Source organism: Mesorhizobium sp. Cs1299R1N1 (genome assembly GCF_037179655.1).
In the GTDB taxonomy this organism is placed as follows: domain Bacteria; phylum Pseudomonadota; class Alphaproteobacteria; order Rhizobiales; family Rhizobiaceae; genus Mesorhizobium; species Mesorhizobium salmacidum.
In genome coordinates this window covers 230,687-286,621 of the sequence record NZ_JAPYKR010000001.1, presented here as the reverse complement: position 1 = coordinate 286,621, position 55,935 = coordinate 230,687, and the positions used below count along the sequence as shown (strand labels likewise).

At 63.7% G+C, this 55,935-nt stretch carries 56 protein-coding genes and 1 pseudogene (2 of these 57 only partly in view); 18 read left to right on the top strand and 39 right to left on the bottom strand.

Going from position 1 to position 55,935, the window contains the following annotated elements; all coding sequences use genetic code 11:
* The 13 genes from O7A70_RS01370 to O7A70_RS01310 all read right to left on the bottom strand — a co-directional run.
* On the bottom strand, positions 1-18 hold the beginning of the coding sequence (locus O7A70_RS01370; protein WP_027146255.1) for an NfeD family protein. Its footprint begins 447 nt before the window's first position; the window shows 18 of its 465 coding nt (coding positions 1-18); it begins with the start codon at positions 16-18; its stop codon lies beyond the left edge, outside the window.
* A gap of 14 nt (positions 19-32) precedes the next feature.
* A complete protein-coding gene (locus O7A70_RS01365) occupies positions 33-983 on the bottom strand; it encodes an SPFH domain-containing protein (RefSeq protein ID WP_027146254.1) in 951 nt (316 codons plus the stop codon).
* A 121-nt stretch (positions 984-1,104) separates the two neighbouring features.
* Positions 1,105-2,316 carry an NAD(P)/FAD-dependent oxidoreductase gene (locus O7A70_RS01360; protein ID WP_337138717.1) on the bottom strand — a complete coding sequence of 404 codons (1,212 nt, stop codon included), beginning with the start codon at positions 2,314-2,316 and terminating at the stop codon, positions 1,105-1,107.
* A gap of 52 nt (positions 2,317-2,368) precedes the next feature.
* Positions 2,369-3,430 (bottom strand): ferrochelatase, encoded by a 1,062-nt coding sequence (gene hemH / locus O7A70_RS01355; protein WP_337138716.1) that lies wholly within the window; start codon positions 3,428-3,430, stop codon positions 2,369-2,371.
* A 146-nt stretch (positions 3,431-3,576) separates the two neighbouring features.
* Entirely contained in the window at positions 3,577-5,652 is a 2,076-nt protein-coding gene (locus O7A70_RS01350; protein ID WP_337138715.1) for a 5'-nucleotidase C-terminal domain-containing protein, read from the bottom strand.
* A 211-nt stretch (positions 5,653-5,863) separates the two neighbouring features.
* Positions 5,864-6,241: a hypothetical protein gene (locus O7A70_RS01345; protein WP_337138714.1), complete on the bottom strand. Its 378-nt coding sequence runs from the start codon at positions 6,239-6,241 to the stop codon at positions 5,864-5,866.
* A gap of 186 nt (positions 6,242-6,427) precedes the next feature.
* A complete protein-coding gene (locus O7A70_RS01340; RefSeq protein ID WP_337138713.1) occupies positions 6,428-7,873 on the bottom strand; it encodes a homospermidine synthase in 1,446 nt (481 codons plus the stop codon).
* Positions 7,874-8,025: 152 nt separating this feature from the next.
* Positions 8,026-8,958, bottom strand: a complete 933-nt coding sequence (locus tag O7A70_RS01335) for a heme-dependent oxidative N-demethylase family protein (protein ID WP_337138712.1) — start codon at positions 8,956-8,958, stop codon at positions 8,026-8,028.
* Positions 8,955-9,242, bottom strand: coding sequence for a YciI family protein (locus O7A70_RS01330; RefSeq protein WP_337138711.1), 288 nt, complete (start codon positions 9,240-9,242; stop codon positions 8,955-8,957). Before O7A70_RS01330 ends, O7A70_RS01335 begins: the two co-directional genes overlap by 4 nt.
* Before the next feature lie 19 nt (positions 9,243-9,261).
* Positions 9,262-9,924: an aminotransferase class IV family protein gene (locus O7A70_RS01325; RefSeq protein ID WP_337138710.1), complete on the bottom strand. Its 663-nt coding sequence runs from the start codon at positions 9,922-9,924 to the stop codon at positions 9,262-9,264.
* Positions 9,873-11,027 (bottom strand): aminodeoxychorismate synthase component I, encoded by a 1,155-nt coding sequence (locus tag O7A70_RS01320; protein ID WP_442921151.1) that lies wholly within the window; start codon positions 11,025-11,027, stop codon positions 9,873-9,875. Before O7A70_RS01320 ends, O7A70_RS01325 begins: the two co-directional genes overlap by 52 nt.
* A 162-nt stretch (positions 11,028-11,189) precedes the next feature.
* Complete coding sequence (locus O7A70_RS01315; RefSeq protein ID WP_337138708.1) at positions 11,190-11,969, bottom strand: proton-conducting membrane transporter; 780 nt, start codon at positions 11,967-11,969, stop codon at positions 11,190-11,192.
* A gap of 358 nt (positions 11,970-12,327) precedes the next feature.
* Complete coding sequence (locus O7A70_RS01310) at positions 12,328-14,169, bottom strand: M3 family oligoendopeptidase (protein ID WP_337138707.1); 1,842 nt, start codon at positions 14,167-14,169, stop codon at positions 12,328-12,330.
* Between the two features lie 176 nt (positions 14,170-14,345).
* On the opposite strand from O7A70_RS01310, the gene O7A70_RS01305 reads away from it, so the two are divergent.
* Positions 14,346-15,881, top strand: coding sequence for a sigma-54-dependent transcriptional regulator (locus O7A70_RS01305; protein WP_337138706.1), 1,536 nt, complete (start codon positions 14,346-14,348; stop codon positions 15,879-15,881).
* Positions 15,882-16,260: 379 nt separating this feature from the next.
* Positions 16,261-18,105 carry a DUF882 domain-containing protein gene (locus O7A70_RS01300; RefSeq protein ID WP_442921146.1) on the top strand — a complete coding sequence of 615 codons (1,845 nt, stop codon included), beginning with the start codon at positions 16,261-16,263 and terminating at the stop codon, positions 18,103-18,105.
* 289 nt (positions 18,106-18,394) lie between these two features.
* Here O7A70_RS01300 and O7A70_RS01295 read toward each other — a convergent pair whose 3' ends face one another.
* On the bottom strand, positions 18,395-19,033 hold the full coding sequence (locus O7A70_RS01295; protein ID WP_337138704.1) for a 2-dehydro-3-deoxy-phosphogluconate aldolase: 639 nt from the start codon (positions 19,031-19,033) through the stop codon (positions 18,395-18,397).
* 154 nt (positions 19,034-19,187) lie between these two features.
* Here O7A70_RS01295 and O7A70_RS01290 point away from each other — a divergent pair.
* From O7A70_RS01290 to O7A70_RS01270, 5 genes and pseudogenes are all read left to right on the top strand, one after another.
* A pseudogene (locus O7A70_RS01290) lies at positions 19,188-19,441 on the top strand (IS1 family transposase); the annotation flags it as partial.
* A gap of 359 nt (positions 19,442-19,800) precedes the next feature.
* Positions 19,801-20,733, top strand: coding sequence for an oxygen-dependent tRNA uridine(34) hydroxylase TrhO (gene trhO / locus O7A70_RS01285; protein ID WP_337138702.1), 933 nt, complete (start codon positions 19,801-19,803; stop codon positions 20,731-20,733).
* Positions 20,734-20,850: 117 nt separating this feature from the next.
* Positions 20,851-21,588, top strand: a complete 738-nt coding sequence (locus O7A70_RS01280) for a tellurite resistance TerB family protein (RefSeq protein ID WP_337138701.1) — start codon at positions 20,851-20,853, stop codon at positions 21,586-21,588.
* A 123-nt stretch (positions 21,589-21,711) separates the two neighbouring features.
* Positions 21,712-21,894, top strand: coding sequence for a hypothetical protein (locus tag O7A70_RS01275; RefSeq protein ID WP_337138700.1), 183 nt, complete (start codon positions 21,712-21,714; stop codon positions 21,892-21,894).
* Complete coding sequence (locus O7A70_RS01270) at positions 21,891-22,646, top strand: SDR family oxidoreductase (protein WP_337138699.1); 756 nt, start codon at positions 21,891-21,893, stop codon at positions 22,644-22,646. Before O7A70_RS01275 ends, O7A70_RS01270 begins: the two co-directional genes overlap by 4 nt.
* A 100-nt stretch (positions 22,647-22,746) precedes the next feature.
* Here the strand turns inward: O7A70_RS01270 and O7A70_RS01265 are convergent, their stop codons facing one another.
* Together O7A70_RS01265 and O7A70_RS01260 are read right to left on the bottom strand one after the other, a co-directional pair.
* The gene (locus tag O7A70_RS01265) at positions 22,747-23,121 is read right to left on the bottom strand and encodes a YciI family protein (protein WP_337138698.1); all 375 of its coding nucleotides are present in this window, start codon (positions 23,119-23,121) and stop codon (positions 22,747-22,749) included.
* A 142-nt stretch (positions 23,122-23,263) separates the two neighbouring features.
* Positions 23,264-24,448: a pyridoxal phosphate-dependent aminotransferase gene (locus O7A70_RS01260; protein ID WP_337138697.1), complete on the bottom strand. Its 1,185-nt coding sequence runs from the start codon at positions 24,446-24,448 to the stop codon at positions 23,264-23,266.
* Positions 24,449-24,530: 82 nt separating this feature from the next.
* Here O7A70_RS01260 and O7A70_RS01255 point away from each other — a divergent pair, with 82 nt between their 5' ends.
* From O7A70_RS01255 to denD, 4 genes are all read left to right on the top strand, one after another.
* Entirely contained in the window at positions 24,531-25,217 is a 687-nt protein-coding gene (locus tag O7A70_RS01255; RefSeq protein ID WP_337138696.1) for a GNAT family N-acetyltransferase, read from the top strand.
* Positions 25,218-25,231: 14 nt separating this feature from the next.
* Entirely contained in the window at positions 25,232-26,215 is a 984-nt protein-coding gene (locus tag O7A70_RS01250) for a cation diffusion facilitator family transporter (protein ID WP_337138695.1), read from the top strand.
* Positions 26,216-26,304: 89 nt separating this feature from the next.
* Entirely contained in the window at positions 26,305-26,517 is a 213-nt protein-coding gene (locus tag O7A70_RS01245; protein ID WP_337138694.1) for a hypothetical protein, read from the top strand.
* A 12-nt stretch (positions 26,518-26,529) separates the two neighbouring features.
* On the top strand, positions 26,530-27,507 hold the full coding sequence (gene denD, locus O7A70_RS01240; RefSeq protein WP_337138693.1) for a D-erythronate dehydrogenase: 978 nt from the start codon (positions 26,530-26,532) through the stop codon (positions 27,505-27,507).
* A gap of 40 nt (positions 27,508-27,547) precedes the next feature.
* Here denD and O7A70_RS01235 read toward each other — a convergent pair whose 3' ends face one another.
* The 4 genes from O7A70_RS01235 to O7A70_RS01220 form a co-directional block, all read right to left on the bottom strand.
* Complete coding sequence (locus O7A70_RS01235; protein ID WP_442921150.1) at positions 27,548-28,720, bottom strand: nickel/cobalt transporter; 1,173 nt, start codon at positions 28,718-28,720, stop codon at positions 27,548-27,550.
* A gap of 59 nt (positions 28,721-28,779) precedes the next feature.
* The gene (locus tag O7A70_RS01230; RefSeq protein ID WP_337138692.1) at positions 28,780-29,448 is read right to left on the bottom strand and encodes a DUF1007 family protein; all 669 of its coding nucleotides are present in this window, start codon (positions 29,446-29,448) and stop codon (positions 28,780-28,782) included.
* A 191-nt stretch (positions 29,449-29,639) separates the two neighbouring features.
* Positions 29,640-30,539, bottom strand: coding sequence for a LysR family transcriptional regulator (locus O7A70_RS01225; protein WP_337138691.1), 900 nt, complete (start codon positions 30,537-30,539; stop codon positions 29,640-29,642).
* A gap of 3 nt (positions 30,540-30,542) precedes the next feature.
* Positions 30,543-31,739, bottom strand: coding sequence for an amidase (locus tag O7A70_RS01220; protein ID WP_337138690.1), 1,197 nt, complete (start codon positions 31,737-31,739; stop codon positions 30,543-30,545).
* Between the two features lie 542 nt (positions 31,740-32,281).
* Here O7A70_RS01220 and odc2 point away from each other — a divergent pair.
* Both odc2 and O7A70_RS01210 read left to right on the top strand, forming a co-directional pair.
* The gene (gene odc2 / locus O7A70_RS01215; RefSeq protein ID WP_337138689.1) at positions 32,282-33,415 is read left to right on the top strand and encodes an ornithine/lysine decarboxylase; all 1,134 of its coding nucleotides are present in this window, start codon (positions 32,282-32,284) and stop codon (positions 33,413-33,415) included.
* A gap of 285 nt (positions 33,416-33,700) precedes the next feature.
* The gene (locus tag O7A70_RS01210) at positions 33,701-34,222 is read left to right on the top strand and encodes a GNAT family N-acetyltransferase (protein ID WP_337139022.1); all 522 of its coding nucleotides are present in this window, start codon (positions 33,701-33,703) and stop codon (positions 34,220-34,222) included.
* Between the two features lie 90 nt (positions 34,223-34,312).
* On the opposite strand, the gene O7A70_RS01205 is transcribed toward O7A70_RS01210, so the two are convergent.
* The 5 genes from O7A70_RS01205 to O7A70_RS01185 form a co-directional block, all read right to left on the bottom strand.
* The gene (locus O7A70_RS01205) at positions 34,313-34,597 is read right to left on the bottom strand and encodes an SCP2 sterol-binding domain-containing protein (RefSeq protein WP_027144782.1); all 285 of its coding nucleotides are present in this window, start codon (positions 34,595-34,597) and stop codon (positions 34,313-34,315) included.
* Positions 34,598-34,792: 195 nt separating this feature from the next.
* Positions 34,793-35,314: a hypothetical protein gene (locus O7A70_RS01200; RefSeq protein WP_337138688.1), complete on the bottom strand. Its 522-nt coding sequence runs from the start codon at positions 35,312-35,314 to the stop codon at positions 34,793-34,795.
* Positions 35,315-35,343: 29 nt separating this feature from the next.
* Entirely contained in the window at positions 35,344-35,769 is a 426-nt protein-coding gene (locus O7A70_RS01195) for a hypothetical protein (RefSeq protein ID WP_027144780.1), read from the bottom strand.
* A gap of 13 nt (positions 35,770-35,782) precedes the next feature.
* Positions 35,783-36,355 (bottom strand): rod-binding protein, encoded by a 573-nt coding sequence (locus tag O7A70_RS01190; RefSeq protein WP_027144779.1) that lies wholly within the window; start codon positions 36,353-36,355, stop codon positions 35,783-35,785.
* Between the two features lie 122 nt (positions 36,356-36,477).
* Positions 36,478-38,460 (bottom strand): BTAD domain-containing putative transcriptional regulator, encoded by a 1,983-nt coding sequence (locus O7A70_RS01185; protein WP_337138687.1) that lies wholly within the window; start codon positions 38,458-38,460, stop codon positions 36,478-36,480.
* A gap of 153 nt (positions 38,461-38,613) precedes the next feature.
* Between O7A70_RS01185 and O7A70_RS01180 the strand changes: the two genes are divergently transcribed.
* From O7A70_RS01180 to O7A70_RS01170, 3 genes are all read left to right on the top strand, one after another.
* Positions 38,614-39,600, top strand: coding sequence for a DMT family transporter (locus O7A70_RS01180; RefSeq protein WP_337138686.1), 987 nt, complete (start codon positions 38,614-38,616; stop codon positions 39,598-39,600).
* A gap of 99 nt (positions 39,601-39,699) precedes the next feature.
* Complete coding sequence (locus O7A70_RS01175) at positions 39,700-40,329, top strand: hypothetical protein (RefSeq protein ID WP_337138685.1); 630 nt, start codon at positions 39,700-39,702, stop codon at positions 40,327-40,329.
* A gap of 111 nt (positions 40,330-40,440) precedes the next feature.
* The gene (locus tag O7A70_RS01170; protein ID WP_337139021.1) at positions 40,441-41,310 is read left to right on the top strand and encodes a DUF1194 domain-containing protein; all 870 of its coding nucleotides are present in this window, start codon (positions 40,441-40,443) and stop codon (positions 41,308-41,310) included.
* Positions 41,311-41,340: 30 nt separating this feature from the next.
* Here O7A70_RS01170 and O7A70_RS01165 read toward each other — a convergent pair whose 3' ends face one another.
* The 3 genes from O7A70_RS01165 to flhA are packed head-to-tail and all read right to left on the bottom strand — an operon-like array spanning position 41,341 to position 44,562.
* Complete coding sequence (locus O7A70_RS01165; RefSeq protein WP_337138684.1) at positions 41,341-41,724, bottom strand: hypothetical protein; 384 nt, start codon at positions 41,722-41,724, stop codon at positions 41,341-41,343.
* A 1-nt stretch (position 41,725) separates the two neighbouring features.
* Positions 41,726-42,478 carry a flagellar biosynthetic protein FliR gene (gene fliR, locus O7A70_RS01160; RefSeq protein ID WP_337138683.1) on the bottom strand — a complete coding sequence of 251 codons (753 nt, stop codon included), beginning with the start codon at positions 42,476-42,478 and terminating at the stop codon, positions 41,726-41,728.
* Positions 42,475-44,562 carry a flagellar biosynthesis protein FlhA gene (flhA, locus tag O7A70_RS01155; protein WP_337138682.1) on the bottom strand — a complete coding sequence of 696 codons (2,088 nt, stop codon included), beginning with the start codon at positions 44,560-44,562 and terminating at the stop codon, positions 42,475-42,477. Before flhA ends, fliR begins: the two co-directional genes overlap by 4 nt.
* Positions 44,563-44,677: 115 nt before the next feature.
* On the opposite strand from flhA, the gene O7A70_RS01150 reads away from it, so the two are divergent.
* Both O7A70_RS01150 and O7A70_RS01145 read left to right on the top strand, forming a co-directional pair.
* On the top strand, positions 44,678-44,977 hold the full coding sequence (locus O7A70_RS01150; RefSeq protein WP_337138681.1) for a putative quinol monooxygenase: 300 nt from the start codon (positions 44,678-44,680) through the stop codon (positions 44,975-44,977).
* 442 nt (positions 44,978-45,419) lie between these two features.
* Positions 45,420-47,201: a chloride channel protein gene (locus O7A70_RS01145; RefSeq protein WP_337138680.1), complete on the top strand. Its 1,782-nt coding sequence runs from the start codon at positions 45,420-45,422 to the stop codon at positions 47,199-47,201.
* Between the two features lie 23 nt (positions 47,202-47,224).
* Here O7A70_RS01145 and O7A70_RS01140 read toward each other — a convergent pair whose 3' ends face one another.
* From O7A70_RS01140 to fliK, 11 genes are all read right to left on the bottom strand, one after another.
* Positions 47,225-48,868 carry an MFS transporter gene (locus O7A70_RS01140; protein ID WP_337138679.1) on the bottom strand — a complete coding sequence of 548 codons (1,644 nt, stop codon included), beginning with the start codon at positions 48,866-48,868 and terminating at the stop codon, positions 47,225-47,227.
* Between the two features lie 184 nt (positions 48,869-49,052).
* Entirely contained in the window at positions 49,053-49,319 is a 267-nt protein-coding gene (fliQ, locus tag O7A70_RS01135; RefSeq protein WP_013893193.1) for a flagellar biosynthesis protein FliQ, read from the bottom strand.
* Between the two features lie 13 nt (positions 49,320-49,332).
* Positions 49,333-49,740, bottom strand: coding sequence for a flagellar hook assembly protein FlgD (gene flgD, locus O7A70_RS01130; RefSeq protein WP_337138678.1), 408 nt, complete (start codon positions 49,738-49,740; stop codon positions 49,333-49,335).
* The gene (gene flbT / locus O7A70_RS01125; protein ID WP_337138677.1) at positions 49,740-50,183 is read right to left on the bottom strand and encodes a flagellar biosynthesis repressor FlbT; all 444 of its coding nucleotides are present in this window, start codon (positions 50,181-50,183) and stop codon (positions 49,740-49,742) included. The genes flgD and flbT overlap by 1 nt, the downstream gene beginning before the upstream one ends.
* On the bottom strand, positions 50,180-50,527 hold the full coding sequence (flaF, locus tag O7A70_RS01120; RefSeq protein ID WP_337138676.1) for a flagellar biosynthesis regulator FlaF: 348 nt from the start codon (positions 50,525-50,527) through the stop codon (positions 50,180-50,182). Before flaF ends, flbT begins: the two co-directional genes overlap by 4 nt.
* Positions 50,528-50,559: 32 nt before the next feature.
* The gene (locus tag O7A70_RS01115; RefSeq protein ID WP_337138675.1) at positions 50,560-51,603 is read right to left on the bottom strand and encodes a flagellar hook-associated family protein; all 1,044 of its coding nucleotides are present in this window, start codon (positions 51,601-51,603) and stop codon (positions 50,560-50,562) included.
* A gap of 3 nt (positions 51,604-51,606) precedes the next feature.
* Positions 51,607-53,061, bottom strand: a complete 1,455-nt coding sequence (gene flgK, locus O7A70_RS01110) for a flagellar hook-associated protein FlgK (protein ID WP_337138674.1) — start codon at positions 53,059-53,061, stop codon at positions 51,607-51,609.
* A gap of 27 nt (positions 53,062-53,088) precedes the next feature.
* Positions 53,089-54,345, bottom strand: coding sequence for a flagellar hook protein FlgE (locus O7A70_RS01105; protein WP_337138673.1), 1,257 nt, complete (start codon positions 54,343-54,345; stop codon positions 53,089-53,091).
* A 79-nt stretch (positions 54,346-54,424) separates the two neighbouring features.
* Positions 54,425-55,093 (bottom strand): response regulator transcription factor, encoded by a 669-nt coding sequence (locus O7A70_RS01100; RefSeq protein WP_015315897.1) that lies wholly within the window; start codon positions 55,091-55,093, stop codon positions 54,425-54,427.
* A gap of 223 nt (positions 55,094-55,316) precedes the next feature.
* Positions 55,317-55,901, bottom strand: coding sequence for a transglycosylase SLT domain-containing protein (locus O7A70_RS01095; RefSeq protein ID WP_337139020.1), 585 nt, complete (start codon positions 55,899-55,901; stop codon positions 55,317-55,319).
* Positions 55,834-55,935 carry the end of a flagellar hook-length control protein FliK gene (gene fliK, locus O7A70_RS01090; protein WP_337138672.1) on the bottom strand. Its footprint extends 1,041 nt past the window's final position, so the window shows 102 of its 1,143 coding nt (coding positions 1,042-1,143); the start codon falls outside the window, past its right edge; it ends in the stop codon at positions 55,834-55,836. The genes O7A70_RS01095 and fliK overlap by 68 nt, the downstream gene beginning before the upstream one ends.

Genomic DNA, 55,935 nt, shown 5'->3' with positions numbered 1-55,935 from the left:
AACGATGCGGTCGATCATGAGAGTGGCCTATCTCAATTCTCGCTCGGGCGGACCACCGGCGGACGTGCTGCCTGCCTTTGCGCACCGGTCGTGCCTTCGCTGCGGAAGACTTCCTTGGCGATTTCGCCAATGCCGCCAAGTGAGCCGATCAGAGACGACGCCTCGAAGGGCATCAGCACGATCTTGCTGTTGGTGGCGGTGCCGATCTTGCCCAGCGCCTCGGTGTATTTCTGGGCGACGAAGTAGTTCAGCGCCTGCACGTCACCCTTGGAAATCGCTTCCGACACGACCTGGGTAGCGCGGGCTTCGGCTTCGGCGGAGCGTTCGCGCGCCTCGGCATCGCGGAAGGCGGCTTCCTTGCGGCCCTCGGCTTCGAGGATCTGCGACTGCTTGAGGCCCTCGGCGGCCAGGATCTGCGCGCGCTTGTTGCGCTCGGCGGTCATCTGGCGGCCCATCGATTCGATGAGGTTGGCCGGCGGGTTGATGTCCTTGATCTCGACGCGGGTGATCTTGATGCCCCACGGGTGCGCCGCCTCGTCGACGACGCGCAGCAGGCGCTCATTGATGGCGTCGCGGTTGGACAACAGCTCATCGAGGTCCATCGAACCCATGACGGTACGGATGTTGGTCATCGTCAGGTTGAGGATGGCGTTCTGCAGGCCGGCAACCTGATAGGCGGCCTGTGCCGCATTGAGGATCTGGTAGAAAGCGATGCCGTCGACACCGACGATGGCGTTGTCGCGCGTGATGATCTCCTGGCTCGGAACGTCGAGCACCTGCTCCATCATGTTCATCTTGGCGCCGATGCGGTCGACGAACGGCGTGATGAGGTTGAGACCGGGGCTCAGTGTCTTGGTATAACGACCAAAGCGTTCGACGGTATAGTTGTATCCCTGCGGAATTGTCTTGATGCCTTTGAACAGCACCAGAACGACAAGCGCGACAAGAACAACGACCGCAATATCGAAACCACTGAAATCCATTTGCCTCTCCCTCAAAAGCAGGTCGCGCGAGCCATTCCCGCGCAACCAACTTCACCAAAGACTTAAGTGTGTTTCAAGAACGTTACAATCAGGTGATGAGGGATTGTTTGCGGGGCCGCACTCAGCGGTTGAAGGCAAACAGGCTTGCATCCGTGTCTTCAAGCCCGTCGATCGACGCCGAGACGATCTCCGCAGCGATCCGCGAGAAGGTGATGCCATTGCCGCCGTAACCCAACACGGCGTGGATGCGCGGGTGCCTGGGAATGGCGCCGATATAGGGTAGGCCTGACGTCGTGATGCCGAAGGAGCCGGCCCAGGCAAATTCGGGCCTGACGTCGAGATGCGGAAACATCAGGCCGAGTTTTGCGGCGATGCGTGTGCTCTTGTCGCCGATCAGTTCATCGCGCCGCGTCTCGTCGATGAAATCCTCGTCCTCGCCGCCGCAGATGACCCTGCCGTCGACCGTTGCCCTGACGTAGAGATAGGGATCGGAAGCTTCCCAGATAAACGCCGCACCCGGCCAGAGTTTTCGCGTTTGCGGGCGGGTTGCGATCGCCCATGTCGATATGACCCGATGAGCAGCCGCCGGCACCATGTCGACCAGTTCGTAACCCGTGGCCAGGACAACATGCCGTGCCGTGATGGCGGGGCCATCCCTGGTTGCCACGATCACCTCGTCGGCACTGTCCTTGATCGCCGCCGCTTCGACCGGCGTATAGAGACGTGCCTTGCGCTCCTGAGCCTTGAGCAGCAACCCGGCCGTCAGCTTGCGCGGGTCAAGCGCGATGTTGCCATGGCTTAGGATGGCGCCAGCGCGATCGATGCCGAATGTTTCGGCCAATGGCGCCGGTGTGAGATAGGTCGCGCCGATGCCGGCCATCTGCCGCGCCTCGGTTTCGTCCCGGAGTTCCGAGGGGCCGAGCGCGGTACCGGCCAAATAGAGCGATTGGGTGCGGCTCATGCCGCATTTGATGCCGAGTTCGGCGATGCGGGCGGCGAGATTGGAAATAGCCAGCCGCGAACGTCGCCAGGCCTGCCGTGCCTGGGCCTTGCCAATCATCCTCGACAGAGCCGAAAGCGGCTGGTCGATTTCGAACTGCACCAGCGCCGTGGTTGCTGCCGTCGATCCTTTCAGCGGCCCCCGCCGGTCGATGCAGATCACGGAGTGACCGTCCGCTGTCAGCGCCTCGGCCATCATGGCGCCGCTGATGCCCATGCCGACGATCAGCACATCGGTCTTGACGTCCCGGGTCAGACTGCCCGTCGGCACCGCGGGCGCCCGATAGGCGGACCAGACGGGCCGGCCAGTGCTGAGGTCGAGTTTGCGGAGCATTGAATTCTCCGGAGGCGCTGCTCAACGCTTCGGAGCTTGTGTTGTTCCGGCGTCAGACCCAGCCCGACAGTTCGCGCCGCACCATCGCTTCGATCACCGCCATGCCCTCGGGGCTGTCGTTGAGACAAGGAATGTGGGCGAAGCTTTCGCCACCGGCATGATGGAAGGTCTCGGCTGCTTCGCGGCCGATCTCGTCCAGTGTCTCGATGCAGTCGACGGAAAAGCCTGGATTGAGGATGGCGATCGATCTGATGCCGTCCTTGGCCAGTTTCTCGACCGTCTTGTCGGTGTAAGGCTGCAGCCATTCCTGCGCGCCGAAGCGCGACTGGAAGGTGGTGATCAGCTTGTTTTCGTCCCAGCCGAGTTTCTCGCGCAGCAGCCGCGTCGTCTCCAGGCAATGCGCCTGGTAGGGATCGCCCTTGTCGGAATAGGGTTTCGGGATGCCGTGATAGGAGGTGATGACCACCTCCGGTTCGAAATCGAGCGTCGCCAGATGCCGTTCGATCGAACTGGCGAGCGCTTCGATGTAGACCGGCTCGGCATAGTAGGGCGGCACGCTGCGGACGGCAGGTGCCGTGCGCATCTTCATCAACGCCCGGAACAGCTGGTCGTTGGCGGTTGCCGTGGTGGTCGCCGAATATTGCGGATAGAGCGGAAAGCTCAGGATGCGGTCGCAGCCTTGCGCCACCAGCCTTTCGGCGACGCTTGATGTCGAAGGGTTGCCGTAACGCATCGCCCAGTCGACGATGACATTGGGCAAGTCGCGCAATGCCCCGGTCAGCTTTTCGGATTGCGCGCGCGTGTAGGTGCGCAAAGGCGACTCGTTCTTCTCCCGGTTCCAGATCCTGGCGTAGTTGGCACCCGACTTCTTCGGCCGCGTGGTCAGCACCAGCCCATAGAGGATCGGATACCAGATCGCCTTGTTGAGCTCGATAACGCGCGGGTCGGACAGAAATTCGCGGAGATAGCGCCACATAGGCTTGAATTCGGTACCGTCGGGCGTGCCGAGATTGACCAGCATGACGCCGACCTTGCCGGCCTTGGCCGGCGCGTGCCCCGCCGTCGCGCCGACCGGCTTGACCGTCTTGGGGTCGACAACATTGGTAGGCGTCATAAGGGTTCTCCGGAGACGGCGTGAAACTAGCGATGGCGCGCCGCTTTTCAATGCTGCGTCTGGCCGCACCATACCGCCTTTCCGTCTGGAAAAAGAACACCCGCCAGGTTTCCCCGGCGGGTGTTCTCGCTGGAAGCGAAATGAGGTTACTTCGCGGGGATGGTCAGTGTCGCGCCCGGCACAAGCCGATGCGGCCTTTGACCCTTGTTCGCCTCATAGATGAGTTTCCACCTGGTCGCATCGCCATAGGCTTTCTTTGCCAGATCCCAGTAGGTATCGCCGGCCACGATGACATGGCTGCCGGTGGCTGGCGCGGCTTCAGCGGGCTTTGTCGGTTCTGCTGCTGGCGCCGTCGGGGCGGGAGCGGCAGGCGCGGGGGCGGTCTCGGCAGGCTTTGCCGGTTCGGCGGGTGCCGGCGGCGAGGGTGCCTTTTCCGTCGATATGGCGGGCGGCGTGTTGGCGATATCGCCAGAGTTGGCAGGCAGTTCAGGCATTGCCGGTGCGGCCGGTTTGGCGGCTTCGGCCGGTGCCGGCGCTGCCGGTGCGGTCTCCGCTGGCTTTGCTGGTTCGGCGGGCTTGGCCGGCTCGGCGGCGGGAGCTGCCGCTGTCGTCGCGGCGATCTCGGTGATACGGCCGTCGAGCTTTGGCGTATAAGGCCGGTGCGCGCCGAGATAGTCGGCGACGACCTGTTCGAGGCCAGGGCCGTAATCATAGGCATTCCTGGCCTTTTCGGCGAAGACCTTGTAGCCGTCGCCGCCCTGGCGGACATAGTTGTTGGTGGCGACCAGATAATCCTTGTCGGGATTGATCGGCGTCCAGGCGCCGTTTTCCATCACCTCCACCGACTTCACGCGGCCGGCATTCGGCGCGACCGATTTGTCGAAGGAATATTTGAGCCCCGCGACCTGCGGGAAGCGGCCGGCGCCGTCCTCGATCTGGCTGAGACCGCCTTCGAGCCCGGCGACCAGATCCTTGCCGGAAATCTGGAAGGTCGCCAGCGTGTTCTGGAACGGCAGCACGGTCAGCACCTCGCCCATGGTGACGGTGCCCTTGTCGATCGAGGCGCGCAGGCCGCCACCGTTGGAGATGACGATCTCGACGCCCTGTCCCTTGACGCGGTCGAGTATGGCGTCGGAGACGAGATTGCCCATCTCGCATTCCTTGGCGCGGCAACTCTCACGGCTGCCGTCGATCACGTCGGTGGTCTCGGCCACTTCCTTGTTCTTCAGTGCCTCGATCGGCGCGCCGAGTTCCTTGATGCGGGCGAGCACCGCGGGATCGGGCGTGATCGACTTGTCGAGATGGATCGGGTCGCCGCTCGCCGATTTGACGACGCCATTGTCGTCGAACACCACCTTGAACTCGCCGAGATATTTCGAATAGGACGCCGCCTGCACCACCGGAACCTTGTAGCCGCCAGGGTTGTCGACCATCGTCGGGTAGGGGCCAGCCGCCTTCGGATCGGTGTTCGACAGGAGCGTGTGGCTGTGGCCGCCGACCACGACGTCGATGCCGGGGATCTTGGCAATGATGTCGCGTTCCCTGTTGTAGCCTATATGGGTGACAGCGATGATCTTGTTGACGCCTTCTCCCTTGAGTTTCTCGACCTCGGCCGTGATCGACTTGACGTCGTCCTCGATTGTGATGTTGGGGCCGGGGGAGGCGAGTTCGGGCGTGTCGTTGGTGACGGCGCCGATGATGCCGATCTTCTGGCCGCCGACCTCGATCACGATCGACGGCTTGACGCGGTCGCCGAGCTTGGACTGCGCGTTTGCCTTGACGTTGGCGCCGAGCACCGGGAATTTGATCATGTCGAGGAAGGGGGCAAGGGCGGCTTCGCCGTCGTCGAACTCATGGTTGCCGAGCGCCATGGCGTCGAACTTCATGTCGTTGAGGAACTCGCCTTCGACCTTGCCTTTGTACGTCGTGTAGAACAGCGAGCCTTGGAAATTGTCGCCGGCGCTGAGCAGCAACACGTTCTGGCCTTCCAGCTTCTTGCGTTCCTGGGCGATGGCGGTGATCAGCCGGCCGGCGCCGCCGATGCACTCGCCCTTGGTCTCCTCCTCGGCAGAGCAGGTCGACTCATATTTGTTGTTGCCTTCGATGCGGCTGTGCCAGTCATTGATGTGCAGGATGTTCAGTGTGTAGTCGGCAAAGGATGCCCCGGCCGACAGGCCAAGCGTCGACGCGGAAAGGGCGGCAATGGCGGCAAGCTTCTTCATCTTGGTCTCCCGGTAGGCTGATCGGACGCGTCTAACGCCCTTGCTTGACTGGGATATTACAGCCAGCGTTTCGATCATGTTCCCATCGCGTTCCGGCTGACGCAAGCGGAAATGCGGCGGTATTTCCAGGCGCGAAATGAGGGGGATTGCCGGCACAAAAAAACGGCGACCAAGCGGCCGCCGTCCTTTGTGACTGGAATGATCGCCGGGGTCAGGTGCGCCGCGTCAGCACGAAATTCTGGCCGGCGGAGCTGGTGCAGTTGAGCTGGCTGGTCGACACCATCAGGCAATTGAAGCTCACCGGGGTTTGGCGGATCAGCGAGGTGCCGTTGATCTGCACCGACGTGGCGCCGGTCATCGTGTAGCTGCCGTCGGCAAGCTTCTGTCCCGTGTCGGTGGCGACGGTCGTGAAGCTGCCGCCGGTGAAGGTCGACAGGCCGGTACCCTTGGCATCGATCCAGGAACCTTCGACGCCTTTCGGCGCGGCAGCCATCGGCGGCTGGTCGGGACCGCTGGTGGCACAGGCAGCAAGCATCGAGGAAAGGGCACCCGCCATGCCCATCGAAAGAACTTTGCGCGCAATCGTCATATGAAATCCTCTCCAAACGCGTCGGTCCAAAAATCGGGTCGATTTCTGGAAGCACGACGCGAACGTCCAAAGTGCTGGGGTATGCTTCAAGCGTCCAGCGGACGCACATCGCCACCCCAGGCCGCATCCCTTCAATCGCCCGATTTCCGGGCGATTGCAAGGCAATGGCACATGGTCCGGGTGATGCTATCGCACGAGGATGTTGCGGAATTGCCACGGGTTGCTGCGGTCGAGGTCTTCCGGGAAAAGGCCCGGGCGTCTGTCGAGCGGCGTCCAGTCGGTATAGTAGCCCTTGACCGGTCCGAGATAGGGCGACTGCACGTCCAGGCAGCGCTTGTAGTCCATCTCGTCGGCCTCGACGATGCCGGCGGCCGGATTTTCCAGCGCCCAGACCATGCCGGCCAGAACCGCCGAGGTGACCTGCATGCCGGTGGCGTTCTGATAGGGGGCCAGCTTGCGCGCCTCGGCAAGCGACAGCTGGGAACCGTACCAGTAGGCATTCTTGTCGTGGCCGTAGAGCAGGACGCCGAGTTCGTCGACACCGTCGACCAGTTCGTTCTCGTCGAGCACGTGGTGCACTGGCTGCGGCTTGCCGGCGGCACCGAACATCTCGTCCAGCGACAGCATGGCATCGTTGCAGGGATGATAGGCGTAGTGGCATGTCGGGCGGTATTGAACCTTGCCCTTCTTGGAGTGCACGGTGAAGAAATCGGCGATCGAGATCGCCTCGTTGTGCGTCACCAGCAGGCCATATTGCGGTCCCGGCGTCGGGCACCAGGAGCGCACGCGGGTGTTGGCGCCAGGCTGCTCCAGATAGATCGCGGCCTTGGAGCCGTGCTTGTGCTTCTTGCCGTTCTTGGGCATCCAGGTCTCATGCGTGCCCCAGCCGAGCTCGGCCGGCTGCAATCCCTCGGAGATGAAGCCCTCGACCGACCAAGTGTTCCAGAACACATCCATCGGCTTGGGCTTCTTGGTGCGCTGTGTGTCGCGCTCGGCGATGTGGATGCCCTTGACCCCGGCCTTCTTCATCAGTTTCGCCCAGCCCTCGCGGTCTTCCTGCGCCGGCTCGGAGAACTCCATGCCAAGATCGGTGGCCAGATTGACCAGCGCCTGCTTGACGAACCAGGACACCATGCCGGGATTGGCACCGCAGGTGGAGACGGCGGTGGCGCCGCCGGGCTTGTCGTGCTTCTCCTTGAGCAGCGCCTCGCGCAACGCATAGTTGGTGCGGCTGGCATTGTCGGCCTTGGCGTCGAAATAGAAGCCAAGCCAGGGCTCGACGACAGTGTCGATGTAAAGCACGCCGAGCTTGCGGCAGAGTCGCATCAGGTCCACCGAGCCGGTGTCGACCGACAGGTTGACGCAAAAGCCCTGGCCACCGCCATTGGTCAGCAGCGGCGTCAAAAGCTTCTTGTAATTCTTCTCGGTCACCGCTTCCTGGACGAAGGTGATGCCGCGCTCGTCGAGCAGCTTGCGATCGGTATCGCGCGGATCGATGACCGTCATGCGCGACTTGTCGAACTTGAAATGGCGTTCGATGAGCGGCAGCGTTCCGTGTCCGATCGAACCAAAGCCGATCATCACCACGGGGCCGGTGATCTCACCGTAAACGGGCCAGTTTTCATTCGCCATTTTATCGAGCACTCCTTCAACTGCGTGCAAAAGCCCGGCAACGACGTGCAAAGACCGAGCAACCACTTGCAAAAACCGGGCATTTTCGCTCAACGGCCATGCGCTACATCACAGATCATTGTCATAAACCAGCGAAAACCGCCAACCCGCGACTACGCGTCTTTCGCCATGTGGTTAAGGACAGCAGTCAGCCGATCGCGATCCGACGTCAGGCCCTTGTAGTCAAGCTGCGTCTGGTCCAGCGCATTAAGCTGGTCGGCGAAGGAGACCGCCAGCGTGGCCCGTTCGGGGTGCCGCGCCAGCACGGCGAGCGGGTCGAGATGGATGCGGATGGTGAACAGAACATCGCGCGAAGCCGGCAGTTTGCGCAGCGTCTGACGCTCGACGCGGATGAAGGCGTGCGCCTTGACGTCACCGTCGGGGAAACGCGTCGGCCGGTTGGTGGCGCGGTCGATGCGCTCGATATTGGAGAGCGGATGGTAGAGCGCGTCGCCTGACTGGATCGACCAATTGTAACGCTCGACGGCCTGGCCCTGGAGGCCATCGAACATCCGGTTGATGAGATCGGCCGGCCTTGTGTCCGGGCCGAAGCCCGGCACCGGCTCATGGATCCGCTGCAGCGGCTTGCCGAATTTTTCGGTGAGCGCCCAGGACGAGGGGAAACACAGCGAACCCGCGGCCAGACGCCAGCCGTCTTCGCCCCGCCGCATGAGGATCAGGTCTTCCTGGACCAGCAGCGAGGCTGCGACCAACGGAGCGCCGGCGAGGCTGGAAGGGATGGCGGGATGGCTCGTCGCGCCCACGACCGCAACGCCCGCATCGCTGCGCCGGTGGGTGTCGGGAAATCTTTCCGGCAGGTAGGCGCCGAGCAAGTCGAGCACCTCATGCTGGGCAGCGCGCGTGCCGTCCTCCTCGACGAAGACGCGCGCGGGGATTTCGTCATAGAGCCGGCGCTTTTCGGCGAGATAGGGCAGCAGGTGACCGTCGACCTCGATCCAGTTCGCGGGGTCGAGCGGCTTCAGCCCGATGGTGAAGAGTTTCGACGAGCCATCATAGGGCGTGTGGGTGGGTTGCCGGAAACTCATGCCTCTTTGAACGAGCCCAAACCGGCGGCGGTCATCCGCGCTGTGAATTCGGTGATGTCGTAGTCGGCGGCGCCCGCCTGGGCGAAAGGATCGGCTGCCAACCTGGCATCGAGCACTTCGCGGGAGCAGCGTGCGATGATGACGCCGCCGGTTCTTGGCCGCTTGGGCCCGGACGCAACGAAGATGCCTTCGGCATAGCAGGCTTCCAGCCATTCGATATGGCCTGGCGCCAAGCGATCGATCTCGCTGAGCGGCACTTTGTAGTTCAGCGACACGACGAACATTGCATTCTCCGGGCTTGGGTCACGCCAGCCTGGCGGGGATCAGCCCGCGCAGCGAATTGCCGACGAACAGCGCCTTGGCGGATTTCAGGTCATCCAAGCTGTAGATCGCTTCAGTGGCGCGGCCTTCATCCAGAAGCACCGCGCGCAATACGCCAGGCAGCAGGCCGCAATCGAGCCGGGGCGTCGCCAGGATGCCGTCGCCGAAATCGGCGAAGACATTGGTGATCGTGCCTTCGCAGATTTCGCCGCGCTCATTGGCCAGCAACACCTCATCGGCCTGGGTGATGAGATATTCGGAGCGGGCACGGGTGTAGAGCTGCCGCCGGCTGGTTTTGTGGCGCAGCAGCATGTTGCTCGAATCGAGCCTCGTCCGTGCCAGCCGCAGCGCCCACACCTTGTCGGCGGCAAGCGGTTCATAGGACTGCGCCGAGGCGTTGGCCTCGCCATCGCGCGACAGAGCGAGCCGCGTGCGCATGGCGATGGGTGATCGATCGACCGCGCCGCTCAGGGCTTCGCCGACCTTTTGCGGATCATGGCTGAAGCCCAGTTCCGCCGCCGATCCATAAAGGCGTGCAAGATGGCGATCGAGGCGCAGGAAACCCGAGGCGGGTTCCCAGCGCATGGTCTCGATCAGCTCGAAATCGGCGGCGTCCCCGTCGCGAAGCGGGCTTTGAGCAGACATTCCTGGTACTCCTCTTCCGCGACCGAATCGAAGACGATGCCGCCGCCGACATTGTAGACGGCCTCGCCGCTGGCAAAGAGCGAGATGGTACGGATCGCCACGGAAAAGCGCATCGTGCCACCGGGTGCGATCCAGCCGATGGCGCCGCAATAGACGTCGCGCGGCGTGCCTTCCAGATCGTGCAGGATCTCCATGGCGCGGATCTTCGGCGCGCCGGTGATCGAGCCGCAGGGAAACAGCGCCGCGAAGATCTGGCGTATCGAGAGGCCGGGCAGCAGCTGGGCCCTGACGTCGCTCACCATCTGGTGCACGGTCGGGTAGGTCTCGATGCGAAACAGTTCCGGCACCTCCAGCGTGCCGACCTCGCTGATCAGCGATATGTCGTTGCGCAGGAGATCGACGATCATCCGGTTCTCGGCCTGGTTCTTCTCGTCGTTGCGCAGGAAATTCTTCTGCCGCTCGTCCTCGTCCCTAGTCGCGCCGCGCGGTGCGGTACCCTTCATCGGGTGCGTCTCGATCCTCCCCGCCGCATCGATCTCGAAGAACAGCTCGGGCGAGCGCGACAGAACGATGGGATCGCCGAGCGCGACCAGCGCGCCATATTTCACCGGCTGGCGTTCGGTCAGCGCGTCGAAGGCGGCGAGCGGATCGCCGGACCATTGTGCGTGCACCGGAAAGGTGAGGTTGCCCTGGTAGCAATCGCCTTGCCTGATGTGCCGGTGCAGCCGCGAGAACCGCTTCTCGTAGTCCTCGAACGACCACGTCGCCCTTGCATCGAAGATCGGGCCGTTGGTCGGCGTGCTTGGCGACGGCACCGCCTCTTCATCGGGAGCATCGAAGACCCCGAGGCAGACCAGCGGGGCCCGGCGCCGGCCCGGCAGCAGGGGAACGAGTTTCGGCTCGAGCAGGTAACCGGCCTCGTAGGAGAAATAACCGGCCAGCCATTTGCCGGCGTCGTGCGCGGCCTGCGCCGCTTGCAGTGCGGCCGGGAAATCCTTGGCCTCATGCGCGACGATAACATCGGCCGGCCGCTCGAAAACGAGCTGGCGCGCGCTTTCGTCGTTGCGGAAAATTGCGGCGGGCAGGGACATGGGGACCGGGATCGATGTAGCCGACGATCGCTCTATATGGGGGGCCGGGCGCACGCAATCGAGGGAACGGCACCGTGTCCCTCAAAGCCGACCTTTGCCGCATCGAACCTTGCCATCAAAAAAGAAAGCGGCGGCGCCTTGGCGCCGCCGCCCCATGGTCCCTGTACCCATCGTTCAGGTGTTGCTGGCGGTTCCGGCCGTTGGAAACTGCTTGGCGAATTCGGCCTCGTTGCCGGCGGCGAGCAGCTTGGCCTGCTCGATCCAGCGTTCGCGCGCGATGCGGCCGTCGAAGTTCATGACGTCCTCGATCCGCTTGATGTCGGCTGATGTCCAGGCGGCGATCTGGGCGAAGCTGGTAACGCCTTGCGCCTTGAGCAGCTTTTCGTTGACCGGGCCGATGCCGATCAGCCGGCGCAGATTGTCGGGCTTGCCCGACGCCGGCTTGGCTGCTGCTGTTGCGGCCTTCTTTGCGGCGGGCGCTGCCTTGGGCGCGGCCGAGGTCTTCGCCGGAGTTTTGGTCGCTGGAGCCTTGGTCGGCGAAGCCTTGGCCGCCGGTGCCGAAGCGGTTGCGGATTTGGCCGCCGCGGGCTTCGGCGCCGTCTTTGCCGGGCCGGCTTTCGCCGCGGCTGGCTTGGCTGTCGCCGGAGCGGATTTGCCAACGCCAGGCGTCGACATCAGGGCTGCCGGTGGCTGACTTGACGCCTTTGCTCCGCCGGCGCCCGACGAGGCCTGCGCCTCGCGCAGCTGAAGCTCGAGATCGGAGCGGGTCTTGCCGCATGCTTTGAGTTCGCCGGTCAGGCGGTCGCTGTCGGCGCGCAGCTTGTCGCGCTCGCTGCGGGTGCGATCGACGTCGCCGCGCAAACTGTCGAGTTCACCGCGCAGACGCCCCCAGATGAACCAGCCGACCAACACGCCTACCAGGAACGCCAGGACCACATAGAAAAAAGTGCCCATTGTCTCTCTCCAGTCAGATCCGTCTGCCGTGGGTCAAGACCTTCGGCGCAGGACTACTCGATGATGGTTCCGCGGTTCGCGGAACAGCCGGCTTCGGTTCGAGCTGTCGGCGATCGGCTTTGCCTGCCCATGGCCAACGGCCGTCGTCGCGTTCGCCTGAGCGCACGGCCGGCCGGGACTTTCCCTCGCCGATCCGCATGCGCTCCGGCTGAGCTTAAAGGGAAAGCTACCATAGAGCTTGCGGAAAGCTATGGGAAAATGTTCGCGGAGAGTTCTTCAAGAACAAATATTTAGGGCAAGAATAGCGCGGCCCAAACATGCATTCCGGCTAATCTGTTCTTGCCGGGCAAGTGGCGACTCAATCGTCCAGCGTTTCCAGTTCGTCGATCAGGCCGCCGATCACGGCGAGCCCGATCTGCCAGAAGGCGGGGTCGGTGGCGTCGAGACCGAAAGGCGCCAGAAGCTGAGAATGGTGCTTGGTGCCGCCGGCACGCAGCATCTCGAAATATTTGTCCTGAAAGCCGCGCTCGGCATTCTGGTAGACCGCATAGAGCGAGTTCACCAGACAGTCGCCGAACGCATAGGCATAGACGTAGAAGGGTGAGTGGATGAAATGAGGGATGTAGGTCCAGAACACCTCGTAACCCTCGCGCAACTTGATCGCCGGTCCCAGGCTCTCGGCTTGCACCTCCAGCCAGAACTGGCCGAGCCTGTCGGATGTCAATTCACCGTTGCGACGCTCGGCATGCACCTTGCGCTCGAATTCATAGAAGGCGATCTGGCGTACCACCGTGTTGATCATGTCCTCGACCTTCTGGGCGAGCATGGCCTTGCGCTCGCGCCGGTCGGTGGTCCGCTCGAGCAGCGAGCGGAAGGTCAGCATCTCACCGAAGACGGACGCCGTCTCCGCCAGCGTCAGCGGCGTCGAGGCCATCAGCGCGCCCTGGCCGGCGGCCAGCACCTGATGCACGCCGTGCCCGAGTTCATGCGCCAGCGTCATCACGTCGCGCGGCTTGCCCATGTAGTTGAGCAGCACATAGGGGTGAGCCGATGGCACGGTCGGGTGGGCAAAGGCGCCGGGAGACTTGCCCGGACGCACCGGCGCGTCGATCCAGTTGCGGTCGAAGAAGGTGCGCGCGATCTCGGCCATCTCGGGTGAGAAGCGGTGATAGGCCGACAGCACGGTGTTCCTGGCCTCGTCCCAGCCGATCACCGCCTGCGGCGTCTCCGGCAAGGGCGCGTTGCGGTCCCAGTGGTTCATCACCTCCATGCCGAGCCAGCGCGCCTTCATGGCGTAGTAGCGGTGCGACAGGCGCGGATAGGCCTCGCGCACTGCGGTGGCGAGCGCATCGACCACGCCGCGCTCGACGCGGTTGGCGAGGTGGCGTGAATCGGCGATGTCCTCGAAGCCGCGCCAGCGGTCAGAAATTTCCTTGTCCTTGGCCAGCGTGTTGGTGATCAGCGTGAAGGTGCGCAAATTCTTGCGGAAGGTGGTGGCCAGTGCCTCCGAGGCGCGCCGGCGAACCTCGCCATCGGCGTCCTGCAGCCGGTTGAGGGCCGGTTCCAACGTCAATTCCTCGCCGTCGACCTCGAAGCGAAGATCGGTCATCGTCTCGTCGAACAGGCGGTTCCAGGCGCCGCGCCCGGTGATCGATTTTTCGTGGAAAAGCTGCTCGACGCGGTCCTCGAGCTGATAAGGCTTGTCCATGCGCAGATCGAGCACCCACGGGCGGTAATGCCCGAAGGCGGGGTCGCTGGCCAGCGCGCCTTCGATCGCCGCATCGTCGATCAGGTTCAGCTCGAGCGCGAAGAACAGAAGATGCGCGCTGGCGTCGGTCATCTTCTCCTGGATGTCGCCATAGAGCTTGGCGCGCTGCGGATCGGCGGTGTTGCCGGCATAGACGAGGCCGGCATAGGAGACGATGCGGCCGATCAGTTCCTCGAGTGCCTCGTAGGCGGCAAGCGCCTCGCCCAGCCTGCCGGCGCTGCCGAGCCCGGCCTCGGCGGCTAGCGTGCCTTTCCAACGGGCCTCGAATGCGATGGCGTCGGCGGCCGCTTTGGCAATGTCGCGCTTCAGTTCCGGCGCCTCCATGCCGGCATAAAGATCGGCGAGGTTCCATTCCGGCAGATCGCCAAGCCCGGCCGCCGCACCCTGACCGGACGCTGGCGCCGCAATCCGCCGATCAAACATCATGCGCATCGACATACCTTCTTTGAATCAAGTGGCCTGAGTTGAATCAAGTGCCAGACTCAACGGGAATGGAGAAGCCGGTCAAATCCTAAGGAATTCGTTCACCGGGTTTTTTGAAACCTTATTTAGAACCCTGTGCCAAGATGATCCATGGGGAATTCGGGCTCGGGCAAACCAAGACAGTCATGACAGGTTCCATACTCATAGTCGATGACGATCCCGTGCAGCGCCGGCTGCTCGAGGCGGCGGTGACGCGGTTCGGCCATACCGCAATCATCGCCGATGGCGGTGCTGCCGGCCTCGAAGTCCTCGACGGGCCTGGCGCCCTCGATGTCTCGGTCGTGATCCTCGACCTTGTCATGCCCGGTCTCGACGGCATCGGCGTGCTGAAGGCGATGCGCGAGCGCGACATCAGCGTGCCCGTCATCGTGCAGACCGCGCAGGGCGGCATCGAAACCGTGGTTTCGGCGATGCGCCACGGCGCTTTCGATTTCGTCGTCAAGCCGGCTTCGCCCGACAGGCTGCAGGCCTCGATCTCCAATGCGCTCAAGGTCGAGGCGGTCGAGGGCGAGGTCAAGCGCACATCGCGCAAACGCGGCGGGCTGCTGACCTTCAGGGACATGATCACCCACAGTCCGGCCATGGACAGGGTGATACGCCTCGGCCAGAAAGCGGCGGCCTCCAACATCCCGATCCTGATTGAGGGCGAATCCGGGGTCGGCAAGGAGCTGGTGGCGCGTGCCATCCAGGGCAGCGGCGACCGCCGCTCGAAACCGTTCGTCACCGTCAATTGCGGCGCCATCCCCGACAATCTGGTGGAATCCATCCTGTTCGGCCACGAGAAAGGCTCGTTCACCGGCGCCACCGACAAGCACACCGGTAAATTCGTCGAGGCGCATTCCGGCACGCTGTTCCTCGACGAGATCGGCGACCTGCCGCTCGACGTCCAGGTCAAGCTGCTGCGCGCCGTCCAGGAGGGCGAGGTCGATCCGGTCGGCGGCCGCTCGACCGTCAAGGTCGACATCCGGCTGATTTCGGCGACGCACCGCAACCTCCTGCAGCAGGTCAAGGACGGCAAGTTCCGCGAGGATCTGTTCTACCGGCTCAACGTCTACCCGATCTTCGTGCCGCCGCTGCGCGACCGCCGCGACGACATTCCCCATCTGGTCACGCATTTCATGGAAAAGGTGGCGCCCGCGGACCCGCGCCATCGGCTGAAAGGCATTTCGGCGGCGGCACTCGCGGTGCTGCAGGCCTATGACTGGCCTGGCAACATCCGGCAGCTCGAAAACGCCGTCTTCCGCGCATCGGTGCTGTGCGAAGGCGATGTGTTGACCGCCGATGATTTCCCGCAGATCCGCGCGCAGGTGGAAGGCACTGTCAATCTTGAGGTGGACGACACGTTCGAAACCAGCGGGGCTGCGCCGCCGCTGGCGCCGCGCGACGAGGACGTCGTGCCCGACGAAACCGCTCCTGCAACTGTGCAGCCGGCCGGGGCGCAGCCCCGCTTCGGCACGCTGCGGGCGCTCGACGAGCGCGGCAATGTGCGTGCGCTGGCCGATGTCGAACTCGAAATGATCAAGCTCGCCATCGATCACTACAATGGCCAGATGAGTGAGGTCGCCCGCCGGCTCGGCATCGGCCGCTCGACGCTTTACCGCAAGCTCAAGGAATACGGCATCGACCCGGAAACCGGCCGCGTCGACAGGCTTGCATCCTGAACCGCAAGGCCGGGACCAGCTTCCCTCGTCATTATGTGGGCTGACAGGGTGCCTCCCCGGACTATCGCGGGTCGGAGGCGGCACTCGATGTGGGTATTGTTCACGCATTGAGGCCAGTGGTAACAGATCGTGTTCGGCCAAAGCCGGAATCCTGATCTAAACCAGCGGTTTACCAAGAAACCGCGCGGACAATTTTTGACGGGATATCGCCACGGTGTTACCGCATTTCGGCTTCAATAAGCGATGATTAACCATTAGGATCGATATTCGGATGTGAAAACGACACGTCCGTTTGGGCAAATCCGGGGACAAACGGCAGCCTGCAAGGCCTTTTGATTTGAACAGAATCGAACGACTCACAAACGGGCGGCACTATCATTTGAGCGTCTGGCCGAGATGGTTGGCGGCGGTGATTGTCGCATTTGGTTTTATTGCCGCGGCCGCCACGGGCGCCCAAGCCGAAGTTCGTTCGCTGAAGCTCTACCACCTCCACACGCACGAGAAGGCGGAGATCGTCTACAAGCGCAATGGCCGCTACGTTCCCGAGGGCCTGAGGAAGATCAACATCATCCTGCGCGACTGGCGCCGCAACGAGCCGACCAAGATGGACCCGCGTCTGCTGGATCTGGTCTGGGAGGCTTATCGCGAAAGCGGCGCCACCGATTATATCCAGGTCGTCTGCGGCTACCGCTCGCCCTCGACCAATTCAATGCTGCGCAGCCGCAGCCGCGGTGTCGCCGAGAAGAGCCAGCATATGCTTGGCAAGGCGATGGATTTCTATATTCCCGGCGTGCCGCTGAAGAAGCTGCGCAACATCGGCCTCAAGATGCAGGGCGGTGGCGTCGGCTATTACCCGACCTCCGGTTCGCCGTTCGTCCACATGGACGTCGGCAATGTGCGCCACTGGCCCGGCATCAGCCGCCAGGAATTGGTCAGCCTGTTCCCCAATGGCAAGACGCTGCATGTGCCGAGCGACGGCCGGCCGCTGCCCGGCTATGAACAGGCGCTGGCCTCCTACCAATCGCGCAAGGGTTCCGGCACACCGAATATCGAGATGGCCAGCGCCGGCGGCAGCGGCAAGAAATCCGGCGGGTTCCTCTCTGCCTTGTTCGGCGGCGGTGGCGACGACGAGGCCGACGACAGCGCCGACGTGGAGACCGCTTCGGCCGCACCTGCGCCCAAGGCTAGAAATCTGAAGCCGGCCGCCGCCGCCAAGAGCAGCAACGTGCCTGGCATCGCCATCGTGGCCCCCGAGAATGCCCAACGCGCCGACATTCCGCAGGTTGCCGACGAGCAGGCTCCGGAACCGGAGAAGGACACGCCGGAGACAATTATCGCGGCGCTGCCGGCCAAGGAAATACCGCTGCCCGATTTCGCGCCGCGGCCGAAGGCCGATGTCGGCGCGCAGCCGCCTGAAAATGTTCCCTTCGCCACGGCGGATGCGACGGCCACCACCGAGCAGGCAGTGGCGACCGCGCAGGCACCGGCGAACATGCCTTTCGGCAAGTCCGATCCGGCAGCCATCGCGGAAGCCGCGGCCGCCGATCCGGCGCAGGTTGCCCTCAACAACATCCCACTGCCGACATGGCGCCCCGAGCGCTCGCTGCCGGCGGACCTCGCACCGCCGCCCAGCAAGGATGTGCTGATGGCGCTGGCCGAAACGGCTGACCAGGGGAAGACCGCGACGGATGCGTTCTCCGTGTTGCCGACAGCGCGTCCCGAGCCGACCAAGCCGGACGCCGTCAAGGCTGTGCTCGACGAGGCCAACGCCCAGGTCGGCACCGCCGACGAATATCAGGTGGCGTCGTTGGCCGAAGAACCGCGTTCGGCCTTCAACGATCCGTCTGGTGTCGATGCGGCCTCGCCGCGCCAGGCTGTTGCCGCCCGTCCTGCCGGTTCCGATCCGGTCGCCGTGATCGGCGCCGGTGTGAAGACGACCCGCAAGGAAGCCAGGGCCACCGTCCGCGACCAGAAACCCGGCCCCAGGGCCGTGGTGGTTGCCGCTGCTCCGCAAGCCGCCCGCTGGGCGCTGACCAGCGGCGAAAACGTTGCCACCGTTTCGAGCGCGACGACCGCGCCGGGTTACGCCTACAACATCGTGCATACGCCGCCGAGCGAGGTCTATACGACTGGCTTCCAGGCGGGTAACCAGATGGCCGACGCCAACCGTTTCACCGGCAATGCCGTCAAGTTCCTGTCGGTCGCCCGTTTCCAGACGAAGTAGCGAACAGCCCGGAATATTGCTGAAGCCGCGCCGGGCGACCCGCGCGGCTTTTTGCTGTCCAGAGGTGCGACGCAGGTGGTGCCTGATGCCGCAGGATCAGGCGCGGCTTGTCGTCAAGACCGACAATCATATGCACATGATGAAGAAGCGCTGCCGCACCACGGTGGTGACGCGCTGCCGGCATCACCCCAAGCAGACGGTCAAGGGTCTGCAACGGATCGCACCCCCAGCCGGTCAAAGAGGCCCGGTCGACGCCAGCCGGCCGGGGTTTTCGTGCCGTCCGGAAAGGTTATTTCGCGAGTTTGCTGGCGGCGCGTGCGAGCGCTTCGATCTCGTCCCACTTGCCGGCCTTGACCATGTCGTCGGGCGCCACCCACGAGCCGCCGACGCAGATGACATTGGACAGGCTGAGATAGTCGGCCGCGTTCTTGCCGGTGATGCCGCCGGTCGGGCAGAATTTGACGTCGGCCAGCGGCGAGGCGAAGGCCTTGAGCGAAGCGATGCCGCCGGACTGCTCGGCGGGGAAGAATTTCAGGAAGCGCAGGCCGGCTTCGCGCGCGGTCATGATCTCGCCGGGCGTGATGGCGCCGGGCAGCAGTGGAACCTCGCTGCCGGCGGCGGCAGCCAGAAGCTCGCGGGTGATGCCGGGGCTGACGATAAATCGCGAACCGGCACCGGCGGCCTCGTCAAACTGCTTGCTGTCCAGAATGGTGCCGGCGCCGACGATGGCCTCCTCGACCTCGCCGGCCACGCGACGGATCGCTTCGAGCGCATCCGCGGTCCTGAGCGTGATCTCGATCGCGGGCAAACCGCCGCGCGCCAGAGCACGGGCCAGCGGCACCGCATCGGCTACATTGGCGATCTTCAACACCGGAATGACCGGCTGGCCATTCAGGAGCGACAGGAGTTTCTCGGTCTTGCTGGGCATCTGTCTCTCCTTGTCGAGGGCCGCATCGAGGGGCATTTCAACCGATTAGCAGACGGGTATTGCCCTGTCCACGAAACCGGTCGCGGCGCGATGTCACGTGTTGCCGCCGAGCTTAAAGGTTCTTTCCCGACAAGGCCATGACAGGCAGCCCACGCGTATGCAGATGCGCTGCTTCACGCGTTTGACCAATGCGTTCTCAAAGAAGTTCGAGAACCACGTCATATGGCCGCGATCTACACGGTATGGTACAACTTTGTCAAAATGCACAAGACGCTAAAAATGACGCCGGCAATGGCCGCTGGCATGTCCAAGACGCTCTGGTCTATAGATAATCTTTGCGAGAAGATGGACGAGGTTGCGCCGAAACCCGGACCGCGCGGACATTACAAAAAGCGCCCAAACAGATGAACGTTCTTTTTCCAATCGTATCTCTAATCGGCCCGATTTACTTTGCTCTCAGAGCATTGCCCCTTGAATTTGTCGTGGCATGGGCCGCTGTGTGAACCGTACTTCGTTTTCTCGCCGTTTGGAACCAGGCCCTTGCTATCCTCAACGAGAGCGATGGCGAGCCGCCCTCATGGTTCGACCGATATCCTTCAGTTATTCTCGTCGGAGCCTTTGTCGTTACGCTAACGATGTTCGAAGCAACGCATGTGGTGGTCTATTTCACGATCTGCAGGTTGATCCAAAATTCACACTGAGACATTTACCCAGCCCGACCCGTTTCGCCTTGAATCGGCGTCTACGAGCGTCTAGTTGCTCTGGCGATGACAACTCTACCTGCGCCATCCCAGCCAGTCCGCGTCGCCGCGCTCTACCGCTTTGCCCGGCTTGACGCTTTCGAGGCATTGCGCGCGCCGCTTGCGGCCTTCTGCTGCGGGCGCGGGATCAAGGGCACGCTGCTCCTGGCGCATGAGGGCATCAACGGCACCGTCGCGGGCAGCGAGGAAGCGATCGCCGCGCTGATCGAATACATCGAAGCGATCCACGGCCCGTCGGGTCTCGAGGTCAAATACAGCAGTGCCGCGGCCATGCCGTTCCATCGCATGAAGGTGCGGCTGAAACGCGAGATCGTCACCATGGGTGTCGAGACCATCGACCCGGCGAAAAGCGCGGGCACCTATGTGGAGCCGGGCGACTGGAATGCGCTGATCTCGCAGCCCGACACGATCGTCATCGATACGCGCAATGCCTATGAGGTCTCGATCGGCACCTTCAAGGGCGCCGTCGATCCGGCGACGGCGAGCTTTCGCGAATTCCCGGCCTGGGTGGAAGCGCACCGGGCGGATCTCGAAGGGCGCAAGGTGGCGATGTTCTGCACAGGCGGCATACGCTGCGAAAAGGCGACCGCCTATGTGAAGTCGCTCGGCTTCGAGGACGTGTTCCACCTCAGGGGCGGTATTCTCAAATATCTCGAGGATGTTCCAGCGGAGCAGAGCCTGTGGCAGGGCGAGTGCTTCGTCTTCGACGAACGGGTTTCGGTGTCGCACGGCCTCGCGGAGGGCGAAGCGGAACTCTGCCGCGCATGCCGCCATCCGCTGACGGAGAGCGAGCTGGTGTCGCCGAAATATGCCGCCGGGGTTTCCTGCCCGCATTGCTACGACGCCCGCTCGGAAGAGGACCGCAAGCGCTACGCAGAGCGCCAGCGCCAGGTCGAGCTCGCGCAAGCCCGGGGCAGGGGACCGCATATCGGATCCTGATCGAGGCGCCGCGGCCGGGCAAACCGGGTCGCCTGTCATTGCAATATCAAGCTTCGGGACCTACGTCTTCGGCGTTCGAAACCTGCCCGTTCGGCCGGGCAAATCCTGGAGGCATTGATGTTCGATCCCAAGAAGCTTCTCGACGATCTGCTCGGCTCGCAAGTTCCCGGCACCAGCGGCACGGTCCGCGACAAGGCCGGGCAAGCGGTGCAGATGGCCAAGGACAATCCGCTGGCCGCCGGTGCGCTGGCTGCCGTGCTGCTTGGGACCGGCGCCGGCCGGCAGGTGACGGGTGCCGCGGTGAAGCTCGGCGGGTTGGCCGCCATCGGTGGTCTCGCCTACAAGGCCTATCAGAACTACAAGGCCGGCAACGCACCGGAACAGGCGCCCGCCGCCGGCGAGCCGGAATTGTTGCCGCCACCCAAGGACACCGCCTTCCACCCGTCGCAGGCGCCGCAAGGCGAGGATGAGTTCACGCTGACCCTGGTCCGGGCCATGATCTCGGCGGCCAAGGCCGACGGCCATGTCGACGACGAGGAACGCCAGAAGATCGCCGGCAAGCTCAACCTCGCCGGGATCGGCACCGATGCGGAAAAATTCCTGATGGCGGAGCTGGAGAGCCCGCTCGACCTCGACACGCTGGTGGCCGGCGCCAGGACCGACGCGCAGAAGCTCGAGCTCTATACGGCGTCGCGCCTCACCATCGACCCCAACACGCGCGCCGAGCGCGGTTATCTCGACCTGCTTGCCGGGCGGCTTGGCCTGCCGGATGCGCTGATCGACCATGTCGAGGCGACGGTTTCGGCGGCGAAAGTGCCCGCCGCCAAGGGTACGTCACCCAATCCGCAGAGGTAACCCGGATTGGCACGGAGGGCCCGGAGGCGGTTTACCTTTCGTTAACTCAGGAAGCGCATCATTCTACACAGTCGGATCGGCTTTTCCTCCTCCCAAGCCCGGTTCAGATCAGGGCGGTCGCCAATGACCGCCCTTTTTGTCGGCGCTCGCCGGCTTCCCTCCAAAGAAACGGGTTTCACTTTTCGAGGGCATGTCCCGGTGGCCGCGCTTGCCATCGCCGCCATCATTTGCGATGCCTTCTCCACCCGAACCAAACTTGTAGATGAGGCGAGCACGCACAGCGCTGCCGGAGGACAACTGCCATGACCGAGCAAAAAACCGCCATCGTCACCGGCGCCGGCACAGGGATCGGCAAGAGCGTCGCCACGGCCTTGCTCAAGGCGGGCTGGAACACGGTGTTCTGCGGGCGCCGCAAGCCGGTGCTGGATGCCGCGATCGCCGAGATCGGCCCGACCGAGGCCAGGGCTTTGGCGGTTTCCTGCGACATCAGCAAGGCCGGCGAGGTCGACGATCTGTTCGAGACGGTGGCGGAGGCTTTCGGCCGCGTCGACCTGCTCTTCAACAATGCCGGCATGGGCTACAAGTCCACGCCCATCGACGAGATCCCGGTCGAGGTGTGGAACGATATCGTCGGCGTCAATCTCACGGGATCTTTCCTGTGCGCGCGCGCCGCCTTCGGCGCCATGCGCAAGCAGAAGCCGATGGGCGGCCGCATCATCAACAACGGTTCGGTGTCGGCTTATGCGCCGCGTCCGGGCTCCGTGCCTTATACAGCGACCAAGCACGCCATTACGGGGTTGACCAAGACGCTGGCGCTGGATGGCCGCCCCTTTGACATCGCCTGCGGCCAGATTGACATCGGCAATGCGCTGACCGACATGGCGCAGCCGATGACCGTGGGCGTGCCGCAGGCCAATGGCTCGATCGCCGCCGAAGCGGTGATGGATGTCCAGCGCGTCGCCGATGCGGTCGTGCACATGGCCAGCCTGCCGCTCGACGCCAACGTGCTGTTCATGACGGTGATGGCGACCAAGATGCCATTCGTTGGGCGTGGGTGAGCAGCCGGTTCGCGTAAGCGAATTCATCGTGCCTGTGGTACGATGAAAGGCCGGCGAACGCTGGCACGCAGCGCAGCAGCGGGGATCCAACCGGGGTATCCTATTTTCCCTGCAATGGCACGCCGGGAAGATAGAGTGCGATTGGGCGTATCTCGTAGACGGCGGTCGGGTTGACGCGGCGCAGGGCGCGCGCGATGGCGATCGCATCGTCCGAGGTGGCGCAGTCGACGACGTAGAGGCCGAGCAACTGCTCCTTGGTCTCGGCGAACGGCCCGTCGATGACGGTCCCCTCACCAGGCCCGCGCAATGTGAAGGCCTGCTGTGTCGCGCCAAGCCGCGCGGACGGGCCGAGGCTGCCGTCGGCGTAGAGCCCGTCGTGGATCTTGAGCAACTCGGTCATGAGTGCCGCATCTTGCTGCGGCGTCAGCGCCTTGATCGCATCTTCCACGTGATAGGCAAGGATTGCATAAAACATCTGAGGTCACCCGATCTCGATCCGGTCCGGGCAAGTCGTAGCCTTTTTCCGCAAGCCCGCCCAGACTTGGCCATGCGACTCCCGACGCATCATGACGTCGTCATTGCAGCCGGCGTGCCACGGCTACAGGACGAAATGAAGCTCACTTCGCCAGGAACGTTCCGATCCGCTCCAGCGCGCGCAGGATGTTCTCTTCGGAATTGGCGTAGGAGAGCCTGATATAGCCTTCGCCGAGAATGCCGAAATCGGGGCCGCCGATCAGCGCTACACCGGCCTCGTCGAGCAGCGCCGAGGCGAGCTTCTTGGCCTTCCAACCGGTCTTCGAGACATTTGGGAAGGCATAGAAGGCGCCCTTGGGCGTGATGCAGGAGACGTTTGGCAGGGCGTTCAGGCCTTCGACCACGATCTTCCGGCGGTTGTCGAAAGCGCGCATCATCTTGTCGACATCGTCCTGCGGGCCGTCGATCGCGGCGATGCCGGCGAACTGGCTCGGCGCGTTGACGCAGGACCAGCAATTGACCGCCAGCTTGCGCACCTTGTCATAGAGATGGGCGCCCTTGTCGCCGTTCGGCCAGATCGACCAGCCCATGCGCCAACCGGTCATCGCCCAGGTCTTCGACCAGCCGTTGAGCACGATCAGCCGGTCGCGGATCTCGGGAAAGCCGAGCAGCGAGCAAGGCGTCTCGCCGTCATAGGTCATGACATCGTAGATCTCGTCGGAGAGGATGGCGACATCTGGGTGCTTCTCCAGCCCCTTGACCAGTTTTTCAATCTCGGCCCGGGGCGTGACGCCACCGGTCGGGTTGGCCGGCGAGTTGAGGATCAGGAGCCTGGTCTTCGAGGTGATCAGCGCCAGCGTCTCTTGCGCCGAGAAGGCGAAGCCATTCTCCTCGCGCATCGGCACGGGAATGGGGGTCGCACCGGTGAATTCGATCATCGAGCGGTAGATGGGAAAGCCGGGGTCGGGATAGAGGATCTCGGCGCCCGGTTCGCCGAACATCAGGATGGCGGCGAACATGGTCGGCTTGCCGCCGGGCATGATCATCACCGCCTCCGGCGAGACCTCGACGCCGGTGGTGGTCAGCGTGCGGCGCATCACCGCCTCGCGCGTCGCCAAAAGGCCGTTGGCCGGCGTGTAGCCATGGTGGCCGTCACGCAACGCCTTGATCGCCGCCTCAACGATGTGCTGCGGCGTCTTGAAGTCTGGCTGGCCGATGCCGAGGTTGACGATGTCGCGGCCCTGCTGGGCAAGTGCCGTTGCTCGCGCCAGCACCGCGAACGCATTTTCCTCGCCGAGACGGTCGAAGGCCGAAATCGTGTGGAGCATTTTTCCCGTCCCTGTGGTTCTTACTGTGCGGCAGCGTTTTTGTGAGCGTCCGCTCGCAAAAGTCAACGGATTGGAGCTTTCGGTGTCGGAAAATCTCAAAGACTGGCAACCGCGTCCGCGCCCGGAGCACAAGGTGCTGGAGGGCCGCTATGTCAGGCTCGAGCCGCTGAGTGCCGCGAAGCACGGCGACGGTCTCTATGAAGCCTCGGCCGTCGCCGATGTCGACGGCCGCTTCGCCTGGCTACCCGATTATCCGCCGGAAACCCGCGCCGCCTTCCAGCCCTGGCTGGACAAGGTGGAGGCCAGCGAGGATCCACTGTTCTTCGCGGTCATCGACAAGGCGAGCGGCAAGATCGCGGGACGCCAGACGCTGATGCGCATCGATCCGGCCTATGGCGTCATTGAGATCGGCAACATCTACTGGGGACCGCTCATCTCGCGCAAGCCGGCGGCGACGGAAGCGCAGTTCCTGTTCATGAAATACATCTTCGACGAACTCGGCTATCGCCGTTACGAATGGAAGTGCAACAACCGCAACGAGCCATCGAAGCGCGCGGCGGAACGGTTCGGCTTCAAATTCGAGGGCATTTTCCGCCAGCATCTCATCGTCAAGGGTGAAAACCGCGACACCGCGTGGTATTCGATCATCGACAAAGAATGGCCGGCTCTGCGCAAGGCTTATGAAGCCTGGCTCGATCCTGCCAACTTCGACGCCGATGGCCAGCAGAAGCGCCGCCTGGAGGATTTTCGCGCGGAATTCGGCGCCTAACGGGAGTTTGCCATTTGGCCCATACCCACGACCACGGCGGGCACGATCACGGCGGGCATGACCACGGCGCCGGCCACGTGCATGGCTCGAGCGACAAGAAGCGCGTGCTGATCGCGGCTTGCCTTACCGCCGGCTTCATGGTCGCCGAGACGCTCGGCGGCCTGTTTACGGGGTCGCTGGCGCTGCTGGCCGATGCCGGCCACATGCTCGCCGACGCCATTGCGCTCGGCCTGGCCTGGTATGCCTTCCATCTGGCAGGCCGGCCGGCGACCGGCCAGCTCACCTACGGCTTCGGCCGGGTCAAGACGCTGGTGGCCTACACCAACGGCATCGCCATCTTCGTCATCGCGCTGTGGATCGTCTACGAGGCATGGAATCGCCTGCTGACACCTGCACCCGTGCTGGGCGGTCCGATGCTGGTGGTCGCGATCCTCGGCCTGCTGGTCAATATAGGCTCTTTCCTGGTTCTGCATGGCGGCGATCGAGACAACCTCAACATGCGCGGCGCCATCCTGCATGTGCTTGGCGATCTGCTCGGCTCGGCCGCCGCGATCGTGGCGGCACTGGTCATCCTGGCGACCGGCTGGACGCCGATCGACCCGATCCTGTCCGTGCTGGTCTCGCTGCTGATCCTGTCCACCGCCTGGTCGCTCATGCGTGCCGCCGCCCACGTCCTGCTCGAAGGCGTGCCGCCAAGCCTCGACCGCGACCTGATCGCCGGGGATATCCAGACAACCGTCCAGGGCGTGCGCGAAGTGCACCATATGCATATCTGGTCGATCGACGGCACGAGCAGCATGGCGACCCTGCACGCTTGCCTTGACGAGGGGGTCGACGCGCATCAGGCGGTCAGCGCCATCAAGAAGCGGCTTGCCAGCGAGCACGGCATCAGCCATGCCACCGTGGAACCGGAATTCGGCCACTGCGCCGACGACGGCGACGCCCACGACCATAAGCACGGGCACGATGCGGCTCCGCATCACGGCCACTATCACTAGGCCCGATCGATGATCATTGACCGGACCTGCCTCAGGAGTTCTCCAGCTTTGAAACTCAACCCGATGAACGATCGCCGCTCCGGTCCGGCATGATGGACCGCGACACGCGCAATGCGGCCATCGCGGCGGTCTGGATCATGCTTCTGTTCGGCATTGCCGTTTTCTACCTGCCGACCGTGATGTTGGCACTCGGCAACTATTCGACCGTGCTGGCGGGTATCTTCGGCACCGCCTTCGTGCTGGCGTTCTTCTTGGTGTTCTGGCTGCGCGCGCGCAGCCAGCGCAAAAATCGGGACAAGTAAGGGATATCGGACATGCGCATTCTGATCACTGGCGCGGCGGGCATGGTCGGCCGCAAGCTCATCGCCCGGCTGGCCAAGGACGGCACGCTGCGCGGCAAGAAGATCACCGCGCTCGATCTGCATGACATCGTGCCGCCGCAGGCGCCAGCCATGGACGGCGTCAGCGTCGCAGCGCACACGGGTGACCTTGCCGAAGCAGGCGCCGCGGAAAGCCTGGTTGCGTCGCGGCCCGATGTCGTCTTCCACCTCGCCGGCATCGTGTCGGGTGAGGCGGAAGCGAATTTCGAACTCGGCTACCGCGTCAACCTTGACGGCACGCGCGCGCTGTTCGACGCCATCCGCCTGGCGGGGTTCGCGCCGCGCGTCGTCTTCACCTCGTCGATCGCGGTGTTCGGCGCGCCGTTCCCGGATGTCATTCCGGACGAATTCCACCCGACGCCGCTGACCTCCTACGGCACGCAGAAGCAGATGAGCGAAGCGCTGCTCGCCGATTATTCAAGGCGCGGCTTCTTCGATGGCATCGGCGTCCGGCTGCCGACGATCTGCGTGCGGCCGGGCAAGCCGAACAAGGCTGCCTCCGGCTTCTTCTCCGGCATTATCCGCGAACCGCTGAGCGGGCAGGAGGCGATCCTCCCGGTGCCGCGCTCAGTGCTGCACACCCATGCCAGCCCGCGTTCGGCTGTGAATTTCCTGATCCACGCGGCTGGCATCGACGGTGCCGCCGTCGGGCCGCGCCGCAACCTGACGATGCCGGGCGTCGCCGTCACCGTCGGCGAGCAGATCGAGGCACTGGAACGCATCGCCGGATCGAAGACGGCAAGCCTGATCCGCGAGGTGCCCGACGAGACGATCTGGGCGATCGTCAAGGGCTGGCCGACCCGGTTCGAGGCGCGGCGGGCGCGGGAACTCGGCTTTAGTGCCGAGAAGAGTTTTGACGAGATCATCCGCGCCCATATCGAGGATGAGCTGGGCGGCAAGATCGCCGGTTAGGCGTTGCGGCGCCTATCCCATTCCAATGGGATGGATGGGTCTAGACGCTGCCCGTCAGGCTCGCTGACAGCAACAGCAGTCCAAACAGGAATACGAAGGCCGCGCCGCCGATCTCGACGATCGAATGGATCCGGTTGCCCATGCGGCCGCCGCCAGCGAAATACACCGCCCAGTTCTTGGCGGTCACGGCCAGCGTCGCCAGCGCCGAAACGGTGATCGCGGTTCCAATCGACATCGCCAGCACCGACAGCAGGCCGCCGAGCCAGAGCCCGTTGAGAAGCGCGAAGCTCAGCACGATCAGCGCGCCGGAGCAGGGGCGGATGCCGACCGCCGCCACCGCTGACCACGCCGTGCGCCAATCGAAGCGGTCGCCCGACAGCAGCGCCGGGTCGGGTGCATGCGAGTGGCCGCAGGTTTCGCAGACCTCCCCGCTGGCGTGGTCGTGATGCGCATGATCGTGCGCGCCATGGTCGTGCCCGCCATGGTCGTGATGGTGCTCGTGCGCGCCGTGGTCGTGATGATCGTGCGAATGACCATGCGCATGGTCGTGATCGTCATGCGCGTGAAGTGCATGGGAATGAGCGTGCGCAGCATGGTCGTGGGCGCCATGCGAATGGCCGCCGGCATGAGAATGGCCCGCGTGGGAATGACCTGCGTGAGCCGCGGACAGGCTGTAGGCCGGCCCCTTGCCAAACAGGCGCAGGACGGCTGGACCGAGCTTGCGCCACAAAAGCCAGGCGCCAAAGAGGGTGACCAGGGCAAAGCTCATGATCTCCATGAACCAGGCCGCATCGGTCATCGAGATGGTGGTGCCGCGCAGGACGAAATAGGCAAGCAGCATCACCACGATCGCCGTCAGGCCCTGCAACAGCGCCGAGACGAAGGACAACAGGATGCCGCGCTTCAGCGCCACTTCGTTTGCCACCATGTAGGAGGAGATCACCGCCTTGCCGTGGCCGGGGCCGGCGGCGTGGAAAATGCCATAGGCGAAGGACAGGCCGATGAGCACCCAGAGCTTGCTGTTGTCCTGGCGCATCGCCTTCATGGCTGTCGCCAGCGCGCGATAGAATTCCTGCTGCCTGAGATTGATCCACATCAGGATATGGGCGAACGGACCGGTGGTCGGCGCCATGCCGTCATTGACGCCGATGCCGAGCGAACTCTGGGCGTGCGCGGCATTGGCGAAATGCATCACGGCAAAGGTGAGGGCCATCAGGCCGAATGCCAAACGCAAGGACGGTTTCGAACAGTTCCCGATCAGGTTCACCGGATCTATCCTTCTGGCTGGCAGGTCAGTTCGAGCTTGGTGGCAAAGATCTTGCTCATATCGGTGCCTGTCGGATCGTTGAAGAAAGCATCCGTCAGGGTCTTCTGATTTTCCTTGATCGCCTCGTCAGGGTCCGGCCGGATGACCTTGCTCGTGCAATTCGACGGCAAGCCTTCAACCGTGATGTTGGAATCCTCGGTGAAGTCGATCGCCGTGTAGAAGGTCGGATCGTAGACACCGATGTTGATCGTGCCGGTTAGCTTGATCGGCACCTTGGGTTCGGACTCGAACAGGATGATCAACTGGTCGTTGTCGAAATTGGCCATCAGATGCGGCGGCGGCACCATCGTCACGTCCTTGCCGTTCTGGGTGACGAGCTGGAAATAATTGAACTCGGCCAGCGAGGCATGGACGGTATCGGCGACTTCCTTCAGCTCCTTGTCGTCAAGCTTCAGGTCGGAGTTCTTGTCGAACTCCATCATCACCGTACTCGAAAACAGGTCGTCGAAGCGCCACAGATGACGCAACGCTTTCACACTTTGGTGATCCGGGGACAGGATCACGTCGAGGCGTGCCTCGGCGAAGACGTGCGGATGCACCTGGGCGGGTCCTGTCGCGGCAAAGATCGCCGCCAAGGCCGAAGCCAGCATGATTGCGTGCCGTTTCAAATGCATTCGCGGTCGCGATTCCCTTGGCTTTCGGAGAGAGTTGTCGAAGGTTACCAGAAAGGGGGCGAAATTGGGACCGCCAGTGCGCGTCGCCCAAAAGTGCGAAGCGGTTTTGGGACGACACGCACACAACACAAGGCGTGTCGTCCAAAAGTGCGAAGCGGTTCTGGGACAGCGGCACACACACTGAAGCCGGGTCAGGCGTTCTCGCGCGTCCTGAACCACTGCACCAGGAAGTCGACGAACACGCGCACCTTCGCCGGCAGATAGCGGCGGTGTGGATAGACGGCGAAGATGCCGCCGCCCGACAGGATGCGGTCGTCGAGCACCGCCATCAATTGGCCGCTCTTGAGGTCGGGCGCGGCGATGAAATCCGGCAGGATGCAGAATCCAAGCCCCGACAAGGCCGCGGCGCGCGCCGCCATCGGGCTGTTGACCTCGATCGGGCCCGACACGGCGATGCTCACCGGATCGCCATTGTCGCCCTTGAACGGCCAATTGTTCAGGCCGCGGCCATTGGTGTCGACGATGCAGGGCATGTGGCCGAGATCCTGGGGTCGTGTCGGCATGCCATGCCTGGCGATCAGTTCGGGAGAGCCGCAAAGCTTGATCGAAAACGGCGCCAGCCGTCTGGCGATCAGCGACGAATTCTCCAGCCGCGAGATGCGCACCGCGAGGTCGAAGCCTTCCTCGACCAGATCGACGAAGCGGTCGTCGAGCTGGATGTCGAGCACGATGTCGGGATATTGCTTGGCGAAGTCGATCAGCGACTGGCCGATCGGCGCGTCGGCGAAGGTGCGCGGCGCCGACAGCTTGATCCGGCCGCGTACATCGCCGGAGGACTCGCGCACGGCGTCGGCCAGGCTGTCGACCTCGCGCACGATCTCCGAGGCGCGACGGTAGTAGGTGTGGCCGGCTTCGGTCATCGAGAACTGGCGCGTGGTGCGGTTGAGCAGCAGCGCACCGAGTTCGTCCTCCAGTTCGCGCACATATTTCGACAGCAGCGCCTTGGAGCGGCCGATCTTGCGCGCCGCCGCCGAAAAGCCCTCGGCCTCGACGACATCGATGAAGGCGCGCATGCGGGTCAGTGTATCCATTGTTCAGGCTCTTTGTGCTGCGTCGAGAAGTTTTCGGCCGAGCCGTATCAGGGCTATGTCGCTGCCGGAAGGGCCAAGCAGCGACAGGCCGAAAGGGGCGCCGGCGACCGAGCCGATCGGCAAGGTGATTTGGGGAAAGCCGGAGAGCCCGGCCAGGCACAGAAGATGCAAGGCGCGCTCGCGGTATGCCTGGAACTGCTCGGGTGTGCTGTCGACGTATGGCGCCGGGCCTGGCACCGTCGGCAGGACAAGGAAGCCGTCCTCGCCGAGCAGGGCGCGCAGTTCGTCGCGAAAGCTCAGCCGGCGCACTTTTTCGGCCTGAGCCGTCCGGTCGTCGACGGCACGGCCGAAGCCGAACCGTTCCTCGACCCCGGAGCCAAGATTGCGCTCGCCGCTGGTGATCCATTCGCCATGTACCGCCCAGGCCTCCCTGGCCTGCAGCCGGCGAAAGCACCAGTAGAGTTCATCCGGGGGAGAACTGAAGCGCGTCGTCGGCGTCGCCGGCGTGCCGAAAACCACGCTCGCCAGCGCCTTCATTCCCGCATATTCGGCGAGTGCCGGCCGGGCGACCATTTCGTCCAGCCAGCCGAGCGTCAGCGGGCGGTCGAGCGCATGCTGGTGCGGGTCGCGGCCGAGCAGCAGCTTGCCGACTGTCTCGTAGGTTTCGATGTCGTCGGCGAACCAGCCGAACGTGTCGAAACTCGGCGCCAACGGCATGGTGCCCTCGAGGGAAATGCGGCCATGCGTGGTGCGGAGCCCGATCAGCCCGCAGAAACTCGCCGGCGCGCGGATCGAACCACCGGTGTCGGATCCCGTGGCGATGTCGGCCAACCTACCCGCAACCGCCGCTGCCGACCCGGACGACGAGCCTCCGGTGACGCGGTCGGGAGCCGCCGGATTCGCCGGAAACGGAAAATGCGCGTTCTGGCCGAACAAAGCGAAGGCGAGCTCGTCGGTCTGGGTCTTGCCGACGAAACGCGCGCCCGCGTCGAGAATCATCTGCACGGCGGGTGCCGTGCGCGAAGCGGCGTGGCCTTCGGCGGATTTCCGCAAATTGCCGCAACCGGTGCGATAGCCGACAACATCGTAAATGTCCTTGACCGCCAGCCGCAGGCCGGCCAGGGGCCCAAGCTCGGCATGCGCCACCGGCATCTGGCGAAGATCGAGAAAGGCGTTGAAGGGGCCGTGCGTGCCTGTCATCGTTCGATATCCGGATACGGTTGCGCCAACATTGTTCGATGCCAGAAATTTTACAACCTGGGATACGATTTTTATTGATTGTGAAATGCTTCGCCCCTATATCGCGCTTGCCCAAAGTCGCACGTGCCTGTGGGTGTCCGCCGGTCCTCGAATGGTGAGGGAAATCGGTAAGGTAACTGGAGCCAACCCCTCCAGTCGGTTTAGCGGCCAACCGCCAGACCGAGGACACCTTGAAGCAACGACGGTGCGGGCCTTTCTGGTTCTCTGCCGGTTGTCCAAAGACCGGGGTTACTGAAGAGGCACACCTTCATTGCCGGCAGTGCGGAACGGGGTTCTCCCAATCCAAGCCAAGGCAGACAAAGCGAACCGAAGCCGGGCAAGGCCAAGGTTCATCGCCGCGAGACGGCGTTTCATGGTTCCGGGGTCTCCACCGGCTGGTTCCATGGATTTTCCGTCCCGCCTTTGTTTGACCGCGTGTTCGCGAGGCCGAAAGCCCGTGTCCGCACCCCTGTGCGCGCCGAAAGGCGCGATGGAGAAACCCGATGGCTACACAGCGCATCCTCGACTTCCTCGCCACCCGACGTCCGTCCGGCCCCTGCCTCGTCGTCGACCTCGATGTCGTGCGCGACAATTTCCGCGCCTTCGAGAAGGCTCTGCCCGATTCCAAGATCTACTATGCGGTGAAAGCAAACCCGGCGCCGGAAATCCTGCGCCTGCTTGCTGCGATGGGCTCGTCCTTCGACACCGCTTCCGTTGCCGAAGTCGAGATGGCGATGGACGCCGGTGCGCCGGCGGACCGCATCTCCTTCGGCAACACCATCAAGAAGGAGCGTGATATCGCACGCGCCTACCAGCTCGGCATCAAGCTGTTCGCGGTCGACTGCGTCGAGGAGGTCGAGAAGATCGCCCGCGCCGCTCCCGGCGCCCGCGTGTTCTGCCGCGTGCTGACCGATGGCGAAGGCGCCGAATGGCCGCTGTCGCGCAAGTTCGGCTGCGTGCCAGCGATGGCCGTCGACGTGCTGCGCCATGCCAAGGGCCTCGGCCTCGACGCCCATGGCGTGTCGTTCCATGTCGGCTCGCAGCAGACCGACCTGACCGCATGGGACCGTGGGCTGGCCGACGCCAAGAAGGTGTTCGCCACGCTCGCCGAAGAAGGCATCGTGCTCAAGATGGTCAATATGGGCGGCGGCTTCCCGACGCGCTATTTGCGCGACGTGCCGGCGGCGCAGGCCTATGGCCAGGCGATCTTCTCGGCGCTGCGCAAGCATTTCGGCAACGCCATTCCCGAGACGATCATCGAGCCAGGCCGCGGCATGGTCGGCAATGCCGGCGTCATCAAGTCGGAAGTCGTGCTGATCTCGAAGAAGGCCGACAACGACAATGTGCGCTGGGTGTTCCTCGACATCGGCAAGTTCGGCGGTCTGGCCGAGACGATGGACGAGGCTATCCGCTACCCGATCGTCACCGCGCATGACGGCACAGAGACCGCGCCTTGCGTGCTCGCCGGCCCGACCTGCGATTCGGCCGACGTGATGTACGAGAAGACGCCATATCCGCTGCCCCTGTCGCTGACCATCGGCGACGAGGTGCTGATCGAAGGCACCGGCGCCTACACGACCACCTACTCGGCGGTCGCCTTCAACGGCTTCGAGCCTCTCCGATCCTACGTGATCTGACGGCTCGCTAGAGCTGTTCAGATCATCCGGCGCGGGCGAAGTGATCGTCCGCACCGGCTCGCCTGTGGAACAGATATCCGCTCGTGAAGGATTGCGGAAATGGACGTTGCAAATTTCATTGTTGAAGCTGGACAGCGCGATTGGCTGATCTCCCCCCTCGAGGAGGAGATGGCCGGCAGGCCAGAGGGGGTCGCCTCCACTGCCGCGGCCTCTCTTCGCGCCGGCGCTCTGCGCGCACCGACCCCCTCTGTCACCTTCGGCGACCTCTCCCCCTCAAGGGAGGAGATTAGCGTTGTCGCAGAGACCTCGGCCGACGTTGCAGCGCGCGAGGCGCTGCTCGACAACGCCATGGGGCCGAAGCGCAAGACCAAATCGTCGGAGAAGTTGCGGCGCGGCCGCCGGCCCTCGGAGGGCCTGGCCTTCGTCGCGCGCGATGCCTCGGGCGGCTTGGCCGGCACGGTGCGGCTATGGGACGTCACGCTTGGCGAGGGCGGTCCGGCGCTGCTGCTTGGCCCGCTCGCCGTCGACCCGTCGCTCAAGAGTGCCGGCATCGGTTCGGCGCTGATGCGCCATGCCATCGCGGAAGCCGCGCGCCTCGGCCACGCGGCGATCCTGCTGGTCGGCGACGAGCCTTACTATGGCCGCTTCGGCTTTTCGGCCGCCAGGACCGGTGCGCTCGCCATGCCGGGACCTTACGAGCGGCACCGCCTGCTGGCGCTGGAACTGGTGGAGGGCGCGCTCGACGGCGCCCAGGGCACGCTGAAGGCGTCCGGCCGCAAGCTCAAGGCACAGACCCTGGCGGCGTGACGCTTTAAGCACAACTGCCATTCAAACAAAACGCCGCCTGAAAAGGCGGCGTTTTGTTGTCTCGAAGCCGCTTCTGGCGGCCGCATCCGTTCAGCCGATCAACTGGCTCAGCGCCATGGCGACGGTCATGTCGCCTTCGACCTTTATCTTGCCGGTCATGAAGGCCATGGTCGGGTTCAGGTCGCCCGCGATCAGCGAATCCAGATCGTCGAGCGACAGCTTGATGGTGCAGTCGGCGGGAGCGTCCGTGGTCGAGACGGTTGCGCCGTCGATGACGATGACGCCGTCGCTGCCGGTGTCGAATTTCACGGAACGATCGAACCCGCTGCTGGCCACGCGCGACTTGATCTTCTCGGCAATCTCCTGAACGCTCACGCTGTTCTCCTGTCTGGTTGCATTCTGTCGCGCAACGGCACTTCGGTCCCGCCGAAGTCCATGCGGCATCACTGGCGATCACGATCGCTGCCGCATATAGCTTTGGATTGACGTTTACGTCAACGCGAATTGCAGGAATCGGCCCCGACGCCGACTGCTATCGGGACCACCGGCACCGGGCCGATGGCGGGTAGTTCAATGCGCGCCGACCGGCTTAGGCGCCTCGGGCGCCGGGGTGCTGGCATCCTGGCGTCGGCGCAGCCAGTTGTCGCGGATCTCGTCCTTGCTCAGGAAATTGACCTGATCGATCAGGACCTCATGCACCAGGGTTGCGCCGACACGTGTGTTGATCGTGTCGCGGATGGCGGCGCGAAAGGCATCGAGGTCGACCGTCGCCTTCTTGCTGAAGTCGATCTGGGGGTGGGCGTAGAGATAACTGTAGACCTCGTCTGTAATCAGCGCCTCGGCCGGGATCGACAGCTTCTTTATCTGTTCCGGCTCGACGGTATAAACGAGCTTGGCCAGGAAGTAGCCGTCGATCTTGGAGTCGTGGATCAGCGGCACCGAAATGACGTCAGTCTTGACGTAGTCCAGCCCGCCCAGCATCGGCTTGGGTTTTTCGCCAACGCCGCGTTCGCCGGCGGCCTGGAACGAATAGAACACCGCGCCGAGCGTGGCGGCGCAGATCCAGACCGCTATGGCGATGACCTTGATCATTTTGAACCCGGGCCCGGCATCGCCGCGCTCTAACCTTTCTGCCTGCCGAACTCGCCGGCGGAGTAGGTGCCGTCGGTTTCGGCGCGCTGGATGGCGCTGCGCAGCAGGCCGGCAACTTCGTTGACGGCGCTCAGATGCGCCAGGATCGCGGCCTCGTTCTTCGCCAGCTTCTGGCGCAGCCGGGTCAGGCCCTCGCGGTGCTGCTCGAGGAATTCGGCCTCGCTGCCGCCCTTCATGGCGCGGGTCAGCTCGTAGAGATAGCGGCTCTTGCGGGCGTTCGACGCCTTGAGGTCATAACTTGTGTCGCTGCGGATGCCGGCGGTCTCTTCCTCGACCACCTCCTCGATGCGGCCGATGATGGCGGCAAGGTTTCCGGGCCGAGCGAACGGGGTCGGTGCGTCCGACGCGGTTGCTCGCGCTGGCAGGTTGGCGGTGAATTCGGAAGAGTCGGCCATGGTGTTTCCCAGTCTAGATCTTGATGTCTGTTTTTATGGTTGTCTCGTCACCGGTCATCGACCTGGCGGCCTTGCGCTGTAATTCCTGGACGAGCGAGGTCGACAGACGAGTCTGCTGGTCGATCTCGGTCTTTTCCGGTCCATTCGAAACCGGGCCGATCGGTACCTTGCGCTTGCCGTCCATGTAGTGGTCGGCGAGCAGCGACTTGGCGATGCCGATGCCGCCGCGATCGGCCATGACGTCGGCGACGCGCTCGGCGAGTTGCGATTTCCACATGTCGCCGGCGAGACCCGTGCCGTAGACGCCCTCGGTATCCTTGGGCAGCATGTTCTGGATGAAGGTCTGCAAGACCATCGCCTCGAACTTCTTGAATTTCTTGGCAGGATCGGCCGTCGCCGCGGCTTTGTCAGCCGTCGCGCGCGACAGGATCGAGCCGGCATCGACCGAGGCCGCGGTGTCGACCGAAAACGTGCCGGCGACGCTCCCGGCGCGCTTCGTCAGCGCGGCGCGGGCAGCCTCGATATCCATCGGATCGGCAGCTCGGGCGACATCCATCACGATGTCGCTGGGTGGAGAAATCGCCAAGAAGGTCCGCCTTTTGCCGGGTTTCCTTAGCCAGGACCATGCCTCAACAAGCTTGTGGCAGGCTTGCGGGGAGGCGGGCTTGATCTGGTTTCTGCGGATCCAAGTCGCCTAGCCAGGTTCCATCAGGAAGCAGGAAGGCCAGCTCTCGACAGCATTTCAAGGAACCTCGCGTGATGATGATCCTTCACATAGCGCGGCACAAAACCGGGGCAGACATTGCCCAGGTTGAGATGAGGAAGTTGTGACAGGCAATGGTGTATGGCCCGTGAGGCTTCTTCGCTGTTTCCGGTTGCCGACGCGGACGCGGCCCAGTAAAGGGCGCCGCGAACAAATCCCGGCTTTGTCCTGACCACCCTGCGGGCGACTTCGAGCGCCCGTCGATCGTCGCCTCCCGCAAACAGTGCGACAACCAAGCCATGGTGACGCCAGAAGTCGATGACGTCATGCGTTCCGAGGCGGATTGCCTCGTTGGCCTCACGCACTGCTTCGTTCACCTGTCCGCGCAATGCAAAGAGCATCGAAATGTCGCCGTGGCCGCTCGGATAGCTTGGATTGAGACTGATCGCGTGCTGGCATTCCGCCATCGCCTCGTCGATGCGGCCACAGCTTTCGAGCGCGAATGACAGGATGCAGCGGGCAATTTCGTCGTCAGGCACCGCCCGCACCGCCGCCGCCGCAAGCTCGACCGCCCGCTCGATCCGACCCGCCTCCCTGGGCAGCGAGCCGAACGCCACGCCCATTGAAATTATAATCGAGAGCGTCCGCTTCGCACGAGCGTTGTCAGCGCCTATCGAGACAGCTTTCTCGGCAAGCTCTAGCCCGATCAAAAGCGAGTCCCGGGTCATCTCAAAATACTTCATCAAAGCTTCGTTCACCAACCTGCGCACTTCGGGGGGACCAGGCGGGCTCTTGTCGCGGACTTTCCAGTTGGTCAGTTGAAGGTCGAGGATCACGGCCAAGACAACAGCCTGTGCGATCCTGTCCTGGAATTCGAGCGCATTCTCGGAGTGCCCGTCGAACTTCTGAGCCCAGACGTTGTGGCCGTCAGCGGCATCGACAAGCTGGATATTCACCCTCAGCCCATGGCCCGATCTCTGGACGCTGCCGCTAAGCACGTATCGCGCGCGGAGCGTTCCCGGGATCTTGGTTCCTTCGGCAGCACCACTCTTCTCCGCGGGTGGCGGTGCGGAGAGCACCACATAGTCAGCCACCTCGGAAAGAGCCGTGGTGATGTCCTGTACGAGTCCCTTGGAGAAAAAGTCGTCGCCTTGCTTTCCGGTCAGATTGATGAAGTCGGCGACGCTGATCGATGGGCGCCCGTGGCTCTGATTGGCTGGACCAGCATTTGCCGACTGTGTATTCGACGCCGTGTCGGCCGACAGCATGGATTGCCAAAGCGCTCGCGTCTCCGGGCCGACCTCGACCCCGAACTCTTTCTTCAGCATGCTTTTGCAGACTTCGTATGTCCTGATCGCCCTGTCGCGTTGACCGGACGCGAGCAGCAATTCCATCTTGAGCCGATAGGACTCTTCCCGTGTCGGTTCCATGACGAGAACGCGATCGACCAGGATGATTCCGGTTTCCGGGTCAACGAGACGGGCCAATTTTTCGAAAGCTTCAAGTGCGCGGCTCAGCAATCTGTCGCGTTCGGATGTGACCCAGCCATCGAACCCATCGCTTCCCAGATAAAACCCGTCGAGGAACGGCCCGGTGTAGTTCGCCAGAGCCTTTTCGAGTTCCGGCACAGAACGGGCCGTGAGGCCTGCTTCGAAATCGTCCACGTCAACCCGAACCACTTCTGGCGTGAGGCCAATCGATTCCCCGCGGGAATGGATAAGATCCACGCCTGCTCGCAATAAGTCCCGGCGCAGGATACTGAGAGTTTGCCGCAGACTGTTGCGGGAGTGTTCGCTATCGCTGTCACTCCAGAATAGATCAGCCAGTCTCTCCCGTGTCGCTGCCATGCCTGGAGACCGGGACAGATAAGCAATGATCGCAGGCCCTCGTTTTCCTGTCAGCCGCAGCGAATGCGCCGTTTCATTTTCGATCCTGAAACCACCGAAGAGTGAGATTCTATTTGTCTCGCCCGCATCTTCATTTTGCATTTGCTCTCACCGCCTAACGAAATTCTAACTCAAAACTAACGCTCCGCAAACAGTAGCGCCCCGCCCTCAAGCGCTGCCGTGATGCAGGGTGGTCTAGGTCCGGCGAGTTAGAGCGGCCGAGTCATCAAGACCTTGGCTTGAGGGGGGTGCCGGGTGTCCGAGACCAGAGCCAATTTGCTGCTGCTGTTGGCGGCCGCTTTATGGGGCCTCGGCAATGTCGCGCAAAAGACGGTGCTTGCTCACCTCGATGCTCTAAGCGCCGTCGGCCTGCGTTGCCTGATCGGCGGGCTGCTGGTGCTGCCCTTTGTCTTGAAGGAGAGGAGACTGCCTGCCGGGCCGGGCTATTTTGCCAGCCTGACCAAGGTGGGTGCGCTGTTCGCGATCTCCATCACGCTTCAGCAGCTTTGCTATCTCGGCGCCACAGTCACGAATGCAAGCTTCCTGGTGAGCACCGCTACCGTGATGACACCACTGGCCGCCTGGCTGCTCATCGGCGAACGCCCGACAGCGAACCTTGCCGTAGCCGCCGGTCTGACCATGCTTGGTGCCCTGCTTTTGTCCGGCGGAATCGACGGTCTCGGTGGCGGCGATCTCACCGCTGTCCTGTCGGCTGCCTGCTATGCGCTGTGGATGGTCGAACTTGGCCGGCACATGCGGGCCCATCCGCGACCGTTCACCGCCTCGGCGACACAATTCCTCGGGGCCGCCGCCTTCGCCCTGCCGCTCGGAGCGCTGCAAGGCAAACTATCGCCGGCCGCTGTAGTCGCGGCTGGCCCGGAATTGGCGGTCCTCGGCGTGTTCTCCACCGCGATCGCCTTCGGCATACAAACCGCCGCCCAACGCTTCACCACCGCCAGTCATGCCGCCGTGATCGTCAGTGCCGAAAGTGTTTTCGGGGCGCTCGCAGCGGCGATCTTCCTTGGCGAACGGAGCTCACCCGCGGCCGCACTGGGTGCCGCGATCATTCTCGGTGCGATCCTGTCCGTCGCAACGAACGGAACGCGGGCACGCGCGCCCCTGGCCGGGCCGGTTCCCTTCGGCGCGGCGCCTGTCTTCGCGGTCGCGCCCCCACCCCAGGCGAGCGATCGTCCCGCCACCAATTCAGGTTCAGTGGAGAGACGTGATGACCCTTGCCATTGATGAGCACGTATTCCCAACCCTACCGCCGCTCGGCATGGCGCGGATCACTTCAAACGGCTCGGCAGCGGTCGCTGCCGCGCTTGTCGTGAGGTCGCCGCGATGATCGCGCGGGCAGCTCCGGTCGCATATTTGGTGGCGGCGCTCCGCGCCCGCGTGAAGGGGCCCGGCGGCTATTACAACGGCGGCAATGCGCTCGGCCTTGTCGTGGGTGTCGCGATCCAGATTGCCACGGTGCCAGTCGGATCGCATGAGAGAAGCGACGTCACCACCGCGATGATGGGCTATTTCGCCGGCAGCCATGGCACTGTTGCGCTGACCCTGGCTACTCTGGTTTTCTTCCTGGGCGGTGAGGCCTATCACCGCGCATGGTCAGGGCCGGATGCTCCCGATCCCGCCCTCAACCGTCTGGGCGACTTCCTGTCAGGTACAGGTGCCCTCGGACTCGGCGCTGCCCTCCTGCTGCTCGGCGATCCCCTACTGGCGGCGACTTCCGGCCTGCTGCATGCGTTGGGTAAATTCGGCAGCGCCATTCATAGGACGGGCACGCCGCTTCCGTTATGGCCGGCCACCTGGCCGGATCCCTTCCGCAGTGCAGTGCTCGCCAGCCGGTTGCCGGCAATGCTGGCGACAACCGTGGCCCTCGGTGGGACCTTGCGGCGGGTCTGGTCAGGCGGGTCCTTCGCGGCGCTCGCCATGCAACTGACTTTGCTGGGCTGTTACCTTCTGTGAACCAAAGCGGATCTGCTGCTGCTCGGCGCGCGGAGCAAGGCGCTTCGCGAGATTTCCACATGTTGAAAAATGACTGCTTTGAAAATGCCCATTCTTGAGATGGAGGATAACATGTTGAGAAATATGCATCGTGGCTTGGGTGCTTTGTCCGTAGCGGCCTCTTTTCGCGAGCAGGTGCGCGCGATACGCAGGGGCACTCTGACGTCGGCGACAGAGCGATCAGCCGGAGCGCCGGCAAAGCGTGCCAGTCTATTTCTGGCGCTGATGGGGACACTTGCAGCTTCGGTGTGTTGGGCGCCGCAGGCGTACGCGGCCAATGTCGATGTCGCCGTTGTGTTCGCCGTCGATTTCTCATCCTCGATCGATCCAAAGGTCGCCGATCTACAGCGCGAGGGTCATGCTGCGGCACTCACTTCTCCAGAGATTATCGCCGCCATCGCGCGCAATTACGTCGGCTGCATCGGCGTTGCCTACTTTGAGTGGTCGAGTCCTGGACACTCACGCGTCGTGCTGCCATGGACGAACATCTGCGGGCTGGAAGACGCCAGGGCGGCCGCATCGGTGATCAGCAACAAAGGAGATACCGGCTTCGCTCGCCGGGGGCGGAGCGGAACGTCCGTATCGTCGGCTATTGACGTCGGTAGCCTTCTGCTCGACCAATTTCCGGGAACGGCAGCAAAGAAAGTAATCGACATCTCTGCCAACGGCGAGAATAACGATGGGCTTCCTGTTCAGCCGAGCAGGCTGAACGCCGTTGCCAAGGGGTATACGATCAACGCGATCGCCATTCCAACGCAAGATGAGGATCCCGATCAACCGTTGGCATCCTATTTTGCCAAATCGGTCATCGGCGGTTCCCAAGCCTTCGTTATAACGCCGAAGGGACCGAGTGACTATGTGATGGCCCTTCGCCGCAAGCTGGTTACGGAAGTAAGCATGGACGTTAGCCGGCAGGCGGATGGGCTTTCTAAGCAACACTGATGAGTTCGGGCCGACGATCGGGCCCCGCCACTATTCCTGTCCCCGCTTCTGCGCGATCAGGTCCAGGCGCTCGCGGTCTGATCTCTCGCGTTCGTCGCGGTTGCGCACGTCCTTGTAGGCGCGCTCGACCATGTTGGTGCGGGCGCTTGCCGCGGCGATGAGGCCGGCTTCCTGCCTCGCGCTTTCCAGGCTTTCCTCCTGGCGCACGACGGCCTGGGCGATGCGGCGGTGGTAGAGATCGGGGAACAGGCTGGAGAGGGAATTGTCCTGGTCGAAATGGCCAATCAACTCGCGGGCTTCGGTCTCGGCGGCGTTTGCCGCGGCGACGAAGGCGGCGTGGCGGCTTTCGTGCAAGGCTTTCACCTGTTCTTGCACCTTGACCAGTTTCTTCAAGCGGTCCTTGCGCGTGCTCATGTCACCTTGCCAGTGTGAGGTCGACGAAGCCGTCGACGAACAGCGACAGCATGGTGCCGATGGCGAAATAGAAGATCAGCATGCCGCCGGCGATGACGAAGGGCTGGGAGATGAAATAGATCGGGATCTGCGGGGTCAGCTTGTTGACGAAGCCGATCGTCAGATTGACGAGAATGGCATAGGCGACGAACGGGCTGCCGAGGCGGATGACCAGGAAGAATGTGTCCGACACGGTGTCGGTGATGTCGACCAGCGCTGCCTGCGGGTTGAAGAAGACATTGACCGGCGCGACCGTGTAGGACGTCACCAGGGCACGGACGATCTCGTGGTCGAAGTCGAAGACGAACAGCATCAGCAGCGCCGAGAACGAGATGATGGCGGCAAGCGCCGCCTGCGGTTCCGGCTCCTCGATCGCCGGTCCGCCGGGGCCGCCGTAGCCGATCAGCATGGCGATGGCCGAGCCCATGAAGCGAAGCGCCTCCATGTAGAGCCTGGTCATGGCGCCGATCAGCCCGCCGACCAGCAGCTCCGAGATGATCATCGGCACCAGGACCTGCGGGCGCGGATCGACGAAGGGAAAGATCTTATCCCACAGAAAGGCGAGCAGGCCGCCGGTGGCGGCGACCGCGACGAACAGCCTGACCTGCACCGGAACGCGGGCGCTGGACAGGCCCGGCATCAGCATGAAGCAGGCGCCGATGCGGCAGAAAGCGAGAAACGCCGCGATGACGACGGCCTGCGAGAGAACGCTCACGATATGGTCCCGAGCACCCTGATCTCGACGCCCTTGGCGATTTCGACGTGGGAGAGCACCGGCAGCGTGGTGAACAGGCGCTCGATGATCATGCGCACATAGGGGCGCGCGTCGGGCGCGGTGACGAGGACGAAACGCTCGCCGGCTTCCAGATGTTTCTTGATCGCCTTGGTGGCGTCCTGGCCGAACTCCTCGAGCTGGCGAGGATCGATGTCGAACTCGCGCACCTCGCCCTTGGCGTCGCGCTTGAGGCTCTGGTGGAAGGCAAGGTCCCAGCGGTTGCCGAGGCGCAGCACCTTGAGCACGCCGCCTTCCGAGAGGTCGCCGCAGATCTGCTGGGCCATGCGGATGCGCACATGCTCGACGATCTGCTCGGTGCGGCGCACATGCGGCGCGATCTCGGCGATGGCCTCGATGATGAGATGCAGATTGCGGATCGAGACGCGTTCGGCAAGCAAAAGCTTCAGCACCGCCTGCAGGCCGGGATAGGAGATGTGGGTGGTGCAGATCTCGTCGGCGAGCTTGCGGTATTCCTGATCCTGGCGTTCGAGCAGCGCCTTCATGTCCTTGTAGGAGAGGAGCTGCGGCAGGTTGTTGCGGATGACTTCCGAGAGATGGGTGAGCAGCACCGACATGTTGTCGGCGAAGGTGAAGTTCTCGCGCTTCAGATCCTCGGCGAAGGTCTCCATGACGGAATAGGCGCGCATGCCGAAGGCGGGCTCGCGGATCTCCTCGCCGGGGATTTCGGGGATGTCGCGGTTGCCGAGCAGCACCATGATCTCGCCGACGCGCATCGAATATTCGGCGACCACGGTGCCGTGCACTTTGATCTGATAACTTTTCGGCGGGATGGCGAAGTCGTCGGCGACGCGGACTTCGGGCACGACGAAGCCGTATTGCTGGGCGAATTTCTTGCGCATCTTGGACATGCGGAAGACCAGTTCCTGATGCGAAACCAGCAGCCGGGTCGAAAGCTGCTTGCCGATCAGGAGTTCGATCTCGGCGGTGGCGAGCGAGGCCTTGATCGAGTTCTTTTCTTCCTCGGCCTTGGTCGCTTTCTCCTGGCTCTTCAGCGCCTCTGCCTCGGCGACTGCCCGGTTGTGGCGCATCGGAATGACATAGCCGAGGCCGGCCATGCCGGCGGCCAGCGCGAAGAACGGGAACAGTGGCAGGCCGGGCATCAGGCCGAGCAGCACCAGCAGCGCGGCCGCCACGTAGAGCGCGCGCGGATGGGCACCGAGCTGGCCGAACACGGCCTGATTGGTCGAGCCGCGCGTGCCGCCCTTGGACACCAGCAGGCCGGCGGCCAGCGAGACGATCAGCGCCGGAATCTGGGTGACGAGACCGTCGCCGACAGACAACTTGATGAACACGTCGGCGGCCTCGCCCATGCCCATGCCGTGCCTGATGTAGCCGATGGCGATGCCGCCGACGATGTTGATGGCGGTGATGATGAGGCCGGCGATGGCGTCGCCGCGCACGAATTTCGAGGCGCCGTCCATCGAGCCGAAGAAGGAGGATTCCTCTTCCAGTTCGCGGCGGCGCAGCTGCGCGGTCTTGTCGTCGATCATGCCGGCGGAGAGGTCGGCGTCGATCGACATCTGCTTGCCGGGGATGGCGTCGAGGGTGAAGCGCGCGCCGACCTCGGCGATACGGGTGGCGCCCTTGGTGATGACGATGAAGTTCACCACGATCAGGATCATGAAGACGATGAGGCCGATGACGAAGTCGCTGGCCATGACCAGCTTGGAGAAGCCGGCGATGACATAGCCGGCGGCGTGCGTGCCCTCATTGCCATGCGACAGGATCATGCGCGTGGTGGCGATGTTGAGCGACAGGCGCAGCATGGTGGCGATGAGCAGCACGGTCGGGAACGAGGAGAAATCCAACGGCCGCTGGATCCACAGCGCTACCATCAGGATCAGCACCGAAAGCGCGATCGAGAAAGCCAGTCCGATGTCGATGAGAAAGGCCGGGATCGGCAGGAACAGCACGGCCAGGATGATGACGATGCCGAGCGCGAAGAAGATATCGCGGCCGTTCTTGGCCACCGCGCCGGGCTGGATGCTTTCGCTGATCGCCATTCTCGTCCTCGAACCACAGGGCTGCCGAGCATGCGACAGCCCGGCGAGGGTAGCTGGCCAAGCTTGCGCGAGGGTGGGAGAGTGGCCGGATCGACTCTCTCGCGAAGGACAATCCATGCTGCTGATCATCGGTACGATCCGCCTGCCGCCCGACAGGCTCGACGAGGCAAGGCCGGTAATGGAACGCATGGTTCGCGCCAGCCGCGCCGAGGACGGCTGCCTTGAATATTCCTATGCGCAGGATGTGCTTGATCCCGGCTTGATCCGGGTCACCGAGGCGTGGCGCGACAGGCCGGCACTCGATGCGCATTTCCGCTCGCCGCACATCGCCGACTGGCGCGCGAGTTGGCCGGGCCTCGGCATCGGCGAGCGCAATCTCATGCTTTACGTGGCCGGCGAACCCACGCCGAGCTGAGCGGTCCGGCGCCCGGATCCTTGCCCAGCAAGCAATCAGGTCTCGGCCGTGTCTGCGGTGGCAACGCCGACCAGCCACCGCCTGAGGGCTCGTTCCTCCGGCGCCGACAGGCCGGCGGTCAGTTCGCTCTCGCCTGAACCAATCCGCTCGGAGACATCGACATCAAGCCCGTTTGCGAGCGATCCATCTCTTCGCCGAGAATGCCAGCACCACCGAGCCGGCCGAACTGCTGGCGACCTTTATTGCCGACGATTGCGGTCCGCTGACGATCCCGGATTGACCACCGCGCCGGTGGCTTTCCACGCCCGGGGCGGGAAAGGCCGCGTCAGGCGGCATCGCGGCCATATTGGCGCCTTTGATGTCGGCATTGTGGTTGTCACGACGTGCCGCCCGGCGTATCAGGCGGGTCTTCCGTTGCCTTTGATATCGGCGAGCCGTCCCGGTGCTTTCCAGAAACCAACCCCAAGTCTACGCCCGCCGGCTGCGCGCGGTGCTTCTGAGGTCAGTCCCCCTCTTGGAGGCGCGCGGCATCGCCGTGGTCATCCTGGCGGGCGTTGTCGGCATCATGGCGGGCATACTGGTCACCGCGATGAGCCAGATCGTGCAGGACCTGCACGGACTGCTGTATGGCGTCCAGCCCGGCGGACGCCTGTCCGGCATGTTCTCGCTCGCCAATCCGATGCAGGCGCTGATCCCCGCGATCGGCGGCATCCTGCTTGGGATATCGGTGGTCTGGCTGAGGCTTCGGAAATTCCGCACGCCGGTCGACCCGATCGAGGCCAACGCGCTCTATGGCGGGCGCATGTCGCTCACCGATACCTTCATCATCGTCGTGCAGACGATGATTTCCAGCGGCTTCGGCGCTTCGGTCGGCCTGGAGGCCGGCTATACGCAGATCGGCTCAGGGGTCGCCTCGCGGCTGGCGCGTGCCTTCCGGTTGCGCCGCAACGATGTCCGCATCCTCGTCGGCTGCGGCGCCGCCGGCGCCATATCAGCCGCCTTCGATGCGCCGCTGACCGGCGCCTTCTACGGTTTCGAGCTGGTCATCGGCATCTACTCGGTCGCCAATGTCGCGCCTGTCCTGACCGCCGCGATCGCGGCGTCGCTGACAGCGGAAGTGTTCGGCGGCGTACCGTTTCCGCTAGAGCTTTCAGGGTTGCCGCAACTCACCGCCAGCCAATATGTGCCGTTCCTGTTGCTTGGCCTGCTTGGCGGCGCGGCCTCGATCGCCATCATGCATCTGGTGACGCTGATCGAGCGCGGGTTCAACAGGCTGTCCGTCGATGCCTCGCTGCGCCCCGTCATAGGCGGTGTCCTGGTCGGCCTCCTCGGCCTGATCACGCCGCAGGTCCTGTCCAGCGGCCACGGCGCGCTGCATCGCGAGTTCGCCATGAATTATGGGCTGGCGGTGGTGGCCAGCGTCTTCGTGCTGAAGCTGGCGGCGTCGGCCATCTCGCTAGGCTCGGGCTTTCGCGGCGGACTGTTCTTCGCCTCGCTGTTCCTTGGGGCGCTGCTCGGCAAGTCGTTCGCCGGTATCATGGCGCTCGTCTCGCCGGCGACCGGCATCGACCCTTCCGTCGCCGCCGTCGTCGGCATGACGTCGCTCGCCGTCGGTGTCGTCGGCGGCCCGCTGACCATGACCTTCCTGGCGCTGGAATCGACCCGTGACCTGACGCTCACCGGCGTGGTGCTGGCCGCCTCGATCATGGCGGCGATCCTGGTGCGTGAGACCTTCGGCTACTCGTTCTCGACCTGGCGCTTCCACCTGCGCGGCGAGACGATCCGCAGCGCCCACGATGTCGGCTGGATGCGCAGCCTGACCGTCGGCTCGATGATGCGCAAGGACATCAAGACCATCGACGCCTCGACGACCCTGGCCGCCTTCCGCAACGAGTTCCCGCTGGGTTCGGCCCAGCGCGTGATCGCCGTCGACCCGGGGGACGAGTATGTCGGCGTGCTGATCGTGGCCGAACTGCACAGCGATCCCTCCGCAGGCGAGGTGCCGGTGCGCGATCTTGCCCAGTACAAGGATGCCGTCCTGGTGCCCAGCATGAACGTGCAGGCCGCCGCCGAGACCTTCCAGCGCGCCGGCGCCGAGGAACTGGCCGTGGTCGAGGACTTCGCCGACCATATCGTGCTCGGGCTTCTGACCGAGGGCCATTTGATGCGGCGCTATGCCGAGGAACTCGAAAAGGCGCGCCGGGACCTGTCGGGGGAAGGGTAAGGAGCCCGCGGTCTCCGAACGCGTCAGTGCTCGATCGGTCCCTTGGCCGGCACCAGCGCCGTGCCGGCGGTTGTCGGACGCTCGATGACGCGGCGCACGCGCGGCGGCTCGTCGCCTGAGTGCAGCGCCCTCAAGCGTTCGCCGACCATGGCGTCGGCATGGGTGATGCGGCCATTGTGCCTGACATATTCGAGCCAGGTCGGCGTGTGATAATGCTCGATCCAGATCGACGGATTTTCGAGATCGCGCGCCAGCGTCCAGTTTCGGGCGCCGTCACGGCGGCGGATGCGCCCGCGCTCGGCCATGGTGGCGAGGAATTCCGCCTCGTCCTCGCGCCGGATCACATATTCGATCATGATGGCGATCGGACCGCTGCGCGGCTTGAGGTCGAGCGCGAGGTGCGGCTCCTTGAAGCGATTGAGCGGGTCGAGGTTGAGCACCTGCTGTTGTGGCAGCGGCAGCACGAGACCAATGGCGCCGCCGGCCAGCATGGCGATGGCCGCGGCGATCAGCGCCGTCTCGGCGCCATGCGCGTCGGCGACCACACCCCAGATCCAGCTGCCCAACGCGATGCCGCCGAAGGTGGCGGTCTGGTAGACCGACAGAACCCGGCCGACCACCCAGCGCGGCGTCGCCATCTGCACGGTAACGTTGAAATGCGAGAGCGCAATCACCCAGCAGGCACCGCCGACCAGCAGGCCGAGCGAGGTCTGCCAGGCATGCTGGCTGATGGCGGCGTTGAAGGCGCAGGCAGCGAAGCCGGCGAAGGCACAGCGCACCATCGTCTCGCTGGAGAGCAACTGCCGAAGCCGCACGCTGATCAGCGCGCCGCCGACGGCGCCGATGCCGAAGGCGCCCAGCATGATGCCGTAGGTCAGCGCGTCGCCCTTGACGACGTCGCGCGCCACCAGCGGCAGCAGCGCCAGCACCGCGCCGGCGCTGAAGCCAAAGGCCGCGCCCCTGACCAGCACCTTGCCGATGTTGGGCGACATGGCGACGTAACGCAGGCCGGCGCCCATGGCGGCCCCCAATGACTCGCGCGGCAGGGTCGAGACCGGTAGATCCGGCTTCCAGCGTGCCAGCACGACGATGAGGCCGATATAGCTCACCGCGTTCGCCGCGAAGGCGGCGGCCGCACCGGCGGCCGCGACGATGATGCCGCCGATCGCGGGCCCGACACTGCGGGTCAGGTTGAAGCCCATGGAATTCAACGCCACGGCGGCAGGCACCTTGTTGCGCGGAACGATATCGCCGACGGAGGCTTGCCATGACGGGCTGTTGAGCGCCGTGCCGCTGTCGATCAGGAAGGTGAAGGCCAGCAGCGTCCACGGCGTGATCAGGTCCAGATAGGTGAATACGGTCAGAAGCACCGAAACGACCAGCATGAAGGTCTGGGCGATCAGCATCACCTTGCGGCGGTCGAAGCTGTCGGCGACGGCGCCCGCGACAAGCGCGAACAGCATGATCGGCAAGGTGGTCGAGGCCTGGACCAGGGCGACCTGATAGGGCGAGGTGGCGATGGTGGTCATCATCCAGGCGGCGCCGACGCCCTGGATCAAGCCGCCGAAATTGGAGACGAGACTTGCGCCCCAGACGGCGCGGAAGATGCCGTGCCGGAACGGCGCCAGCGCCGAGACGCTTTCGCTATCCGGCTTTTCGTCAATCATGGGCGGGTTCCTGCCACGGCGTGCCGATCCTTGCGGTGATCCGTTTCCCCGCATGATTTGCCGAAACTATGGCATCACGGCGCAAAGGGCGAATGCCTTGCGGGGAAGATCATGGTCCAACAAGGGGATAGCGAAGGGCCACACGCTCGTGCCGGAAGGCGCCGAGCACCGTTTCTGGAATCGCTCAGAAACCGTTCTGGATCCGCTCGAAGATGACATTGGTGAAGGCCGATATCTGGCCGCCGATGAAGGGGCCCGTAAGCGCCACCACCAGCATGATGGCGACGATCTTGGGCACGAAGGTCAAGGTGATTTCCTGGACCTGTGTCAACGCCTGGATCAAGGCGATGCCGATGCCGACGGCCATTGCGACCAGCACCACCGGCGCGGATGCCGTCAGCACCGTCCAAACCGCGTACTGGACGATGTCGAGAGCGTCGGCTTCGTTCATGTCGGCGGTCGGCCTAGCTCGCCGGCTTGATCGACACGCCCGCGCCGACGGGGACCTGGGTGCCGTCCTGCAGCACCGCGATCAGTCCGCTGCCGGCGAGCGTCACCGAAGCCACTATTCCGGTGGTCTTGCCGTCGGCCGACGTGATCGAGCGGCCGATGATAGCGTCGGCCTGCGACAGCGCCGAGGATTGCATGATCTGGTCGAGCTTGGTGTTGCTCTGTACCGATTGCTCGACCTGGGAGAAGGTGGCGAGCTGGGCGACGTACGCCGTCGAATCCATCGGCTTGGTCGGATCCTGGTTCTTCATCTCCGCGATCAGAAGCTTCAGGAAGGACTGATAGTCGACCGCTGTCTTCGAGGTCGACTTGGTGGTCTGGTTGGTGCCAGCCGGTATCGTCGTCGTCATATCCACGGTCATTAGTATCGTGCCCCCACGGCCAGCGGGCGCGCGGCACCCGGAACGTCGTCATTGCCGCCAAGCGCGCGGCGTTCGAGAGGATAAAGCGAACGGATCGCCTTCAAGGCCTCGTAGATGTGATCCTCGCCGACCATGCGGTCGACCTGTTTCAGCGCGCTGCCGATCTCGGCGTCTTCGAAACTTGCAATGAGCAGCGGCAGCGAGCGGCGGAACATCCCGCGTGCTTCATCGGCGCCAGCGGGGTTCATCAGCATGACCTGCACGATGAAATAGAGCTGCCGCAATGGCGTCGACGCCTCGTCGGCCTGGATCACATGGCTCTCGAGCAGGAACTGCACGTCGTTCATCAGCTCGACGGTGACCTTGCGGTCGACGCGGATGACCGCGCCGTTGATGTAGATCTTCTCATTGGGCTTCAGCGATATCTTCAGCGTGTTCGTCATTGAATGCCGTCGCGGATGATCTGGGACACTTCGATCAGCCCCTCGAAATTGTCGGTGCGGCCCTGGCGGATGTCCTCGGCCTCGCGCAGCAGCCACAGGCCGATGGAAATCAGGTTGGCGCGCAATTCCTTGGGGAGCGCATTCTCGCTGGAGCCAAGGTCTTCGACGAAGACAGTCCAGACGCGATTGGTGAAATTCAGTGCCTCCACGGCCTCCATCGAATCCTGGCCGGCCACTGCCGCAGCCGACAGCATGTCGATCGAGCGGGTCAGCAGCTCGCGCTCGCGGTCCTTGGCGTCCGCGACGGAGGTGCTCTGGACGTCGGCGTAGGAGAATTGGTACATCGTTGGCTCTACCGTTCCGGTTCAGAGTGCTTTCAGGTCAGGTACTTCAGCAGGCTGAGCTGCTGCAGGCGCGCCGTCAGAGCGAACGACGTCTCGATATGCTGCGTCAGGTTGGCGACGCGGGTCGCGGCTTCCGCCGGATCGACTGCTTCGAGATCCAGAATGTGCCGTTCGAACAGGTCGATCTGCGTCTTCATACGGTCGCTGGCGTCGGAGACGCGCTTCTGGACGATGCCGGTCTGGGATTGGACCTGCGCGATGCCGCTCAGCGCTTCGCCGACCAGCAACTGCGAGTGGTCGACAATGCTGTCCTTTGCCGCCCGGCTGATATTGGTGGACATCAGGCTGGAGACCAAGGCGGCCGCCATGGCGAGCTTCCTGATACCGTCGCTGTTGGCGCCGGTCGAGGTTTCGGTGGTTTCGTTGAGCGCGATGCGGCTGACGATCTGCTGGTCGGTGGCATTCGACATGTTGGTCTGCCAGCCCGCGCCGAGGAACTGCGGCGTGACATCGTTGGTGATGAAATCGTCCATCTGGGCCGCGGTGATGTTGGCTGCGGCCGGGTCATTGGGCGTGAAGCCGAATTTGGCGACGAAGGAGGCGTCGAAGGCAGTCTTGGCGGGAGAGCCGGGGGCCGTGAAATCGTTGATGGGCTTGACGTCGGTGTTGGTGCCGGCGAACAGATATTCGCCGTTGACGCTGGTGTTGAGGATCGACGTAAGCTGCTGAATAGTTGTCTGGCCGGTCGATTGGGTCAGGCTGTCGGAGTTGACGCCCGACGATGCGGTGGTCAGGCTGGACAGGAAAGTCTGCGCGACGTTGGAGAGTTGGCCGAGCGAGGTCTGGGTCGATGAGAGCCGGGCGGCCACCAGTCCGTTGGAATCGACAATGACGTTGAGCCGGTCGAGGTCGCGCGAAAAGGTGACGGACTGGGCCGTGCGCCCACCAAGTGCCAGGCCGACATCGGCGACCTTGCCGGTCGAGGACTCCTTCGTGGCTTTGACGAGATCGGCCTGCATGCGCATCTGCTGATAGCGCATGGCATTCGTGAGGGCAGCAGAGGAGACAAAGGTCATGGCTTATCCCACCGCGTTCAACAGGGCCGTCATCATGTCGTCGACGGTCTTCATCATCCGGGCGGATGCCTGATAGGTGTGCTCGAGATCGAGCATCAGCGACATCTCTTGATCGACATTGACGCCGGTTGCGTTGGACAAGGCATCGGCACTGCGCTGTGCCAGGGCTTCCTTCGCGTCGGCGGCGGTCGAAGCCTGCTGACGAACGCCCTGCAGCCAGCCGATCGAATTGGCGGCGTAGTCGGCAACGCTGGAGGTTGCCGAGATTCCGGCCGAGGGATCGAACGCCATCGGCTTGTCGAGCCGGTCGCCATAGGCGACCAGAAGGTTGGAGTATGAAGGTCCGCCAGTGGTGTTGGCGACGTAGGCGACGCCGTTGGCGCCGCCGTCGCGCAGCAATGTCGGATTGCCGCCAATGCTGGGATCCATCGCGGCATTGATCTTGATCGTTCCAGCAAGGCCATCGACGAGCGTGCTTGCGGCTGGCACCGCCGGTGCGCCCGACCAGGTGAACAGGCCCGCCGCGTTGGGCTTCGACGGTGCGGTTTCGGCAAAGGCGGTGATCAGGCCGCGCGCGGTTTCGTCGAGCTGGCTCTGCATGGTCGAGGCGACGCCGTCGCGCAATTGCAGCATGCCGGCAATCGTGCCGCTGGCGCTGGTGTTGCCGCCGCTGCCCGCCGAGACCGGCACATTGTCGATATAGACCGTGTTGCCAGCCGCACCCGCGGCATAGCCCGAAGATGGGGCGAAGCTGACGGTGCGTGGGATCGTTTCGAACAATGTCGTGCCGTCACCCGTAGTGATGACCATGTCATTGTCGCCACGCGTGAAGGTCGATACCGGAATGTAATTGGCGATCTTCTTCAATAATGCGTCGCGTTGGTCGAGCGCATCGGAAACGTCAGTGCCGGAACGGGTTCCGGACATGACCGCCGTGTTGGCATCCTGGAACTGGTTGAGCAGCGAGTTGAGATCTTTGACGGCGGTATCGATCTGGCCGTCGGTCTGGGTACGAAAATCCTGAATGGCCTTGGAGCCTTCATTCAGGGACCGCACGACCTGTTTGGCAGCGTCGATGACGCTCGAGCCTAGATTCTGGTTGGACGGCGCGGTGGCGTATAGCTGCAGCGCCTGCTGCAGATTGGCGATGGCGGTCGAAGGTGAGGAGGCGTTGTCGACGCCATTCACTGAAACGTCGAGCTGATCCATGCCGCTGTAGAGCGCGTTCTGGCCGGCGTAGGCGGACAAAGCGCCGAGGTTCTGGCGAAACAGCAGGTCGTTGGCCGCACGCTGGACATCAACCGAACGCGCGCCGGGCGTCGTGCTGGTGACGAGCGCGATGCGGCGCGAATAGTTCGGATTGTCGGCGTCTGTCACGTTGCGCGTGACGACGCTTGTCTGCCGCGAGGTGGCCAGAAGCGCCGATTGGGCGATGCTCAGTGCGGAGGAAAGCGACATGCTGGTCTTTCACGGGCGGAGCCCGGTTTATCTCTTCAGGTTGACGAGGACGTCCATCAGATCGGAACCGGTCTGGAAGACTTTGGAATTGGCGGTGTAACTGCGCTGTGCCGCGATCATGTCGGTCAATTCCTCCGCAATATCGACGTTGGAATTTTCGAGCGCGCCGGAAATGATCGAACCGGCCTTGCCTTCATTGGCAAAGCCGACACGGATGGCACCGGAGTCGGTGCCTTGTGAGTAGACATTGCCGGGGAGGGCCTTGAGCTGGTCGGGGCTCTGCACGTCGGCCAGCGGAATTTTGTAGAGCGGCTTGGAGGTGCCATCCTTGTATTGGGCGTAGATGGTGCCGTCCTTGCTGATCTGCACCTTGTCGATGGTGCTCGGCGCGTTGCCGTTCACCTGAGCGTCGGAGACGGTGAAGCCAGTGCCGAGCTGGGTCAGCTTCGAAAGGTCGAGATTGAGGCTCGCGCCGCCCGGCACCGTGAATGAAACGTTGGTGGGTGTGCCGGTGAGTTTGCCTGTGGTGGTATCGAAGGTCAGGTTGGCCGAGCCCAGTGCACCGCCAGCGTAGGGGAAGCCAGTTCCGGCCGTCGCCTTCGATTGGTCGAAGACCGCCACCTGCCAGGTGCCGGTGCCGGTGTTGGTGAAATAGACGTCGAGCAGCTTCTTGTTGCCGAGGTTGTCATAGGCGACCATCGACGATTTCGAGGTGTACTGTGCGGTGGCGGCGTTGCCGCCGGGCAGGTTGGCGGTGGCGACCGGTGTCGCACCCGCCGGCAGATTGCCACTGAAATTCCCCTGGGTGCTCGGCGTCGCGGTCAGTCCCTGGTCGGAAATGACGACCGGCTCCAGCCCTTCGAAGCCGTTCACCGTGGCTGCCGGCGTGCCATTGGCATAACTGTAGGCCATCAGCTGGAAACCGGCGGCATTGACCAGCCGGCCCTGTGCATCGGGAACGAAGGCGCCGGCGCGAGTCAGGAAGGGCGTGCCGCTCGGGTCCTGGACGACAAAGAAGCCATCGCCGCTGACGGCAAGATCGGAGACCGAGGTCGTGTATTGAAGTACGCCCGGATCGCTGACCGCCTGGCGGATCGTGGTGGTGACGCCGCCGGAATTATAGGCGCCGCCGGTCGACGGCATGATCAGCGTCGAAAATTCGGCCGAGGACCGCTTGTAGCCGGTGGTGTCGGAGTTGGCGATGTTGTCGGCCGTCGTCGACAGGCGGTTTGCCTGGGCGTTCATGCCGGAAACGCCAGTCCGCATCATTCCGTAGAGGCTCATCGAGATGTCTCCGCAATATCCTTGCCACTGGCTTGGAGGCTACGCCTCCTGTCTTGCGCGAGGCTGGCGCGGTGCCGCATCAGAACACGAGCCGGTAGCCGAGGAAGCGCTTGGAATCGATCGGGTCGGTGCCCAGCTTCTCGCGCAGTTTCTTGCGCAGTTTGCTGATGTGGCTTTCCACCACGTTCTCCTCGACCTCTTCGTCGAAGATGCCATAGATGGCGTTGAACACCTGGGTCTTGGTGACGCGGCGGCCGCGATTGCTCGCCAGATATTCCAGGATGCGGCGCTCGCGGCGCGGCAAGGGCAGCGGCTGGCCGTCGATCTCGGGATCGCGGCCGTCCATGAAGATGCGCATCGCGCCGATCTCGGTATAGGCGACGTCCTCGCTGGCGCGTCGGCGGATGGCGGTGATGCGGGCCAGGATTTCGCGGATGTGCACCGGCTTGCGGATGACGTCGTCGACGCCGCTCTCGAACAACCGCAGCGTGTTTTCCAGCGAATGCTGCTCGCTGAGCGCAATGACCGGAGCTCCGGTGCGGTCGCGGATCTGGCGCGGCGAGATCGCGCCGTCGCGACAGTCGCCGATCAGGAAGGCCCGGACCGATCGCAGATCGGTGTCGGCGGCCGAGTTGACCCACTCGCCGAATTCGCCCGGCGCGAAACCGGCGCAGGCGATCCCCTCGCGATCGAAAAGTGAATTATAGCCCTCTGTCACGAGCTCTCGCTCGTCAACGATAACGATCATCGGCCCCGCCTCCGAATCAGCACATTTGCCCCGTGGGGAAAGGCGTATCCGCTGGCGAGAATCCTGAACAACCGTCATTTCTTGTAACTAGTTTCTTGGGAGTCTGGAATCGGAGCGGTTGCATTAGCGTGCAGCCAGATATGTTTGTGAGTCCAAGTCTTGACCAAGTCGAATGGACCGCTTCGCATCCAGGGAGTTGATGTATTAGAAGCAGAAAATGCGCTTATGGGTTGCAGAAGGCGCGAGCGTTCGTGGTCCATTTGCCGAAGCCGGTGGCCACCATGTTGGCGATCACCCTGCAGACATAGACCTTCTGCGCCGGATCGTTGTCGGGACCGGCATGATAGCGGGCGACGGCCATCGACCAGGTCACATGGCGGGCATGGAGGCTGGCCAGGAAGCTTGCCGCGTAGTCGACGTTCTGGCGTGGGTCGAGCATGTCCTCGACGCTGCGGAAATGCGAGGCATGGTAGTGATGGTTGATCTGCATGCAGCCCAGATCGATCAGTGTCTTGCCCTCGCGCTGGGCGTTGGCGAAGGCGGCAAGCGCTTCGGCCCGGCTTCTCGGGAAGACTGCTTTTCCCTCTATGTTCAAGGCATTAGGCTGAAGACTGCCCTTGTTGCCGGTTTCCGTCAATCCGACGGCATAGAGGATGCCGGCGGGTACGCCATAGCGGTCGGCGGCACGCAGGATCTCGGGTTCGCAAGGATTGGTGGCGGCGCCGGCGCTGTTCGCGAGGCTAGATAAATATATCGCCAGCGCGCTCGCGAGAAGGCGAAGCGGCGCGGCCGTGTGCTTGCGCTTCATCATGGTTACCCCTTGCGGATTGCTGACCCGACTG

Excerpts from the sequence above, each read along its gene's own strand:
- O7A70_RS01365 (WP_027146254.1), bottom strand. The coding sequence starts at position 983 with ATGGATTTCAGTGGTTTCGATATTGCGGTCGTTGTTCTTGTCGCGCTT.
- O7A70_RS01360 (WP_337138717.1), bottom strand. The coding sequence starts at position 2,316 with ATGCTCCGCAAACTCGACCTCAGCACTGGCCGGCCCGTCTGGTCCGCC.
- hemH (WP_337138716.1), bottom strand. The coding sequence starts at position 3,430 with ATGACGCCTACCAATGTTGTCGACCCCAAGACGGTCAAGCCGGTCGGC.
- O7A70_RS01350 (WP_337138715.1), bottom strand. The coding sequence starts at position 5,652 with ATGAAGAAGCTTGCCGCCATTGCCGCCCTTTCCGCGTCGACGCTTGGC.
- O7A70_RS01345 (WP_337138714.1), bottom strand. The coding sequence starts at position 6,241 with ATGACGATTGCGCGCAAAGTTCTTTCGATGGGCATGGCGGGTGCCCTT.
- O7A70_RS01340 (WP_337138713.1), bottom strand. The coding sequence starts at position 7,873 with ATGGCGAATGAAAACTGGCCCGTTTACGGTGAGATCACCGGCCCCGTG.
- O7A70_RS01335 (WP_337138712.1), bottom strand. The coding sequence starts at position 8,958 with ATGAGTTTCCGGCAACCCACCCACACGCCCTATGATGGCTCGTCGAAA.
- O7A70_RS01330 (WP_337138711.1), bottom strand. The coding sequence starts at position 9,242 with ATGTTCGTCGTGTCGCTGAACTACAAAGTGCCGCTCAGCGAGATCGAT.
- O7A70_RS01325 (WP_337138710.1), bottom strand. The coding sequence starts at position 9,924 with ATGTCTGCTCAAAGCCCGCTTCGCGACGGGGACGCCGCCGATTTCGAG.
- O7A70_RS01315 (WP_337138708.1), bottom strand. The coding sequence starts at position 11,969 with ATGGGCACTTTTTTCTATGTGGTCCTGGCGTTCCTGGTAGGCGTGTTG.
- O7A70_RS01310 (WP_337138707.1), bottom strand. The coding sequence starts at position 14,169 with ATGCGCATGATGTTTGATCGGCGGATTGCGGCGCCAGCGTCCGGTCAG.
- O7A70_RS01305 (WP_337138706.1), top strand. The coding sequence starts at position 14,346 with ATGACAGGTTCCATACTCATAGTCGATGACGATCCCGTGCAGCGCCGG.
- O7A70_RS01295 (WP_337138704.1), bottom strand. The coding sequence starts at position 19,033 with ATGCCCAGCAAGACCGAGAAACTCCTGTCGCTCCTGAATGGCCAGCCG.
- trhO (WP_337138702.1), top strand. The coding sequence starts at position 19,801 with ATGACAACTCTACCTGCGCCATCCCAGCCAGTCCGCGTCGCCGCGCTC.
- O7A70_RS01280 (WP_337138701.1), top strand. The coding sequence starts at position 20,851 with ATGTTCGATCCCAAGAAGCTTCTCGACGATCTGCTCGGCTCGCAAGTT.
- O7A70_RS01275 (WP_337138700.1), top strand. The coding sequence starts at position 21,712 with ATGACCGCCCTTTTTGTCGGCGCTCGCCGGCTTCCCTCCAAAGAAACG.
- O7A70_RS01270 (WP_337138699.1), top strand. The coding sequence starts at position 21,891 with ATGACCGAGCAAAAAACCGCCATCGTCACCGGCGCCGGCACAGGGATC.
- O7A70_RS01265 (WP_337138698.1), bottom strand. The coding sequence starts at position 23,121 with ATGTTTTATGCAATCCTTGCCTATCACGTGGAAGATGCGATCAAGGCG.
- O7A70_RS01260 (WP_337138697.1), bottom strand. The coding sequence starts at position 24,448 with ATGCTCCACACGATTTCGGCCTTCGACCGTCTCGGCGAGGAAAATGCG.
- O7A70_RS01245 (WP_337138694.1), top strand. The coding sequence starts at position 26,305 with ATGATGGACCGCGACACGCGCAATGCGGCCATCGCGGCGGTCTGGATC.
- denD (WP_337138693.1), top strand. The coding sequence starts at position 26,530 with ATGCGCATTCTGATCACTGGCGCGGCGGGCATGGTCGGCCGCAAGCTC.
- O7A70_RS01235 (WP_442921150.1), bottom strand. The coding sequence starts at position 28,720 with ATGGCCCTCACCTTTGCCGTGATGCATTTCGCCAATGCCGCGCACGCC.
- O7A70_RS01230 (WP_337138692.1), bottom strand. The coding sequence starts at position 29,448 with ATGCATTTGAAACGGCACGCAATCATGCTGGCTTCGGCCTTGGCGGCG.
- O7A70_RS01225 (WP_337138691.1), bottom strand. The coding sequence starts at position 30,539 with ATGGATACACTGACCCGCATGCGCGCCTTCATCGATGTCGTCGAGGCC.
- O7A70_RS01220 (WP_337138690.1), bottom strand. The coding sequence starts at position 31,739 with ATGACAGGCACGCACGGCCCCTTCAACGCCTTTCTCGATCTTCGCCAG.
- odc2 (WP_337138689.1), top strand. The coding sequence starts at position 32,282 with ATGGCTACACAGCGCATCCTCGACTTCCTCGCCACCCGACGTCCGTCC.
- O7A70_RS01200 (WP_337138688.1), bottom strand. The coding sequence starts at position 35,314 with ATGATCAAGGTCATCGCCATAGCGGTCTGGATCTGCGCCGCCACGCTC.
- O7A70_RS01195 (WP_027144780.1), bottom strand. The coding sequence starts at position 35,769 with ATGGCCGACTCTTCCGAATTCACCGCCAACCTGCCAGCGCGAGCAACC.
- O7A70_RS01185 (WP_337138687.1), bottom strand. The coding sequence starts at position 38,460 with ATGCAAAATGAAGATGCGGGCGAGACAAATAGAATCTCACTCTTCGGT.
- O7A70_RS01175 (WP_337138685.1), top strand. The coding sequence starts at position 39,700 with ATGATCGCGCGGGCAGCTCCGGTCGCATATTTGGTGGCGGCGCTCCGC.
- O7A70_RS01170 (WP_337139021.1), top strand. The coding sequence starts at position 40,441 with ATGTTGAGAAATATGCATCGTGGCTTGGGTGCTTTGTCCGTAGCGGCC.
- O7A70_RS01165 (WP_337138684.1), bottom strand. The coding sequence starts at position 41,724 with ATGAGCACGCGCAAGGACCGCTTGAAGAAACTGGTCAAGGTGCAAGAA.
- flhA (WP_337138682.1), bottom strand. The coding sequence starts at position 44,562 with ATGGCGATCAGCGAAAGCATCCAGCCCGGCGCGGTGGCCAAGAACGGC.
- O7A70_RS01150 (WP_337138681.1), top strand. The coding sequence starts at position 44,678 with ATGCTGCTGATCATCGGTACGATCCGCCTGCCGCCCGACAGGCTCGAC.
- O7A70_RS01140 (WP_337138679.1), bottom strand. The coding sequence starts at position 48,868 with ATGATTGACGAAAAGCCGGATAGCGAAAGCGTCTCGGCGCTGGCGCCG.
- fliQ (WP_013893193.1), bottom strand. The coding sequence starts at position 49,319 with ATGAACGAAGCCGACGCTCTCGACATCGTCCAGTACGCGGTTTGGACG.
- flgD (WP_337138678.1), bottom strand. The coding sequence starts at position 49,740 with ATGACCGTGGATATGACGACGACGATACCGGCTGGCACCAACCAGACC.
- flbT (WP_337138677.1), bottom strand. The coding sequence starts at position 50,183 with ATGACGAACACGCTGAAGATATCGCTGAAGCCCAATGAGAAGATCTAC.
- flaF (WP_337138676.1), bottom strand. The coding sequence starts at position 50,527 with ATGTACCAATTCTCCTACGCCGACGTCCAGAGCACCTCCGTCGCGGAC.
- O7A70_RS01115 (WP_337138675.1), bottom strand. The coding sequence starts at position 51,603 with ATGACCTTTGTCTCCTCTGCTGCCCTCACGAATGCCATGCGCTATCAG.
- flgK (WP_337138674.1), bottom strand. The coding sequence starts at position 53,061 with ATGTCGCTTTCCTCCGCACTGAGCATCGCCCAATCGGCGCTTCTGGCC.
- O7A70_RS01105 (WP_337138673.1), bottom strand. The coding sequence starts at position 54,345 with ATGAGCCTCTACGGAATGATGCGGACTGGCGTTTCCGGCATGAACGCC.
- O7A70_RS01100 (WP_015315897.1), bottom strand. The coding sequence starts at position 55,093 with ATGATCGTTATCGTTGACGAGCGAGAGCTCGTGACAGAGGGCTATAAT.
- O7A70_RS01095 (WP_337139020.1), bottom strand. The coding sequence starts at position 55,901 with ATGAAGCGCAAGCACACGGCCGCGCCGCTTCGCCTTCTCGCGAGCGCG.